Below are 57,671 nucleotides of genomic sequence, written 5' to 3'. Positions count from 1 at the left end.
AGTGATACTTCTACAACTCCTTTTAATTGGTCTACCACATGATTAATTAATACGGCTCTCGCCTTTTCAACCTGTTCTTGGTGACCTTGTTCCAGTAATACTTCTTCCATCGGAGAAATAAAGCCTCTGATATATGTAGTAAAGATCTTCTTACATACTGTAGATTGACACGATTGTGGTCCTCTCCCGAAATTCTTTCTGATCAATTTGCTTAAATAACTGCTAATTGAATTGAGACGTTCCTGATCCGATCCGTATCACCTCATTTGTGTTGATCATGTCTCTCTTATTACCTCAACGTTTAGTATGTACTATTCAAGTGCCAATAATAATTTAAGGTTTTAAAGAAAAGAATAGCTAGGAACTTTATGTACTTCTAAGCATATATAACTCATTTTCTCGAGCAACTTCGTTTTTAATTTTAAATTACTGGTTGTTTCAGGCTGTTCATTCGTACTCTCATTCTCTAGAAAAGAAATAGTTGCAACAGCCCCACCAAGTATTTCTCCAGTATCCTACATCCTCCCTTATGTTCACCAAAAATTTATAATAAACTTCCCCAACTTACAAAAAGCGACAAAATATAAATTTCCTATCTAGTAAAATGGTAATAAAAGATTATAATAAACTTAGATACCCAAGTTTGGAGTCTAATAAAGTCGAAGGTTTGGGGGGAATATAAATGAGTTATGCCGTAGAACAATCAGTTGAAAACAATAATTTTCCACAGAAAAAACCCAATAAATGGTATAAAAACTGGAAGTACATCCTATCCATTATTATCTTTATTGTGGCAGTTCTCTTGACGGTAATGATCTACTATCAAAATACACACTTTAATTCAAACATTACAATTAACAGCATAGAAGTTAGTGGGCTGACTACTGATCAAGCTCTAGAAAAGTTACAATCATCTGTACTTAAAAATCAAATCTATATTGGGGAACAACTCATTTTAGAAGGAACAGAAACTGAGATGGCATTTACAGAAAGAGACTTGCCCGAGATCAGAGAAATTTTAAGAAGTCAGGCGACCTTTTTCCCTTCTTCAGAAGCTAAAACATATTTTTTACTGCCTAGTCAAACAGACGAATATCGCAGTGAAGTTCTGAGAACCGAACTCGAGCAAACACTCATCACTATGAATGACGAATTGACAGCTCCTATAAATGCCCAAGCGATTTTAGAAGAAGGCGAAATTATCATTTCTGAAAGCATCAATGGTGAGCAATATGATATTAATAGCCTACTAGATGAATTCGACAAACAAGATTATACGAGTGAAATTTATCTCGAGCCTATCTACCTAGAACCCATCAAGGAAGACAGTGAGATTGTACAAAAACAAGTAGAAAAACTGCAAGATTTTCTTCAACATACCGTTGAGTATGAAGTAGAAGATCAAGTCCATTCCCTAAAAGCAAGCGATCTTATTACAAGTGCTTCTGTATCAGAGGATATGGATATTGTGATCAACGAACATACAATTCCTAAGCAAATAGCTAAAATTAATGAAACTCAATCAACATTAGGAAAAGATTTTACCTTTAAGACCCATTCAGGTTCGGTCATATCCGTGAAAGGACAAGGTTATGGCTGGGCACTTGATGTTGAAAAAGAGTCTAAATTAATACTAGAAGCTTTCGAAACAGGAAAAACTTCCATTTCTGCTTCTAATATTTACGGAAATGGCTGGAGCGGTGAAGGCTTTGGCTATGGCGTAACGGCAAACAACGGTATCGGTCATACGTATGCTGAAGTGTCTATCGCACAACAACGCATGTGGATTTATAGAGAAGGCGAACTAGTCTTAACGACTCATGTGGTAACTGGAGACCGAAGTAAAAAACAAGACACCTTACCAGGAGTGTGGTACATCCTCTTTAAACGGACACCCTACACACTCACTAGTGATGATTACGCAATTGACGTAGACTACTGGGCACCTTTTACAAACAGTGGACAAGGCTTCCACGACGCAGATTGGCGAAGTAACTGGTCAGGCAATGCCTACCATAATGCTGGATCTAACGGTTGTGTCAACGTACCGCCTAGTGTCATGAAAAAAGTGTATGATAATCTAAGGGTCTATGATCCGGTTGTTATCTATTAAAACAAGAAACCAGGGAATCGCAGATGATTTCCTGGTTTTATTAATGTCGTCACAGTAATGGTCAACTTCTCCCTACAAGTTTAGGGTACCAAGTCTTAACACTTCAAAACGTTTTCCAATTGTTTCTCAATCCACTTATAAATGTCTTCCATAACTTCATCCTTATTTAATTCATTCAACATTTCATGACGTCCTTCTTTGTAAAACGTATAATTAATATTTTTCATTCCTGCCTTTTGATATTGTTGAATTACTTTTAACACACCTTTTTTATGGTTACCTACAGGATCGTGATCACCACTAAAAATAAAAATCGGTAACTCTTTGTTTATTTTTTTTACTTCTTGATGGTAGTGAATGGTTTGAAGCCCAGATAATAAATCATAGTAAAACCCTGCCGTAGCGATAAAACCACAATGCCGATCTTCAATATACTTGTGAATTTCTTGCGGATTTCTTGTTAACCAATCATAATCCGTTTTTGCTTCCTTAAAACTTTTATTAAATTTCCCAAAAAATAATTCGTTAAGTAATGGACTTTCTGTTCGATTACCTATCTTTCGCATTTGAGATTTAGCAACTAATTTTCCTACTTTTCCTGAAATGCCAGGATTTCCGCCTGTACCAGATAAAATAACCCCCTCAACAACATCTTGAAACCGTTGAATAAAACGGCGTACTAGAAAAGATCCCATACTATGACCCATGATGAACACCGGAGTTTCCGGGTACTGACTATGGATATTTTCATTAATCTCTTTTATATCGTCTACAACTCTTTCAAAACCATTATCATCTGCAAAAAAACCGAGAATTCCATTGTTTTCTCCTGTTTTTCCATGACCGCGATGGTCGTTTGCAACCATAAATATCCCCTTTGATAATAAAAAGCTTGCAAACTCATCATAACGCAATGAATGTTCTGCCATACCATGTGCAAGCTGCAAAACAGCTCTCGGCTTTACATTTTCGTCATACCATTGATTTAAAAAAACCTCATGACCATCTGACATTGTTAACCAACTTTGTCTTAGCAAATTATTCATCCCCTCTTTTGTGTTTCTTATGACCAAACTAACCGGTTATCTTTCGGTCCATAGCTTCGTGAAGGCGGTTTTACAAAAGGCATTCAAAAAAACTTTATTACTTCGCGAGCTGCCTGCTCAGTAATAACAAAAAAAGAGACGCAACTCGCACTATAACAAGGGTTATAATGAAGCCGGTCTCTCCTTTTCTCCAACCATAAATATTAACTTATTCTTTATTATAGCAACGTTTCCATTGGGTATAAACCCTCTTATTAAATCTGAAAGAACGGTTTCTTACTTTCCACCGTAATGAAACGCTATCTATAATCCGAATGTAACATCAATTTGTACAATTTCTGCACGAGTACCCATGCGAATCGGTGGCCCCCAAAATCCGAAGCCAGATGACACAATGGAATGCATCTGACCTTTTTGTAGATGGCCCCAATCGTTTTCATAGATCTGTTGTGTAATTAAGCGACCAGGAAAAACTTGACCAAGATGCGTATGACCCGAAAGCATTAGATCAATTCCTTGCTCCTCGGCAATATGTAAATCATAAGGCTGATGATCCATGAGAATAACGGTTTTTGTTAGATCAATCCCTTCAGTTAAATTAGCGATCTCTTCTCGTTCAGCGTCTCTACGATCTCTTCTCCCGACTAAAAGGATATTCTCATGAACTGGAATTACTTCATCGTACAATACCCGTAAATTGCCTCTCTCTAGTGTTTCAATTAACTCATCGATTGGGCCATTGTGCTTGTCATGGTTTCCGAGCGAGACATATACACCTAAAGGAGCAACGATTTCAGCTAAAACTTCATCAATGTTTTGGTTAATAAATTGATTGATTTGATCATCAACAATGTCACCTGGGAACAAGACGATATCTGGTTCGAGCTTATTAATGTTTTTCACCATCTTCTTAGCCTGTTCCCTGCCAAAAAGAAGCCCAAAATGCATATCTGAAGCCATAACAATATTAAGGTGCTCTATCGCAGGGCTCTCTTTTTTTATATGAATATCGTAAGTTTGCACAGTTGGACTGTAGGCATTGTACATTCCATACCCAACGAATGAAAAAACCAGTCCAACGATAATAAGTCCAGGCCATTTGTTGAGATGTTCTTTTGGCACTTGAGTGTTACGTAAGAGCCAGACACTCATATGTACAAGCGGTAAGAGGATCACCAATAAATAAAATACCGCCATCCAGACCGAGCCGATAAAATATAAAATAACATTTTCAAACATTCTACCCGTTACAAATGAAGTCGCAACTACCGTCAATACGACAATATAGATGATTTTTATTTTCCATGATAACTCAGTTTGTACCCTAAACTTCATCCAGTGCCAACCGCTCCAGCCTATATAAAAAACAAGAAGACCATACAGTAATAAGAAAACCAATCCAAAAAGAAGCAAACCCGTAATCTCCAATCATAGATAATGTTAAAATCTAACATTAGGTTGTACAGATCTAATTGAATTTAGTCACTTAACCTAGCAACTGATAGAAGTCACTTTGAGCGGTAGTTTACGTAAAAGAAAGTGAACTTAGTGTTTAGCTAAGTTCATCTAATATGGGTGCCTGACCCCAACTGTTTTAATGCTTAACAGGTGTAGGGCCAGGCACCTAGATCTGTTACTTTTTAATATTTAAAATAAAAGCCGTTTTATCCCGCACTTTTCAAGTATAATGAACCATATTCAGATAATGCATATAATACTTCTTCAAGAGAATTCTATACATATGACGAAAAAACAAAAAAACGAGGTTAAAAAATGAGTAAAAGAAGTTTTGCGGATTATCATGTGAGCGAAGAAATAAAAAGAGCACTAGCTGTGCTAAAATACGAAACTCCAACAGAAGTTCAAAGTGAAGTCATTCCATTAGCAATGAAAAATCAAGATCTTGTCGTTAAAGCTCAGACCGGAAGCGGAAAGACTGCCTCCTTTGGTATTCCTGTGTCGGATATGATTGAATGGGAAGAAAAAAATCCACAGGCCTTAATTCTTACCCCAACTAGGGAGCTTGCGGTTCAAGTCCGCGAAGACATTACGAATATCGGAAGGTTTAAACGCATTAAAGCAGTGGCCGTCTATGGAAAAGAACCTTTCGCAAAACAAAAGGATGAATTGAAACAAAAGACTCATGTAGTCGTTGGTACGCCTGGGCGGGTCATGGACCATATTGAACGAGAAACCCTTATATTGGATCAAATAAAGTATCTTGTTATTGATGAAGCTGACGAGATGCTTAATAGAGGTTTCATTGATGAAGTGGAAACGATCATTAAAGAGCTTCCTTCAAACCGAGTAACAATGGTTTTTTCTGCTACCTTGCCTAAAGATGTTGAAAATCTTTGCCATAAATATATGAAAGATCCTATCCAGATTGAGATTGAATCAACTGGGGTAACAGCCGATACCATTGAACATTCTTTAATTGAAGTACGAGAAGAAGAAAAGATTTCACTCCTTAAAGACGTCACGGTTGTCGAAAATCCAGACAGCTGTCTGATTTTCTGCCGAACCAAAGAACACGTGGATACAGTGTACAGCGAACTCGATAAAGCTGGATATCCTTGTGAGAAGCTCCATGGGGGTCTAGAACAAGAAGACCGGTTTGCTGTTATGGAAGGGTTCAAAATGGGGAACTTCCGCTATTTGGTAGCCACTGATGTAGCTGCCAGAGGCATTGATATTGATAACGTGACCCTTGTCATCAACTATGACGTTCCTATGGAAAAAGAGAGCTATGTCCATCGAACCGGAAGAACCGGCCGTGCCGGTAATAAAGGAAAGGCGATTACGTTTTCAACACCTTTTGAAGGAAAGTTCATTAAAGCCATTGAAAGATACATTGACTTTGAGATACCTACTATAGAAGCTCCAAGCCATCTAGAAGTGGCTGGCGAGCAAGCGGCTTTCAAAGAAAAACTTAGCGGCAGGCGAATTGTAAGAAATAATAAAACAGCTCGAATCAATCAAGACATTATGAAACTCCATTTCAGCGGTGGTAAAAAGAAGAAAATTCGTGCTGTTGATTTTGTTGGAACGATCGCAAAAATCCCTGGAGTCACAGCAGATGATATCGGCATTATCACCATCCATGATCAAATGTCTTACGTTGATATTTTGAATGGAAAGGGCTCACTCGTATTACAAGCCATGGAGAATGCGACTATTAAAGGGAAGAAGTTGAAAGTGAGCAAAGCAATTAAATAAAAAATTTTATAGAAAAACCTGAATTCCCCCTCAACTTAAAAAGATGAGGGGGATACTTGCTTCCATTAGGATTTAAAGTCAACAGATACCAAACACTCTAATGACATTACACTACTATTTATGACAAGCCTTTCACTGGCAGGTTTAATTAAATTCCTATACGGCAACTTTTGATAAACCCCAGTTACATATGTTAAGGTTCACCGTGGTGATTTAAGAGGCAAAAAACAGCATTGAAAAATTTTCAATGCTGTTTTTTATCTTTTGTTGCAGAGTATATTTTGAATTGATCAGGAGTTAAATTGCTCTTTATTTTTGAATCTTTTAACAAATCATTTAAAGAAAGCAAGAGAACTACAAAAGAAAAGAAGAACGATATGCTGAATTAATTAAAAGTATTAAGGGATTCTATGTGGATTCAGATGACCCAAGTTTAAAGGGTAACTTCCTGCAACACTTTTTTCATTTAAACTCCAAGTAATAAATCCAGCAGTTACTGAGAGTAATGTTATCAGTATTGGTAAATACTCAATCATGACTTATATGGCCCCTTTAACTCCTTTAATTAGCGAATTCCAAGATTACTTTCCAATATAATTGCAGATGGATTCAAATCATTTACGAGACTTTCTATTATTTGTTTTTGGGCATAGTTAGCTCTTGGTCCAATTAGTATTTCCATATCATGCATAGCATGTTCATCCAATTCAAGATCAAAATAATCTTTCTTCAGCTTTTCTGTCTCTAAACGGTTAATCAATTTAGCCTGATCTTCGTATGATTCTGCTGATTCTAAGTCACTCAATGTCCAAGGAACTACAAAAAATTTATAACGGTACTCTTTTTGAAACGTCCAATTCTTGTTTTTATATATTCCTATACTTTTAAGACTTATGTTTTTCTCCCAACTTGTTTTTTTAGCGCCATTTTCTATCTTAGTTTCTGGTTTCATCTCCGTTAATACTGTCCGATTTAACTTATCAGGATCATTAATGTACTGTACTTGATAAAGACTTGCAAAATAAGGAGGGTTAAGTAAACAGCCATGAGTCGAAAGTTTTTCATTGGTTAGTGATGGATGGGTTATATACTCCCCGTTAATATGTCTTCCATCAGGAGAAATCTTTATTGTTTTAAATGGATTAATTGGCAACCTAATCCTTACTCCAGACATATTAGGTGTATATAGGTTCCACAATGGAATTGATTCCTCTGTTTCATTTGTCCAACAACTAACAAAACAAAACCTTCCAAGATCCCCATAATCTTTTGTTTTCTGTTCTTCAATATCGTCCACTCTTGACAGACTACTGAAACGTATCGTTTTATTTCTCAAAATTAAAGCGAGGGTTTCAATACTCGTATAATGATAAAGATATGATAATTCATCCAACTGCTTATTCACCTCTTTTGCCTACCCCCTTTTAGTAAAGTGAAAGATTTGGATAACTTTTTCTCCTTCTATGGTAGTAGTTCTAATAACATTCATTTAAAGAACTCATCAACCATTATGGATTATGCCTATAATTCTATTACCAAAGGAGAAATCAAACAGGTCCGGAATTTGTAATTAAAGTCGAAAGCTTTTTATTAACTATTTTCCCTAAACTTCATAATTTAAATGAAAAGGAGTTCAATATGCCTGCAAAAACTCAACTAAAGAAAGTTATATCTGACACTTTGTATAAGAAACAAAAAATTAGAATTTTATTATTGCTAATAGTTCATCGGAAAACCTCTACAATTAGTTCAAAATCATAAAACCTATCAAAATAACAATAATATGAATAGGCTCTCTTTAATAATAACCATCATTTACTTATGGTACGGTTCACCGTAGTGAGTTTAAATGAGGTTTATATTTTTTGACTCTTTAATGTTTGTGAAGCTGATGAAGGAGAATCACTAAATCCTAAACTTGCTGCTTCTTTTCTTGCTTCGTCTAGTTTCTATGGTTTTTCCCTCTTTTGTTCCCTGGCTATAAGAACGTGCATCCGAAAGTCCTAACTTTTGAAATATCCCCATAGTTTCTCCATAAGAAATTGCTTGTCTATTTACGCCATCAATAGATTCTAACTCAGATTCAATACCAGTTTCTTTTAATTTATCTATTGTTGATAGAAAAGCACTACCTCAAATACTTCAAATGTTATAAAATGTAAGATATATGATATTTATTTAAAGGTGGTTTCAATAATGTTTGCACCATTAAAAGAAGCAAAACAATATCAATTTAAACCTTATGAAGAGTGTCCTTGTGAAAGCGGTAAAAAATACAAATTTTGTTGTTATGCTAAAAGTAAAGACCTTAAAATCGATTCTTCTAAATTTAGTGCAGCTCGTCTTACTGCTGAGGGGCAGAAATTATTTAGAGATACTGAGTTTAAAATGTGCTTTGGTTTTGATACTTCTGAGTGCAGCAAAAATGTTATAGGAGCACACTCTATTCAAAATAATGGAGTGATAAATACTATTTCTTTTGAAAATCATGTTTACACATTAAGCCTAGAGATTGGTCAAAACTCAATGCTTCCTCAATTAAAATTTATAACTGTAGGTAAAAATAAGGCTAGTATTTTTTCTGGATTCTGTAAGAAACATGATGAAGAATATTTTAAATGTATTGAAGATGAAAAATATGAAGAAACACCAGAACAAAATTATTGGTTTGCATTTAGAGCTTTGTGTTTTGAATTACATAGAAAACTAAGATTAAAAAAAAGTTATTCCTTACTTTTTAAAAAGCATGCTCAAGCTACTAAAGTGCCAAGTATATACACAAACTTTTATAACACCGAACTTAATATCAGAGATTCTTGGAAAGAATATGAAAGATTCAAAAATGTTTATGTTGAAAAATCATTTGATGATTTAGAATCCTTTGTTAAAGAAGTTCCGTTTAAAGTTGGCTTTACCGCTACTACTTCTGTAGCTGTAGGAATAGATTTGGAGGGCAACATTGCAGCAGATATTTATAATTATGACAAAAATTTGTTCATACCTAGCATGTATATCTCTGTTATTCCCAAAGAAAATTCAACAATGATTATTATATCAAGATTTAAAGAAGATACTTGTTATGAAAATTTATTTTCACAATTAAAAAACAATAAACACGATGAAAAACTCTTTAGATATATCACATTTTGTTTAGCTGAATATAGCGAAAATGTATATTTTTCTCCCTCTGTAATTGACTCCTTAGACGAAAACAAAAAGAGTAAAATTAGAAGCGCCTTTATGGGTGTAGTAAGCCCAACACCTGAATTAAGGCTTCAAAATCTCATGGATACTACTTCTTTAAATCTATTTGATTTAAAACTTTCATAAAAGTATTTTCTAATATAAATTATTAAACTAAAGTTTTTTATTAATAACAGGCATATTCTGGTTTGTTTTGAATATGCCTGTTTACTACTCTTTAAGAAGTAACCTCACTTACTTATGGTATGGTTCTCCCCGATTAATCCTGAACGCCCGATACACCTGCTCCACCAGAATTAACCGCATCAGCTGATGGGGGAACGTCATCTTTGAAAACGATAGCTGCGCATTGGATCGTTTTAATACTTCATCACTCAATCCTAACGATCCGCCGATAATAAACGCAATTTTACTTTTACCGTAGGTCGCCAGCTTGTCTAGTTCCAACGCTAATTGCTCGGACGACATTTGCTTTCCTTGAATGGCAAGCGCAATCACATGCGCATCGGGATGCACTTTGGCAAGGATTCGTTCGCCCTCTTTTTGTTTAATTTGTTCCATTTCTGTGTCACTTAATTGTTCAGGTGCCTTTTCGTCTGGTACTTCAATGACTTCTATCTTTGCATAAGCACCTAATCTTTTTAAATATTCATTTATCCCCAACGTTAAATATTTCTCTTTTAGCTTTCCTACAGTCACAATTGAGATATTCACAGGTTGCTTCTCCCCATTCTAGTAAAGTTATCCACAGAACTTATCCACATATCCACACACTTGTTCCCATTAATCCGTAATACTGTATGTAGGATGCTCTTCACAGAAGGAACAAGTTGTGGATAATTTTTGTTCATCTGATAGAATTTCCATGTTGGGTGCTGCCTCACACTCGTCAATAATATGATCCATTGCTAGTTCTACGTGTTCTTCACAAGTATAGTATTTCATATTGTTACTCCTTTCACATCCGCTCATTAACTTTTTGGCTTTTTATTATAACATACCCCATACTATCTCTCGTTACTTGTGGATAAACTTTTTAACTCTCTTACTATTTTTGTGTACACCAACTAACAATTAAATGGTAAAATTTATTCAAATTAATCTATTTATTTAAACCAGCCTAAAGTTGAAGGAGCGAAATTATGAATTTTATCAATATTACTGTTGCAGGTAGTGGTGTGTTAGGTAGTCAAATCGCTTTCCAAACGGCATTTAAAGGATTTAATGTATCTGTCTTTGACATTAATAATGAAGCGATTGAAAAAGGAAAGGCGAGACTTTTAAAACTAAAGTTACGCTATCAAAAAGAATTAGGGGCTTCTGACGAAGAAGTGAATGCAGCATGTGACCGTATTTCTTTTTATACGGATCTGCCTCAAGCAACGAGAGATACGGATCTTGTAATTGAAGCGGTTCCTGAAGTGGTATCCATCAAGACAGAGTTCTATGAGAAATTAGGACAAGTTGCACCCGAAAAAGCTGTTTTTGTTACTAACTCTTCAACGTTCCTTCCTAGTCAATTTGCAGAAGCTACAGGCAGACCAGAAAAGTTCTTAGCACTTCATTTTGCTAACGAAATCTGGAGAAACAATACAGCAGAGATAATGAAGCATCCAGGGACAGATATGAAAGTATTTGATGAGGTACTTCTATTTGCTTCAGAAATCGGCATGATTGCTCTTCCTTTATATAAAGAGCAACCTGGCTATATCTTAAACTCTCTATTAGTTCCATTCCTAGAAGCCGCTCAAATGCTTCTAGCCAATGAAGTATCTGACGTAGAAACGATTGATAAAACATGGATGATTGGAACCGGTTCACCTATTGGTCCGTTTGCTATTCTAGATGTGGTTGGCGTGACTACCGCTTATAATATTACCAATGCAAAAGCGCAAGCAACGGGTAACGAAGAGCTTAAAAAGCTTGCTAACTTTATTAAAACAGAATATATCGATAAAGGAAAATTGGGAAGAGAAACAGGAGAAGGCTTTTATACATATCCTAGCCCGAGTTTTGCTAAACCGGACTTTTTAAAAGGGAAAGCTGACCACTTAGTAAAAAGCTAAACACAACAATAAAGAGGCATTCTTGACGAATGCCTCTTTATTGTTCATTATTTTTAGCAACTAAAAACTTTGTTGTTCTGCTAATGTTAATTGTATGGTTTCCTTCTTGCCTTCACGATAATAGGTTACTCTAATTTCGTCACCAATTCGTGTTTTTGAATATAGGTATTTTCGTAAATCATGGCTATTCTCAATATCGGTGCCATCAATTTCAACTATGACATCATATTCCTTAAGGCCTGCTCGCTCCGCTGGCGACATTGGTGCAATACTTGTAATAAATACACCTGCTTTCACTTCTGCTGGCAACTTTAATGTTTCTTGCCAGTGGTACCCTGGAATTTCTGATAATGACCGAATGCCGACTCCCATTTGCGGACGTTGCACCTCACCAAAGCGCTCGAGGTCTTCAATGACAGGCACCGCAACAGCTGTTGGAATTGCAAACCCAATTCCCTCTACAGCACTCTGGTTAATTTTCATGGAGTTAATACCAATTACTTGTCCTTTTATATTTATCAGTGCTCCTCCACTGTTTCCTGGGTTAATCGCTGCATCTGTTTGTAGAACTTCGGCATGCCAATCGATTTGCCCGTTTCCAGTCAGGTCAACAGGGATGCTTCTTTCTTTTGCACTAATAATTCCTTGAGTAACTGAGCTTGAAAAACGAAGACCTAATGGGTTTCCGATCGCAATGGCTGGCTCTCCAGCACGTAACGTTTCTGAATTACCGAATTCAGCTACTGTCGTCACCCCTTCATCGGCAATTTCAAGTACGGCTAAGTCGGTAATCACGTCTGCGCCTAGAAGTCTCGCTTCTACACGAGTTCCATCTGCCAGACTAACCTCGATTTGTCTAGCACCGTCAATCACATGATGGTTCGTTACGACAAATGCTTTACCATCTGCTTTTTTATAAATAACGCCAGATCCTGTACCTTCATTTATATCTTCCGACCAAAAGCTCGATTGTTGGAGATTGATCACACCAACAACTGCATCAGATACCTTTTCAACGGCATCTGTAATATCCGTATTGACAGAAACATTGACCGTTTGTTCTAAACCATCTGGTGTAGTTTCAATCACTTCATAGACCGGTCCATTCGCTCGTTCTACTTCAAATGGGAGAAGTCCCATTTGTGAGAGAGCTGGAATTGAAAAAAGAACCATTAAACCTCCAATAACTGCACCAATAAACGCTGACAGACCTAGCCCTTTTCCATTGCGTCGGTTCTGCCTCGTTTCGGTAGAATAGTGTTCATCGTAATATCCCATGTCTGCCACCATCCTTTATCGATAGTAAGTAAAACTCTGCCTTTTAATTTTATTATATTTGCCCTGAGTAAAAAGTCTACATGAGAGCAACACTTTTGAATATTTCACATACTATCTACTAGATTTCCCAAAAATTAAGGCTATCAAACCACTTTGAAATGCCTCTCGCTCAAGCTTTTTTTAACACAGTGATAGTGATGAATGATAGTTTCGTAAAAATTTCACTTTATTAAGCAAAAACAGGAGTGAGACATTAAGTCTACACTCCTGTTTTTGCACTATTTATCTGCTAGTGCAAAATACTTACTTATACGGCTGTCAATTCGGTTGGCTTATCAGGGTCTGTGTCATATAACGAAAATTGATGGCCATGACCACAATCCCGTTCGTCTAAAATTTGACTAACCGTCATTCTTGCTAAGTCTTTCATGTTATTATCTTTACTTAAATGAGCCAAATATACGCGAGATGTTTGTTCACCGACGACATCAGCTAAAGCATGAGCTGCATCTTCATTTGATACGTGCCCTACGTCACTAAGAATCCGTCGCTTTACACTCCAAGGGTAACGCCCCATTCGAAGCATATTGATGTCATGGTTCGATTCAAAAATGTACGCATCGGCATTTTTGATCGTTCCCTTAATTCGCTCACTGACATATCCCATATCTGTCGCAAGTACTAATTTTTTGCCTGAATGGTGAAACACATAAAACATCGGTTCTGCCGCGTCATGAGACACCCCGAACGACTCGACTTCAAGGTCTCCAAATGATTTAACTTCTTCTCGTTCAAAATGAAACTTTTGCTCGGATGAAAGTGTCCCTAAATCTTTCTCCATAGCTTGCCATGTCTTTGCATTTGCATAAACGGGAAGATTGTATTTTCTTGCTAATATTCCTACTCCTTTAATATGATCACTATGTTCATGAGTCACAAGAATGGCATCTAATTCTTTTGGTTGGCAGCCAATGGTTTTAAGGAGCTCGTCCATTTTTTTTCCACTTAAGCCAGCATCAATCAGTATCCGCTGGTTTTCAGTAGCGACATAAATGGCATTTCCGGAACTCCCACTAGCTAAGACGCTGTATTGCAAAGTCATATTTTTTCACTCCAGTAATCTCATCGAATTCATTTAAAATACGTCCTGTACGGAACCGTCTATTGCGTTGACCAAGTAGTCCTCACCCTCTACAGAAATTCTCCACATCGGAGCAAATACTTGGACATCACCTACTTGTTTAAAGAAACTATAATACCCAAAATCAACTTGGGTAATCGTTTGATTGGCCGTAATTAATTGTTCATTTAATAGCCGTTCGATTGCTTTTAATCCTGAAAGAAACTCTTGTTCTCTACCCGTTTCATCCACTTCGTACATCATTTGTTGATAAGCTACGATTTCACTTTGATCATTTAATTGAAGAATAAGAGGGGCCTCATCGAAAGAATACATGATTTTTTCATCGTATTGTTGCATAAACTGCAACTGATTACGTTCTTCATCTTGTTGACTAAAACGATACATGTCTCCATTTAGAACATATTCCTCGAGAAAACTTTTCACTTGTTGACTCATTGAGCCTTGCTCTAACGGATATGGTTCTTTGAGTCTTGAAATCATCGTTGTTTCATTTACGAAAGTTATTTCTTGTTCTTTTAATTCACTAACCTCTTCTTCTGAAATGACAACATTTTTACCAACAATTAAAAATCCAGATTGTATTTCATCATCAAGCGTGTCTTCAATTATGATGTTCATCTCGTTTAGACGTTCTTGCAGGGTCGCCTCAATAATCATTGTAATTTGATTATGATGATTGAGCTCTCGTAACTGATAAAAAAGAAAGCTATTTAATAGGATAAACGTAATGATAAAAATCGTTTTCGCTCTACTCCAATCCATGATCGTCACCCTCACGTTCTATACCATCATCAAACGATAATTTTTGCCACACGTTATCGTAGTAAATATACCAATGCGGTTCTATCGTTACGAATGCATTCCATTTTTTCATTTCATAGCCTATCGTTATTTTCTGCAGTAACGTTCGATCAAAGTACTCTCGCTGTTCCAGCTGATTGATAACGTCGTGTCCTGATGGTAACTCTACTATTGTTCTTGCATATTCCATCGGTTGTTGGTCTAAATCAAATAAAGGTCTTACATATCTTGATGTTTGGTTACCTGTTCGAAACACGTGCAGACTCATCACGTCATAATCACCTAATGAAATTACCGGGTATCCGTTTAGCCATAACCGATATTTGGCTTCTTCCTTACCTTCATTTGAAACCCAATTGTCTAATAGATATTGGTCCGTCCAACCACCATGGCCGTTAATAAAATCAATACTGCTTACAATAACATTTCGACTTCCTCGCTCGGGGTTTTCACTATAAATCGGATTAATATAATCCATGAAATTGCCATTATTAATAATATGAATGAGACGATTTCCATCTGTGTATGATTCATCGCCATTCGCCTGACGAAAATATTTGGCTGACAATGGATCATTAAAAAGCAGCTGCTTAAATACGTCAACTAAAACAGGAGTGACCGTATAAGAAATCGTTTCTACATATACGCTCTCTTCAGGTAAATACAGTGATTTTCGCCATTGGCCCATTTGTGAACCTACTGTGTAATCGAAAACTTTCAACAATTCATCAGTTTGTGCCATGTAATTTTCCTCAAAATCACTAGTTGAAAATGAAGTTTCTATATCTAGAAATCGGTGTTCTTGACTAGAAACGACACGATAATGAACTTTATCTGTTTCACGATTTGGATATACGAGTACTCGCTCCACATTATCAATCGGCATAATGAAATCTTCTTCCACATTTTCAAACAAGTTTAAAAATACATCCCCTGGGATCTTTGTTGGAAAAACAAGTTCAATCGCTTCTTCTAACACTTGGCTGAGTGTGATATTCGACATTAACGATATTTCTTCCACTCGACTCGTCAGCCATTGTTCATAGAACTCCAGAAAGCGTGGTTCTGTATTATACAGTAAAGAATGGTCACCATTGACATGAAAAACCAATTGTTCTGGAACTATAACTTGCGATAACGTCCTTTCTTCATTTAAGTTCGGATTATTGACGTAATCCGCATCTTGAAGTAGCGCATAGTTTGGTTGGAAAGTCCAAATTTGCCATGTCAGCACAAGGCTCAGTAATACGAGAAACGTAAGTGTCCCAGATTTAATGTTCTCATACATAATCGGACTCTCCTCTCTTAAAACTTGAGTACGGTAATGTAAAATAAATCGTTGTTCCTTCACCATACTCACTTTCAACCCAAATTTCACCTCGGTGAGCATGGACGAGCTCTTTTGCAATGGCCAGACCTAAGCCTGTCCCACCAATGTTTCTCGCCCTCGCTTTATCTACACGATAAAAGCGGTCAAAGATTTTCATCTGACTTTCACGAGGTATTCCCACACCTTGGTCAGAAATACTGAGGCGAAGATTATTTCCTTGATGGAGCAAGTGAACAGCAATTGTTCCTCCGTCTGGTGAGTACTTTATTCCGTTGGAAATAATATTATCTATAACTTGAGTAATTTTATCTTTATCAATTTGAACAAACATTTGCTCTTTAGGTATAGTTCGGGCAAAATGGATGTTTTTTTCACTCGCAATCATTTCAAATCGATCGACTATATTGTGAAGAAAATGATTGAAATCAACTTCTTCAAGCGTGAATTGATAATCTTTACTGTCCATTTTAGATAACTGCAATAAGTCATTTACAAGCCTGATCATCCGTTCGGTCTCATTTTGCGTCACATTTAAAAACTTTGACGCCAGTTCAATATCTTCAATCGCACCGTCTTCTAAAGCTTCTAAATAGCTTTTCATTGTTGTTAATGGTGTTCGCAGCTCATGGGATACATTGGCTACAAATTCTCTTCGTTCTTGTTCAATTTTTTCTCGTTCTGTCACATCATGAAGAACGGTAATGATCCCCGTAATCGGTCCATTATCTTTTTGAATGACTGAAAAGCTCGCTTGTAATAAAAACTCTTGATCTTCTGTACTAAAATCAAGCAAAATAGACTCACTATAGTCATCTAATTCGTTTGCTGCAAAGGTCTCAGAAAGCCTTAGCACTTCTGGAAGCGGTTGAGAATAAGCTTCTTCACTCGTCGTTTCTAGCAATTGTTCTGCTCTTTGGTTCATTAAAATTATATTACCGTGCTGGTCCGTTGCAATCACACCATCCGTCATATGCGTTAGGACAGAGCTTAATTTTTTCTTTTCACGATCAGTTGACGCGTTGGCTTCTTTCAACTTTAACGTCAGATCATTAAACGACATCGCGAGTTGTCCGATTTCATCTCGTCCGTAAACTTGAACTTGTCTAGAAAAATCTCCTTCCCCCATCCGTTTCGCTTGCTTCTTCATTTCTATGATTGGTGTTGTAATCGTTCGTGCAATCAAAATAACAAGAATGGCCGTAATGAAAATGGCAATGACGGTCCCCTTGGCAAGAATATTATTAATTTGTTTGATTTGATCATAGATTTCTTCCATTGAGGCTTCGATATAAATGGCACCAATTGTTCCTTCTTTTGACTGAACGGGCATTCCAATGACACGCATTCGATGGCCTGTCTCAGGATCACGTAAGGTGGCTCCATCTTTTGAACCGAGAAGTGCACGTTTCACTCTCACTTCGGTGCTTTGTTGTCCGACAATATGGCGGTTTTGAGCATTAGAAGTCGCTAAAACCACCTTATTGATATCAACGACTTGAGCTTCCGAATTTTCTACAGGAAAAAACTCTCTTAGCAGCACATTAATATCTCTAGTAAGTGATGAGTTATCGTCTCTCGTTTTCGTTAACTCTTGTTCGATGCTATACGCTAGTAAGTTTGCTCTTTCATCTAGCATTTCTTGATAGTTATTAACGAGTTGGTCTTCTAATTGACGAATAAAATAAACACCGGTAATTTGTATTGCAATAAAAAGCAACAATACATAAATAATAATCAGCTTAAATTGAATCGATTTAAAAAAACCGACCTTGTTGTCCATTCTTAATTCTCCTGCCCTGGAAGACGTAAATAATATCCGACTCCTCTACGTGTAATAATCCAAGCAGGAAAACTAGGATTATCTTCTACTTTTTCACGAAGTCGTCTTACCGTAACATCAACGGTTCTTACATCTCCAAAATAATCGTATCCCCAAACGGCTTGCAGTAAATGTTCTCTTGTCATTACCTGACCTAAGTGATTTGCCAAATAATGAATGAGCTCAAATTCACGGTGGGTTAGTTCAATTTCTTCACCACGGCGTTTGACTAAGTAAGCATCAGGCTTAATCACTAAATCACCAACGACAATCTCTTTCATCTGCTTCTGTTCATCTGGTTTTATACTATGACGTCTTAAATTAGCCTTTACTCTCGCGATTAACTCACGCGTACTAAACGGTTTCGTTACATAATCATCAGCCCCTAATTCAAGGCCCAACACTTTATCTATTTCAGAGTCTTTTGCCGTCAACATAATAATCGGCATATCATGACTTTTACGAATTTCTCGGCAAACTTCCATTCCATCTTTATAGGGCAACATAATATCAAGTAAAATCAAATCAGGTACTTCTTTCAGAGCTAATTCAATTGCTTCATTACCATCATGTGCACAAATGACATGGAAGCCTTCTTTTTCTAAACTAAACTTCAATATATCTGCAATTGGTTTTTCATCATCAACTACGAGAATGCGGTTATCCATTTTAATCGCCCCTAACCTAGTTTACGTTTTACTTATCTTCATATTTTAACATATTAACTGTTCACAAAAGTAGATATATAGCTTTTCCCCAGATGTTCCATAATTAAAGAGCGGACGGTGGACGTAGTCCAAGCGACCTGGTTGCTGAAGCCTAACGTTAGGATAACCGAAATACAGAAGGTGGGTGCTTAGCGACATATAGACTAGAGCATCTTCCAACTATTACGATATTTAAAATATTAATGTTTAAATATCGTAATAGGAGCCATCTCCCTTCTTGTGCAGTATAAAAAAAGAAGCTGACCCATGAGTCAGCCTCCGTATATATTAACGATTTAAATAGTCCATTGGGTTTTGAAGCTTACTGTTTTGATAAACTTCAAAATGGAGGTGAATTCCTGTTGAATTTCCTGTGGTCCCCATTACACCTATTTTTTGACCTTTAGCAACTGTTTGACCTACTCGAACGTCAATAGAAGCTAAATGTGCATATAATGTTTCAACTCCATTGTTATGATTGATTCGGATCGTATTCCCGTATCCGCCTTGCCATCCTGCTGAAACGATCGTTCCGTTATCTGCCGCTAAAATATTGTAATTGCTAGGACGTGCAATATCAATTCCTTTATGGAAACGGCCCCAACGGTTTCCTTGGTAACTTGAAATATAACCACCAACAGCCGGCCAACCTAAATTACCCGTTCCACGCGAAGTCGATTGTTTTGTTCCTTTAATAACAATACGATTAACCGCTTCTTCTACAATTTCCTCTTCAAGAATTTTTCTCTTCACCGTTTGACCATTTTGCTCTACGATTTCATAACTTACAATCCGTTTTCCTGGTTTTCCTTCTTGCTCAATTTTCGTGTCGCCTTTCCACATCGACGAATCTTCTCTTGTTTCTGTCTGGAAAGTGATGTCTTCTTCGACTTTTGAAACCTTCTCTACTAGAACTGTAATGATAGGCTTGTAGTCCGTTACATTAACCTTTTGCCCAATTTGCAGAAGTGTATCCTCAGTGAGATCAGGATTAAGCTCCAGTAACTCGTTTGTAGTTAAATTATACTTGCTCGCAATAGACCCAAGAACATCGCCTGCACCGACAGAATACGTTTCCTCAGTTAACGTACCGAGTTTTAACATTTTAATCGCTTCATCTTTTGATAAAACCTCACTTGGATGAGCTAGTCCGTATTCGTATTCTACTTCCGATGAAACAGAAATCTCCTGAATTTCTGTTTCACCTACACCAGGTTCTACCAGGTGCTCTACATCTTCTGTACGCTCTTCATAAGATACTAACTCATCTTCTGAAACATACTGTAATTTAAATTCACGTAAGGCCTGTTCTGCTGTTTCTTGTTCCTCAACGAATAAAACCGCTTCATCCTCAAAACGTATTGCTACAGCTTCAGCTTTTACTGATAAAAGCTCATCTAGCTTTTCAATCGTTTCTTCTGTTTTCGTTCTAACTTGGAATACTCGTTCAGGAATCAACTGAACATCTTGGCCTATCATTAGATTAAGTGATTCATATTGTTTAGTGTAATGGCTAATCTTTTGATCAACTAGACTTTGATAGTCTTCCATATCATCGATAGAACCAATTCTTTCACCATCTACGTACACATGAAAAATCGTTTTTAATGAGCTATCGCTATTTTCATTAGCTAGGACGGCAGGCGCTGCTAACAATAAAGCTGAACATGTTGCTACGCTAGTAGCAAGTTTTACATTATATATTGATGTATGTACAAAACTTTTACATTTTTCTACTATGTTATTGTGCCTAAACCTATTACTTTCCTCGGCACTTGTCGATTTAAACAGATTCATAAGATCCTCCTAAAACTCCCTTAAAACCAAAGTTGCTCTATTAGACAAACTTCTACAACCTTTATCATTTTAACATAAAGCTATTTAAAATGTGTCAGATAATTGAAAATGAAATGTTTATGTAATAATCATAAACGAAATGAACATTGCTAAAGATAGCTGATAAACTTATCACCGATTTTGCCTATTAAGAACAAAAAAAAACACCATCTAAAGGGTGTATTTGTCGTGACTCGCTATATATGATTATGTTAAATTGTTGTTTTTTATTCCGCTCAATAAACCAAATGGTGCCGGCGAGAGGACTTGAACCCCCAACCTACTGATTACAAGTCAGTTGCTCTACCAATTGAGCTACACCGGCAAACATTATAAGGTAAATAACAACTCACTAGAATAAAATGGTGGCTCGGGACGGAATCGAACCGCCGACACATGGATTTTCAGTCCATTGCTCTACCGACTGAGCTACCGAGCCTAAAAATAAAAAGCTTGGCGATGTCCTACTCTCACAGGGGGAAGCCCCCAACTACCATCGGCGCTAAAGAGCTTAACTTCCGTGTTCGGCATGGGAACGGGTGTGGCCTCTTTGCCATCATCACCAAACTTTTTATTATGGCGGTCCCGACGGGAATCGAACCCGCGATCTCCTGCGTGACAGGCAGGCATGTTAACCGCTACACCACGGGACCATAATAATATTTAATTTTCAATGTAAAATTGGTGACCCGTACGGGATTCGAACCCGTGTTACCGCCGTGAAAGGGCGGTGTCTTAACCGCTTGACCAACGGGCCACTTTTTAAATAAAGTGGTGAGCCATGAAGGACTCGAACCTTCGACCCTCTGATTAAAAGTCAGATGCTCTACCAACTGAGCTAATGGCTCCTAGATTAAGGATGATTATTCAAATTGATGTTTCTTCCTCTACCAGCATTGCTTCGAAGTTTGATGCGTCGAAACAACTCGTAGTAGTTCGAAGATGCCTACGCTCGTTGCTCTACCAACTGAGCTAATGGCTCTCATATTCGATGTCGTTTCTTAACGACAAGAATTATATTAACATAAATATTTTTCGTTAGCAAGTACTTTTTTAAAAAACTTTTTCTTTTAAAAAAATATTTGGACGAGCACTTCAGCAACCTTTAATAGAATACTGTAAAACTGGCTCAATTTCAAGTCTTTTTTAGAGCTCATTTTTGATTGCTGCATATCCGATTATTATATAAAAAGTAAAGGCAAGAATAAGCTTTTACCTCCTATTCTTGCCTAAAATTTTAAAGTTTAAACAAACACACCACGAATTAAGTTTGTTTGATTACGATCTGGACCTACTGAGAAGATTGCTAACGGAATACCAGTTAATTGAGATACACGTTCAATATAATGGCGAGCATTCGGTGGTAGTTCATCTAAAGAACGAACACCTGTAATATCTTCTTCCCATCCTGGTAACTCTTCATATACAGGCTCACATTCAGCTAGAACTTTTAAGCTAGCTGGAAATTCGTCAATAATTTCGCCTTTATATTTATAGGCTGTACAAATTTTTAATGTTTTAATTCCTGTTAAAACATCAATTGAATTTAGTGATAAATCTGTAAGGCCACTTACACGACGAGCATGTCGTACAACAACACTGTCAAACCAACCGACACGGCGCGGTCGACCTGTTGTCGTTCCATATTCATTACCTACTTCACGAATTTGATGACCAATTTCATCATGAAGTTCCGTCGGGAATGGACCATCCCCTACACGTGTTGTATACGCTTTTGAAACTCCCACTACATGATGAATTTTTGATGGACCTACACCAGAACCGATCGTAACCCCACCAGCAATTGGGTTAGAAGAAGTAACAAAAGGATATGTACCTTGATCAATATCAAGCATAACTCCTTGTGCACCTTCAAAAAGTACACGACGACCATCATCTAATGCATCGTTTAAAACAACAGATGTATCACAAACATAATGCGCAATTTGTTGACCATATTCATAGTACTCATCCAGGAAGTCTTCTTTTTTAAATCCTTCAACTTCATAGTACTTCTCAAACATACGGTTTTTCTCTTCTAAATTACGTTCCACTTTTTGCTCAAATTCTTCACGATCGAGTAAATCTGCAATTCGGATACCGATACGCGCTGCCTTATCCATATAAGCAGGTCCGATACCTTTCTTTGTTGTTCCAATTTTATTTGCACCTTTACGCTCTTCTTCTACGATATCTAACTTCAGATGATATGGTAAAATGACGTGTGCTCTATTACTAATTCGAAGATTGCTTGTATCAACATTTCGGTCATGTAGATACTTTAGTTCTTCGACTAGTGCTTTAGGGTCGATAACCATACCGTTCCCAATGACACAAATTTTATCTTTATAAAAAATTCCTGATGGAATCAAATGTAGTTTATACTTATCTCCACCAAAAACAATTGTATGTCCTGCGTTGTTTCCACCTTGATAGCGTGCAACTACTTCTGCTTTTTCAGAAAGATAGTCTGTAATTTTACCCTTTCCTTCGTCTCCCCATTGCGTTCCAACAACTACTACTGATGACATATGTGCACCTCCACAATTGCTTTTACACCTTTATGTATATATTGTGTAAATATTAATGATCTTACTCAAACCATAGATAGTTTATCAATTTACATCCCTAAAGTCAATAAAACACGAACATTATTAAATATTTTTTAATAATTTGTTCGTTAAAACTTGCTAGACTCGCTACTTAAGTCGTTTAAAAAATACATCGATGATGAATCAAACATCATCCAATAAAATTAACTTATATTATCAGTTTTCCTCAGCACTACAAAACCCATGCTATCGTTAGCATGGGTTTTGTAGTGCTCTAAGGTACTGTCAATCTTTAATTTTTATGCTCCTGGTGGAATACTGCTTTCATCATGACGTCGATCTAAGGTAACGAATTTATTGTATTCTTTTACGAAAGCAAGTTCGACTGTTCCAACAGGACCGTTACGTTGCTTTGCTATAATAATTTCAATAATATTTTTGTTCTCAGATTCCTTATCATAGTAATCATCACGGTATAAAAAGGCAACGATATCGGCATCCTGCTCGATACTTCCCGATTCACGAATATCACTCATCATCGGTCGTTTATCTTGTCTAGATTCTACACCACGTGATAACTGCGAAAGAGCGATTACTGGAACTTCTAATTCCCTGGCAATCGCCTTTAATGTACGAGAAATTTCAGATACTTCTTGTTGACGATTTTCGCCGCCTCTTCCACTTCCTTGAATAAGCTGCAAATAGTCAATTAAGATCATGCCTAAGCCTTTCTCTTGCTTGAGACGACGACACTTCGCTCGAATATCATTAACTTTAACACCAGGTGTATCGTCAATAAAAATCCCTGCTTTAGACAGACTCCCCATCGCCATCGTTAACTTTTGCCAATCGTCAGGTTCTAGCTGTCCCGTTCTCATCTTTTGTGCATCAATGTTTCCCTCCGCACATAATATACGTTGAACTAGCTGACTAGCTGACATCTCTAAACTAAAGATGGCAACATTCTCATCTGTTTTTGTCGCGACATTTTGCGCAATATTTAAGGCGAAAGCGGTTTTACCTACCGATGGACGGGCAGCAACAATGATTAAATCGTTACGTTGGAAACCGGCTGTCATCCGATCAAGTTCGACGAACCCTGAAGGAATACCTGTAATTTCTCCACTTTGCTTTTCGAGCGCTTCAATTCGATCATACGTTTCAACAAGTACATCTTTTATCGCTATAAATGCCCCTGAATTTTTACGCTGGGCGACATCAAGAATTGTTTTTTCTGCTGTATCTAAAATCGCATCTACTTCATCTTCACTCGTATAACCATCGGCAGCAATATTTGTAGCCACTCGAATTAGTCTTCTTAATAGCGATTTTTCCTCGACAATTCTACTATAATAATCGATATTCGATGCTGTTGGAACGGCATTCGCTAGATCACTTAAATAAGAAACTCCACCTACATCATCTAACCAATTGCGGTCTTGTAAGTCTGAGGTTACAGTAATTAGGTCAACAGGCTCTCCTTTTTCTGCGAGACTAAGCATAACCTCATAGATTCGTTGATGAGCCGATCGATAAAAGTCTTCTGGTATTAACCGTTCTGAGGCAGTAACTAAAGCCTGTTCTTCTATAAAAATGGCACCAAGTACTGCCTGCTCCGCTTCAATATTTTGGGGAGGGGTACGGTCAGCAAATAAATCACTCATTAAAATCCTCCTCTCCTGAACTCAACACTTTTGAAAACATATCTATTTCTGTTTATATGATTTTTAGTTACTATACAACTTTATAACCGTCTCTTTTCTATTCATCTTAGACATATATTCTACCATAAAACACAAAAATGGTTGATTATTAAAATCAACCATTTTTGTATATTGTTTTTTATTGTTTGGCTGTTTTCGTATACCATGTTTTATTGTTCGGTTACATGAACCTTAACAGTAGCAACGACTTCAGGATGAATTTTAATTGGAACATTCGTATAGCCTAACGCACGAATTGGATCATCTAGCATAATTTTACGCTTATCTACTTTTTTCTTCAATTTTGCAAGCTCTTCAGCAATTTGTTTAGTAGAAACAGCTCCAAATAAACGACCACCTTCACCGCTTTTCGCTTTTATTTCTAAAGTGATACTTTCAAGTTCTTCCTTGTATTTTTGCGCATCGGCTAATTCTTCAGACGCTTTTTTTGACTCACTTTTCTTTTGTGCTTCAAGGTTCTTAACATTCCCTTGTGAAGCTTCTACCGCTAAGTTTTGTGGGAAAAGGAAGTTACGTGCATAACCTTCAGCAACATTTTTTACTTCTCCTTTTTTCCCTTTACCTTTTACATCCGCAAGAAATATAACTTTCATTGTTAACTTCCCCCTTTTAAATATTCGTCTATTACAGCTCTTAACAAATCTTCAGCTTCATCTAATGATGTATGATCTAACTGTGTAGCTGCATTCGTTAGATGCCCACCACCTTTTAATTGCTCCATGATGATCTGGACATTTAATTCTCCCAATGAACGAGCACTGATCCCAATTCGTCCATCTTGACGCTTTGAAATAACAAATGCGGCTGTAATACCATCCATCGTTAAAAGAGTATCTGCCGCTTGAGCAATTAAGACTTGGCTATACACCTCATCTTCAGACGCCTTTGCAATCGCTATTTCATCTTGGTAAATAATTGCCGACTCAATTAACTTTGCTCGTCGTACGTATTGATCCATATCTTCTTTAAGTAACCTCTGAACGAGTACGGTATCGGCTCCATTTCTTCTTAAGAAAGAAGCTGCATCGAATGTACGTGAGCCTGTTCTGACAGCAAAGCTCTTTGTATCAACGATAATCCCGGCTAATAAAGCTGTCGCTTCGAGAATATCCATTTTCAGTTTCTTTGGTTGATATTCTAGTAACTCTGTAACTAATTCGGATGTCGAAGAAGCATATGGTTCCATATACACTAAAACCGGGTCCGTGACAAACTCTTCACCCCGCCTGTGATGATCGAGGACAATCACTCGGTCCACACGATTTAGAAGTTTAGGCTCGATAACGAGCGATGGTCGGTGAGTATCAACAATAACTAGAAGTGTTTTGTCATTTGCCATTTCGACAGCTTCTTCTCGTGTAATGAAATGCGACCAAAGGTGATCATGATTTTCAATTTCTTCCATTAACTTTTGTACATCTGAGTGGATTTCATCCCTGTCTAAGACGATGTAACCATCTTTTCCATTGACTTCAGCAATTTTTAAAACGCCAATGGCAGCTCCAATAGCATCCATATCCGGGTTTTTATGTCCCATTATAATAACTTTAGAACTCTCTACAACAAAATCTCGTAAAGCATGAGAGATCACTCGAGCTCTAACACGGGTACGTTTCTCCATTGCATTTGACTTTCCACCATAGAAATGAACTTTACCGTTCTTTTCTTTAATGGCTACTTGATCCCCGCCCCGACCGAGTGCTAAATCTAAACTAGATTGAGCAAGAGCACCAAGTTCTCGGATCGTGCCATTACCACTACCAATTCCTATACTTAAAGTAATTGGAATTTTTTCTTTTCCTGTGACTTCTCTTATTTCATCGAGAATTCCAAACTTGGTCTTTTCAATTAAACTTAGCGATTGTTTGTTAAAAATGGCTAAAAATCGATCAGACCCTGTTCGTCGAAGTAAAATTTCGTATTCACTTGCCCATTTGTTTAATGTAGCCGTTACTTGACTCGACAATTTGCTTCGGACTTGATCATCCATACCTTGAGTAACTTCATCATAATTATCTAAATAGATGAGCCCAGTAACCGTTTGATCTTCTTCGTACATCTCTTTCGTTTGTACGGTTTCAGTTACATCAAAGAAATAAAGCAGCCGTTCATCTTTTTTATATTCAACACGAAAAAAATGTTCTTTAAGTGAAATCAGACCATCTTCCTTTTCCTCTTCAATAATCGATAGAAGGTGTTCAGAAAGGTCTTCTAGTGACTTTCCAATGAAGGTATCCCCGAATACGTGACTTATGTACGGATTGACCCATTGCACGACGCGTTCCTCATTATAAAGTAATATTCCTACTGGCAAGTTTACAACTGCCTCTTCCCCTGCTTTATTAATTCGATACGAAAGCGTTGAGATGTACTCTTCAAGTTGCTTTTCAAAAGAGATTCTCGCTTGAATCGTATAAATAAGTAAAACACCTAACATAAAGAAGCCAATGATCCCAAGTTGCCATTGATAGTATGTTAATATTCCAATAAAAAGCAATGCTACAGTAAACAAGGAAACTACGTGATAACCATGCCACCGTTTCATCAAGAACTTAGGCATATTGTCAACTCCTACTTTATATTCCTAACCCTTACTTTTTTACTCGTTTCCGTAATTCAAATCCTAAATCAATGATACCTAATATTCTTACCATCACTAGAAACATCGGTAAGAGCAGGGTAAACACAGTAATTAAAATAGGGACCACTTTCGGTACACCTTTTACATAACAATAATGAAAAATAAAAGATAACCCTTGAATGGTCATAACAAATGTAAGTAAAGGAAACAGATTTATTAGTACAGTGTAGATAAATGAAGTTTCAGGTACTCCAATTAAAACAAGAATCGATACAATTAAATAATACCATAAAAACGACTTTGGAAATGTCCACTCTTTGAACGGTGGAAGAGATGGAACCTTTGGATAAAATCGTTTCACAATGATTCTTGAAAATAGTTGTGTTAGTAAAGCTGTCGTTACTCCCATTAATATAATTAATAATGGACCTAATTGACCAAGCATATCGATTAAATCTTGGAATGCTTCTAATTGTTCTCCAGGGTCTTGGCCAATACCTGCTAACATGCTTTCGGCAGTTTCGATCGATTGACGCATTAATTCTTGAGTCGTATGTAATGGATGTATTCCTAACAAGGCAATACTCATAATGAAAAGGACGATAATACTAACAATATACGTTAAACTGCCGCCTAGTAACACTGCTAATCCAGACTTATTTCTTCGGTACAATTCACCTACTACTAAACCACCTAAACCAAACAATAACGGAATAGGAAGCCCAGGTAATCCAGCTATAATAAATGTTATAAATAACGTTACTGTCCAAAATAAAATACCCGGTTTTAAACCATGTCGAAGGACATAAATGATAAATGGAACAGGCATAAACCAAATTAACACCATGGAAACAAACGGAATAAAAATGGTTGCTATAACACCAATCCCGAACAGAGCTGCTAGTAATGCTCCTTCTGTTAAGGCTTTTGTTTTCTTCACATTTTCACCTCTCTTTTCATCTCATCTATTTTACCTTAGTTTCGATTAAAGATAAAGAAAGTGAAAGATCGTTTTATTCTAATGAGATATAAAAATGGTTTGTTTGTCCATTTATTATCTCTCCTATATCTGTGAGCGAAGCACTGTAACTATTTCCTGTTTCAAGATATACAGTAATTAAATCAGGTGTTTTGTCCCAATAAGGTAAAATAAATTCCATTCCTATTCACCTCAATCATCAACAATAGGCTTTTATACAACCAAAGAATAAGAAAAGGCACGACAGAGAGTGATCTCTATCATGCCTTTTAAGTTAATTAGTTAACTTCATTAACGTACGGTAATAAAGCGATTTGACGAGCACGCTTGATTGCAGTAGTTAATTGACGTTGGTATTTTGCAGAAGTACCAGTTACACGACGAGGTAAGATTTTACCACGCTCAGAGATGAACTTCTTCAAAAGATCTGTATCTTTGTAATCGATTTTCTCGATTTTATTTACTGTAAAGTAACAAACTTTACGGCGTTTTGGTCCACGTCCTCTACGAGCCATTGTAATTCCTCCTTCTTTTTAAATTTTTATATATACTATCCCATTTTGTCTAGTCATCGGGAGTTTCGTTTACGATTAGAATGGAAGATCATCGTCAGAAATGTCGATGTTGCTGCCATCTGATGCAAACGGATCCTCGTCCAATCGAGATTGGTTACGATTAGGATTCTGTTGACCGTATCCTCCTTGGCCAGTTGGTGCTGGTCCACGGCTATAAAAGTCGTTTCCGCCTTGAGAACCGCCGCCGCCACCACCGCCTGAACCTTTTGGCTCAAGAAATTGTACGCTATCAGCTACAACTTCTGTCACATAAACTCGGCGACCTTCATTATTATCATAGCTACGTGTCTGAATACGGCCTTCTACACCAGCAAGGCTACCTTTTTTCAAGTAGTTGGCTACATTTTCAGCAGGCTTTCTCCAGATGATACAGTTAATAAAGTCAGCTTCTCGATCACCTTGCTGGTTCGAAAACGGTCGATTTACAGCAAGAGTAAAGTTGGCTACTGCTACACCATTTGGAGTATAACGTAACTCTGGGTCTTTTGTTAGACGTCCGACAAGGACGACACGGTTAATCATCAGAACCCCTCCCAATATTTCACTTCTTCTAGTAAAAGTTCAAAGTCTCCTCATGAACTTTTATTTTATTGTTCGTCTATTATTGTTCGTCTTTAACGATTAGTAAACGAATGATGTTCTCGTTGATCTTAACAAGACGGTTGAATTCAGCAATTGCTTCTGGATTAGCCATTACGTTAATTAAAACATAATAACCTTCGCGGAAGTCATTGATTTCGTAAGCTAAACGACGCTTACCTTTTTCTTCAACCTTCTCGATCTCAGCACCATTAGTAGTTAATACACCATTGAAACGCTCAACAAGCTCCTTTGTAGCAGCTTCATCAAGGTTTGGCGCAATAATGTACATGATTTCGTATTTACGCATTCCTCGTCACCTCCTTTTGGTCTAACGGCTCCATCTTTGTGGAGCAAGGAGCAAAAAACTAATGTCATTTACTCACATTGAATCATTATACCAGAGTAGCTTGTACTATACAAGCTTTTAAGCGGATATTCAAAAAGTCCGGGAAAAATAGCTGTCGTTAGATGAACTTCGACTAAGAGCCCTCACGTCCTGTGAGAACGTCGAAGTCACCACATCCTGTGGTAGCTCGTCAGCTTGCTCCTACGCTCCTCACGTATTAACTACATACGCTGTGGTGCTCGGAGGCTACGCTTTCTCGATCTTCTCGGCCCTTTTTGTCCTCCTTTTTGAATACTTACTTTATAAAATTAAACATTAAAACGGAAATGAATGACATCGCCATCTTCGACAATATACTCTTTTCCTTCTAAACGAACTTTCCCTTTTTCCTTAGCTACTGTCATAGAACCCGCTTCAACAAGGTCATTGTAAGCAACTATTTCGGCACGAATAAATCCACGTTCAAAGTCTGAATGAATCACTCCAGCTGCTTGTGGTGCTTTCATTCCTTGTTTAATCGTCCATGCACGAACTTCTTGAACTCCAGCTGTGAAGTAGGTACGAAGGCCAAGAAGGTGATATGATGCACGAATTAACTGATCTAAACCAGATTCCTCAATGCCTAACTCTTCTAGGAACATCGCTTTTTCATCACCGTCTAGCTCAGCTATTTCCGATTCGATTTTTGCACAAACTACAATTACTTGTGAGTTTTCATTAGCAGCAAACTCTTTTACCATTTTGACATACTCGTTATCGCCACCAAGTAAATCTTCTTCACTTACATTAGCAACATATAATACAGGCTTCATCGTTAATAAATGAAGTCCATAAACTACCTTTTCTTCAGCTTCTGTAAGCTCTACAGATCGAGCTGGCTTTTCATTTTCAAATGCTTCTTTCAGCTTTACTAGTGCCTCATGCTCTAACATCGCTTCTTTATCTTTTTGTCTCGCCATTTTACCTACGCGATCAATTCGTTTATCAACTGATTCTAAATCTGCTAAAATCAATTCTAAATTGATGACTTCAATATCATTAATAGGGTTTACTCGTCCTGCTACGTGAGTTATGTTCTCATCTTCAAAGCAACGGACAACGTGACAAATCGCATCAACTTGACGAATATGAGATAAAAATTTATTTCCTAACCCTTCACCTTTACTTGCTCCTTCAACAATCCCTGCAATATCTGTAAATTCAAACGTTGTTGCGACTGTCTTCTTTGGTTGGACAAGCTCTGTTAATCGGTCAAGACGAACATCTGGTACTTCAACCATTCCAACATTGGGATCAATCGTACAGAAAGGGTAATTCGCTGATTCTGCTCCTGCTTGTGTTATTGCATTAAATAGTGTTGATTTACCAACATTCGGTAAACCGACAATACCAGCTGTTAAAGCCATCGGTCATCACTTCCTTTAGATTTTAGAAAAACACGACTTATCGCCAGTGATGGCAAAAGCGATGTCTTTTCTTATACTTTACTCCACTATTAAGGTAGTCTTAATAAAGTGAAAAAATTGCATATTTTCGCCATTATTTTTACATCTTATACCCTTCACAATTATAGAGATAGTTCCATAAAAAAACAAGAAGCTGACAATTGGCAGCCCCTCGTGTGTAGACAATTACGAAATCATTGTCGGTCTCATCAAGCAAGAGTTCTACAATTTACAGATCGTCAACTTCCTGTCCTCTAATCATTGTTGGCCTTTTTCAATGATCTTTTTTAGTTTTCGGGTGAATTCTTTCCGCGGTAACATGACACTATGGTTACAACCTTGGCATTTTATACGGATATCCATTCCCATGCGAATGATTTTCCAACGATTTTCTCCACATGGATGTGCTTTCTTCATCTCTACAACATCATTGATTTCAAACTGTTTTTCGCTCATGAATCGACTCCTCCTAAGAGACGTTCGTCCATTTTTACGTTATTATACACTACTTTAATGGAAAGAAGGAATAATGTTTGTTAATTATTTGCTAAATGTTCCTTTTCTTAAAATAGGATAAAGGAGGATCGATGCTAAAACATATAAATTTAATATTCCATACAAAGGATATAAAATTGAAATAAGGGTTGAGAAGCCAAACGTCGTAAGTGGAACCATTGTCATTAAGAGTAGTAGTGCAAGAAGCCAAATCGGTAAATTTACATACTCTCTAAACCTTGATACTAATCCAAAAACGCCTGCAGCAGCTGTTGTATAAATAGCAATCCATAGTAACCCTGACATCAGTAACACCATGAAATAAGGATAATGCTTTAGAATAGCAAAAAGCGGAATTTCGTAAAGGATGATTTCTCCAGCTACCTGAAGCAACGACTCATTATATAAAAATGAGATACTTCCTAGTATCACCCCACTGCCAATACTAGCAATCCAAATTTCTCCCTCATGTTTAATTTCTCTTCCGATCGCTGACAAAACCGCAATAAGAGGTAATATGTTTAAAGCCGTAAACGTTAATGCTGCTGGCCAATTTCTTTGTTCACTGAGTGACATTTCAATTGGGAAGCCTTTCATATATTGAAAAGCAAATAATACCGTTAATAAACAAATGATTAAGATTGGAATAACAAATGCATTCATTGAAGTCATTCCTTTTGTATCCCAGACGAACAGTAAAATTAACAAACCACAAATAATACCAATTCCAAACCAATACGGTAAATGAATGACTTCTAATGTAGCTCCCCCACCTGCAAGCATAATAACCGTTGTAGAAAACAAATAAAGGACAATCATTACATCATATACTTTAGTAAACTGTTTTCCCATCAGCGTTTGTAATACTGGAATGTAGTGTGAAGATTGAGACTTGTAGCTAATCTTTAAAATAACCGTACAGCTCACAATAAACAAAATGGCAAATAATATAATTGCTAGTCCACTTTCACTCCCAAAAAATTCCCATAGTTCTCTTCCTGAAGCATATCCTGCTCCTATCATTGTTCCAATAATTAAAAATAACCATTTTAATCCATTCGTTACCAATGCAATGTCTCTCCTTCCAATGCTTGTACTTTTAACAAAACAGAAAGGATAGTTTCCAAGCCTCTATATCTTTACTACCTTTTCTTCTCTCTTTATGTATAGAAAGGAAAAAATATCCGTATACTGTTACTACTATTGCAAAGGAGAGAGATATATGATTCTTAATCGAAATATTTTCCCTAAAAAAGCTCCTCCTTCTCGTTTTCATATGGATGAGCCGAATGCAAGAAATTCGATTTCAGAGCAACTAGCTGAACTATTAAGCCCACATTCTCATCGTGAGCTTGTCATTGTTTGCATAGGTACAGATCGTTCGACAGGAGATTCTTTAGGACCTTTAATTGGTACGAAGCTATCAGAAAAACGACTATCAAAGTTTACGGTGTACGGAACTCTCGAATACCCTGTCCATGCTGTTAATTTGGAAGAAAAACTAGCAGAAATCGACCAGAATCATAGAAATCCTTATATCATTGGTATCGATGCTTGTCTTGGACGGTTAACGAGTGTCGGCCATATTACTGTTGCAAAGGGACCTGTCAAACCAGGAGCTGCTGTAAATAAGAAGTTACCGGAAGTTGGAAATATTCATATTACCGGTATTGTTAATGTCGGGGGAATGATGGAATACTTTGTCCTTCAAAACACACGACTGCATACCGTAATGAAAATGGCCAATCTTGTTGCTTCTAGCTTACACTTAACTGATCATACTCTCTCAGAACGGACCGAGCAAAAATCAAGTCTACTACAAACATTAAAACCTAGTATTTTTCTCCGAGAACGAAAAGAAACTCATCTGTAATAGATGAGTTTCTTCTATTTACACAAACTTCTTCTCTCAAAGATTGTTTCTATTTGCCTTTGAACCGTTAGCCAAAAAATGAGAAAAATGCAATAATCGAGTTCCAATAATAGACGCAAGTCACTAATATAGCTGTAACTAATATGGAAGGCAGCAAATTAGCGACACGAATTTGAGTTAAACCGAGTATATTTAAGCCAATAGCTATAATCATAATTCCACCCGTCGCTGTCATTTCCACAATAAAAGTATCCATTAACTCACTAGGAATGAAGCGATCGATTTGTGTTGCAAATAAGGCAATTCCTCCTTGATATAGCATAACAGGGATAGCAGAAAATATAACTCCTATACCTAGAGCGGAAGTAAAAATTATTGCAGAAAAGCCATCGAGCATTGCCTTTGTATATAAAACAGAATGATCCCCGCGTAGCCCACTATCTAATGCGCCGATGATGGCCATAGCTCCTACTACATAGATTAAAGTTGTGGTAACAAACCCTTTGGCTATTCCTCCATTTTCTTTGGCCCCTACTTTATTTTCTAACCACTTACCTAAACGATTGAGCTTATCTTCTAAATCCCAGCGTTCTCCGAGTAGTCCCCCTACAACTAAACTTCCAATAACAATTAAAAACTGATCACTTTTTAGTCCCATACCAACTCCTAAAACAATAACAGCTAATGATATAGCTTGCATGACAGTTGATTTAACCTTCTCTGGAATATTTTTAATTAGTGATCCTAGAAGTGCTCCAAATATAATTGCCAAACCATTGACGATTGTTCCTAATAAAACCATCGTTTCTCCACCCTCTATTTTTGTTCTTTCTTATCTTTTTAGCGCTGTTAACGAGTATTTTTTAACATAGCTATCTTTTTAAAAGAACGATTTTATCTCTTTAACAGCTTCTATAAATCGATCAATTTCTTCTATTGTGTTATAAAGCCCAAAACTAACACGAATTGCCCCTACTTCACCAGTACCCATTAATGAATGAGCAAGTGGTGAACAATGCAACCCAGAACGGACCCCAATTTGATAATGTTGATCAAGGATCATTGCTACTTCATGAACATCAATGCCCTCAATGGTAAATGAAATAACAGCTAACCTTGGAGTACTTACCTCCGGACCTATAATACGGATACCTTCAATTTTAGTTAATTTTTCTAAACAATAGGTCGTTAGTTTTGCTTCATGTTCGTATATATGTTCAAGTCCAACTGAATTAATTTCCTCTACTCCAGCTAAAAGCCCTGCAATTCCAGGAGTGTTTAACGTTCCGCTTTCATAACGCTCAGGTCTTTTTAGTGGTTGACCAATTTCTTCAGAATGGCTTCCTGTTCCACCGTAAATTAGTGGAAGTAAGTTGACATGATCTCTAATAATAAGGACCCCTGTCCCTTGAGGTCCCATTAATCCTTTATGGCCTGGAAATGCTAACAAATCGATATTCATTTCTTTCATATCGATTGGAAGTACACCTGCTGTTTGCGAAGCGTCAACAATAAATAAAAGATTTCGTTCACTTGCTATTTTTCCAAATTCTTTAATTGGCAGTATAGTTCCAGTCACATTTGAGCCATGACTAACCACTATCGCTTTTGTTCTATTGTTGATATTATTTTCCAATAATTCTAACATTGAACTATCACTTCCATCTAACTGTAAATAGGAAGTAACAATTCCTTTCGTTTCTTTAAGCATCTCTAACGGACGTCGAACCGAGTTATGCTCAAAACTAGTCGAGATCACGTGGTCCCCTTCTTCAAATGAAACACCTTGAATGGCCTGATTTAAAGCTTGTGTTGCATTTAAGTAAAAACAGACATTCGCTGGATTTCTCTCTCCAAACATAGCCGCTAATTTCTTTCGGGCCGTAAAAATAACATCATTGGCACGTACGGCTAATGAATGCCCTCCCCTTCCTGGATTCGCACCATAGTCGGTAATAGCCTCTAAAACAGCTTGTCCGACTTTATCCGGTTTTGGAAAAGATGAGGCTGCCTGATCAAAATAAATATAATTCATAATTTTCACCTACTTACTATATACTTTAATAAATATGACGTTCACCTATATGTATTTAGTTATTGTTTTTTCTACCACCTATTACTTACCATATCAGTTTTAAAAAGACAAAGAAAAGCCATCAATAGATGATGACTCTCCCACTATCTATTATTCAGTTTCTCTATCTAATAAAACTAATATCCGTTCTAAATCGTCTTCTGAGAAAAAATCAATTTCGATTTTTCCTTTTCGCTTGCCTTTTTTTATTGTTACCGATGTACCAAAGAAATTTCGAAGTGATTCTTCTTTTGACTTTAAGAATGGTGACTTTGTGTCTTTTTCCTTCTTTGTTTCACGTGAAACATTTTCGTTAATTCTTTGGACGAGCTTTTCTAACTCACGTACACTTAACTTTTCCTGCAATACTTTTTCTAAAAGCCGTGATAGTGTGCTTTTATCTTTTAACCCTAACAAGGCACGACCATGTCCCATTGACAATTTTCCGTCTTGAATGAATTGTTGTACGACATTTGGCAGTTGTAGGAGACGAAGGTGATTAGCTACATGCGGACGACTTTTACCTAATCGAATCGCTAACTGCTCTTGTGTCACTTGCATATGTTGCATTAACTTCTCATAAGCAATCGCTTCTTCAATTGGATTTAAATCCTCCCGCTGTAAATTTTCAATAAGAGCTATCTCCATCATCTTCTCTTCTGATAATTCTCTTATAACGACTGGCACCGTCTCAAGTCCTACTTCCATCGCAGCACGATATCGTCTTTCACCGACAACAATTTCATATCCTTTTATGCTTTTTCTAGCAATTAGCGGTTGAAGGATCCCGTGATTTTGGATCGATTCTTTCAATTCGTCAATTGATTTTTGTGAAAAGGTTTTACGTGGCTGATATGGATTCGGCCGTAAATCTCTTACCTTTATTTCTTGAACCTTTTCTTCTTTTTCATTAGCTGCTTCGGGAAAAAAAGCTTGAAGCCCCTTACCTAACCCTTTGGCCATCAGCTACCACTTCCTTTGCTAATTCTAAATAGACTTCGGCACCTCTCGATTTTGGATCGTATATAATGATAGGTTGTCCATGACTAGGTGCCTCCCCAAGTCGAACATTTCGTGGGATAATCGTTTGAAAAACTTTCTCACGGAAGTATTTTTTTACTTCATCAATGACTTGGATTCCAAGATTTGTTCTAGCGTCTAACATCGTTAATAAGACACCTTCTATTTCTAATTCTGTATTTAAATGTTTTTGAACGAGTCTTACTGTATTTAATAATTGACTTAATCCTTCTAACGCATAATACTCACATTGAACTGGGATTAGTACAGAGTCAGCTGCAGTTAATGCATTTATTGTTAATAAGCCAAGTGATGGTGGACAATCAATGATCATATAATCGTATTCCGCAGCTACTGCGTTTAAAGCTCGCTTTAAACGGACTTCCCTGGAAATCGTTGGAACTAGTTCAATTTCTGCACCAGATAACTGTATGGTTGAAGGAATAATATGTAGGTTTTCTACATTGGTTACTTTAATCACTTCATTAGCAGGAACATCTTCAACTAAAATATCGTAAACACATTGATCGACATCTCCTTTTTCTACCCCGGCACCACTCGTAGCATTACCTTGAGGATCGATGTCTACAAGTAAAACTTTCTTCCCGATATATGCTAAACATGCGCTTAAATTCACGGCCGTTGTGGTTTTTCCAACCCCACCTTTCTGGTTGGCCACCGCAATGATCTTCCCCATCCTGACACCTTCTTTCTTCTCTAAAACACCTTACATATTTTATTTTATCATGAAATGTTTTTATTGTTTTCTTTAATTTAAAATTTTTACTTTTTTCCTTCAATTCTCCTATATGGTAGAAAGGCGGAAGCACCCGTTCAGCGGCGTAAAGACTGGAGCTCGCCCGTATGAGATATAGGAAACACAGTGAGTACTAACGAGCTGATGTTGACTTATCGTAAGGAGGGGACGCGAAGTCTACTAGACGCTGGGTGCTGCAGCTAGACATAGAAAAGCGGAAGGCGTCTGCTTATTGGCGACAAGTGCTGGAGAGCCAGCAATAAGTGACCTGCTTTTTGGTCACATTTGATGGATCGAAGCGATCTCGAGCCAATGACGCCTGCAGCTGGACATGAAAGGCGGAAGCACTCGTTCAGCGGCGTAAAGACTGGAGCTCGCCCGTATGAAATATAGGAAACACAGTGAGTGCTAACGAGCTGATGTTGACTTATCGTAAGGAGGGGACGCGAAGTCTACTAGACGCTGGGTGCTGCAGCTAGACATAGGAAAGCGGAAGGCGTCTGCTTATTGGCGACAAGCGCTGGAGAGCCAGCAATAAGTGACCTGCTTTTTGGTCACTTTTGATGGATCGAAGCGACCTCGAGCCAATGACTCCTGCAGCTGGACATCCTTCTAATCTAAAAAAATAACCTATCATTGAGATAGATTATTTCTTAGGGATCCGTATCGTAAATTGGTAGAATTCATCATTTTCTTCTTCTGCTGTATCGACGTCTAATCCTGTTTTCATAACCATATCCACAGATTGGCGAATTGTATTCATCGCAATTCGCATGTCTTTTGAATACAATTTATGTTTCGGCTTTTTCTTCTTAGGATTTTCGCTAGCTTCTAATTTTGCTTTAACCCGTTCTTCCGTTTGCTTAACATTCAAGCCTTTTTCAATAATCTCTTCTAAAATCTGTTCTTGCCACTCCGCATTTTTTAATGAGATTAATGCTCTTGCGTGACGCTCTGTTATATTTCTCTCTAAAATTGCATCTTGAACAGACTGCGGTAAATGAAGCAGTCGTAATTTATTTGCAATCGTAGATTGTCCTTTTCCTAATCTTTGTGCTAGGCTTTCTTGCGTTAGTCCGTGTAACTCAAGTAGCTTTGCATAGGCAATAGCTTCTTCAATAGCTGTTAAACCTTCACGTTGTAGATTTTCGATTAACGCAACAGACGCTGTTTGTGAATCATTGAATTCTTTAATAATAGCTGGGATCTTCTCCCACCCTAGACTCGTGACCGCTCTCCAACGTCGTTCTCCAGCAATTAATTCATATTGCCCTTCTCGTTTTCTAACGACAATGGGTTGAATGACACCATGTGTTTTAATTGTTTGCGCTAATTCCTCAATTCTCTCATTATCAAAAACAGTACGTGGTTGGAACCGATTTGGAACAATTTCATGAATAGGAATTTGTTTTACTTCTTCTCTTTCCTCATTTGCTTCATTTTCTTTTTTTTCACCTGTTTCCACTTCTTCTTCATTTCTCTCTCCGAAGCCGAATAGGCGTGAAAACGGCTGTTTCATCGCCTTACACCACCTTCTGAATAATACCGTCTATTATAGTATTTATTTCGATAAGATCATACAATATTCCTGCTTATATCTATAAGTCTTTTATATCTTGGTTTTAAGCTTCACGTCAAGTATTTCTTGCTAGATTAATTGTTTCACGTGAAACAATTTATTTCAGTCTATGAAAATACCTTATAAAGCAGTAGTATTATATATTCGTTTGTAAAATATTACCATTTGAATTTCTAGGTCGATCGTCTTACAAAAATATCAATTGTAGCTTGTTAAAAATTCGCACGAATATCGAATCAACTTTTCTACATTCATTATAACATTTCTATTAGATTGAACTAGTCATGTATCTAAAAAGAAAAGAGCTGTGCCATTTTTTCTTTTTCTTCCCACAGCTCTTCGCTTCTCTTTTGACCTTGCTTATACTAACGGTTGTTTATTAGGTGTGCCTGGCTTTCTTGGATACTTATTTGGTGTTGTTTTTATTTTTTCTACTATTATTATATGGCGTTCACTTTCCTCGATGGGCAGAATGAAACGCTCATCTTTCACTAGCTTTCCGCCAAGTAATGAGATTGCTTTTTTTCCCTCTTGCAACTCATCACTTGCTCCTGCACCTTTCATTGCAATAAATGTCCCATTCACCTTGACTAAAGGAAGACAAAGTTCTGAAAGTACAGGCATTCTTGCTACTGCTCTCGCCATTACAATATCGTACTTTTCACGATGCTCTTTATTTTTTCCAAATAATTCAGCGCGGTCGTGGAAAAAAGACACATTATCTAAGTTCAGCGTATCGGCTAAGTGATTTAAAAACCCAATGCGCTTATTTAATGAATCAACAATGCTCACATGAAGATGCGGGAAGCAGATTTTTAATGGAATGCTAGGAAATCCTGCCCCTGCTCCAACATCAATGATTTTAAATGGTTTCGAAAAGTCAAAATAAAAAGCTGCAGAAATCGAATCAAAAAAGTGCTTTAAGTACACTTCATTCTCTTCTGTTATTGCCGTCAAGTTCATTTTTTCATTCCACTCGACTAATGTGTGGAAATACTGATCAAATTGTTCAAGTTGTGCCGGCGAAAGAGAAATTCCCTTCTCCTCTAACATGTGCTGAAATTGTTCTTTACTCATAGGTCCTCCAAAATACAATTAGGATGGTTTTACTTTTGCTAATTTTCCTTGCTCTAAGTAAACAAGCAAGATGGAAATATCAGCTGGATTAACACCTGATACACGTGAAGCTTGACCGACGGATAACGGACGAACTTGACTTAACTTTTGCTTCGCTTCTGTCGCCAACCCTGAAATGGCATGATAATCGAGATTTTCCGGGATTTTTTTATCTTCCATTTTCAATGCTCGCTCTACTTGTTGTAATTGTTTTTGGATATAGCCTTCATATTTCACTTGAATTTCAACTTGTTCTGCTACATCGTCAGATATCTCTTTATCTGCAGGGACCATCTTTTCAATTAGTGAATATTTAATTTCAGGTCTTTTTAATAAGTGCACTGCACGGACGGCCTCATGTAATGGAGATGACTGTGCATCGACTAATAATGCTTGAACATCTTCATTTGGCTTAATCATCACTTCTTCTAATCTCTGTTTTTCTTCTTCGATAAGTTGCCTTTTTTCTTTAAATCGTTCGTATCGCTCTTCTCGAATTAATCCAATGTCATAGCCAATTTCCGTAAGTCTTAAATCAGCATTGTCATGGCGCAGCAGTAAGCGGTGCTCTGCACGTGAAGTCAGTAAACGGTATGGCTCATTTGTACCTTTTGTTACTAAGTCATCAATTAACACACCGATGTAAGCTTGTGAGCGATCGAGAATCAACCCATCTTTTCCCTGGGAATATCTCGCCCCATTAATTCCTGCAATTAGACCTTGACCTGCAGCCTCTTCATATCCGGATGTTCCATTGATTTGACCAGCTGTAAATAACCCCGATATTTTTTTCGTTTCAAGGGTTGGCCATAATTGAGTCGGAACAATTGCATCATACTCGATTGCATATCCAGGGCGCATCATTCTTACGTTTTCAAGTCCAGGGATCGTTTTTAGCATCTTCAACTGAATTTCTTCTGGTAAGCTCGTTGAAAATCCTTGTACATATACTTCCTTTGTGTTTTTTCCTTCAGGTTCTAAGAAGATTTGATGACGTGGTTTATCATTAAATCGCACCACTTTATCCTCAATGGACGGGCAATATCTAGGTCCTGTTCCTTCAATGACACCTGAATACATAGGTGAACGATGTAAGTTATCATTAATAATATGATGTGTTTCTTCGCTCGTATATGTTAACCAACATGGTAGTTGATCGGTAATGTATTTTGTTGTTTCATATGAGAAAGCTCGTGGAACATCATCACCTGGTTGAATTTCTGTTTTGGAATAATCAATCGTACTGCTATTCACACGAGGCGGTGTTCCTGTTTTAAAGCGAACCATTTCAAACCCTAATTCTTGAAGGTGATACGAGAGCTTTACAGATGGCTGCATGTTATTTGGACCACTTTCGTAGGCTAAATCACCAAGAATGATTTTCCCTCTTAAGTAGGTTCCCGTTGTAATAATTACTGCTTTTGAACGGTACTCTGCACCTGTATTTGTAATAACACCTTTACATACTCCATCTTCTACAATTAAGCGGTCGACCATGCCTTGACGAAGTAATAAGTTTTCTTCTTCTTCGATAGTATTTTTTAACTCATGCTGATACATAAACTTATCAGCTTGTGCTCGTAATGCACGAACTGCAGGACCTTTTCCTGTGTTCAGCATGCGCATTTGAATATGGGTCTTATCAATGTTTCGTCCCATTTCACCACCTAAGGCATCAATTTCACGGACGACAATTCCCTTGGCTGGTCCTCCTACTGAAGGGTTACACGGCATATACGCAACTGCATCTAAATTTAAAGTTAACATTAACGTCTGAGCTCCCATTCGAGCGGCTGCAAGTCCGGCTTCACAGCCCGCATGGCCTGCACCAATTACGATAACGTCAAATTCACCACCTTGATACTGCATGTGGTTTTCAGCTCCTTTTACTTATTTACCTAGACAAAATTGAGAAAACAGTTGATCAATTAAGCTTTCGTGAACACTATCACCAATAATTTCACCTAGTAATTCCCACGTTCTAGTAATATCTATTTGTACCATATCTACCGGCATTCCATTTTCAATGGCATGAATGGCTTCTTGAACTGATTTTTTAGCTTGGGTAAGAAGAGCAATATGTCTTGAATTTGAAACATAGGTTACATCTTCTCCTTCAATACCTGCTACAAAAAACAGCTCTTTAATTGCTTCCTCTAGCTCATCGACACCTTCGTCTCGCAGTAAGGATGTCGTTACAATCGATCGGTCTTTTGCGAGTTCTTTCACACGGCCTAGATCAATTTTTTGTTCTAAATCTGTTTTATTAACGATAATAATGGCGTCCATATTATCTATAGCTTCCATTAAAGCTTCGTCTTCTTTTGATAATTCTTCACTATAATTAAGTACTAATAAAATTAGTTGGGCTGCTTTTAATGCTTGTCTAGACCTCTCAACACCAATTTTTTCTACAATATCTTCAGTTTCACGTATTCCTGCCGTATCAATTAACCGTAAAGGAACACCTCTTACATTAACATATTCTTCAATGACATCTCTTGTCGTACCTGGAATATCAGTAACAATCGCTTTGTTTTCATGAACTAAGCTGTTTAATAATGAAGATTTACCTACGTTTGGGCGTCCTATAATCGCGGTAGCTAAACCTTCTCTTAAGATTTTCCCTTGTGCAGCTGTTTCTAATAACTTTTCTATTTCCCGGTACACAAATTGAGCTTTTTCAAGTAGAAGATTGTTTGTCATTTCTTCAGCATCATACTCTGGATAATCAATATTAACTTCAACGTGTGCTACCGTTTCTAATAATGCTTGTCGTAATGTTCTAATCTTCTTTGAAAGCCGACCATCTAACTGGCCTAAAGCAACATTCATAGCACGGTCAGTTTTGGCCCGTATCAAGTCAATAACACCTTCTGCCTGAGACAAGTCAATTCTTCCATTTAAAAAAGCTCGCTTAGTAAATTCACCCGGTTCCGCTAGTCGGGCACCTTCATTTAACACGAGTTGCAGTACACGATTAACTGACACTAATCCACCGTGGCAATTTATTTCTACAATATTTTCACGGGTAAAGGTTCTTGGACCTCTTAAAACAGACACCATGACTTCCTCTACTTTATTTTCCGTTTGAGGATCAATAATATATCCATATTGGATTGTATGACTTTCTACTTCTCCTAGCCGTTGTTTTCCTTTATATACTTTGTCTGCAATTTGTATCGCATCGTCACCAGAAAGTCTCACGATTGCAATCGCTCCCTCTCCCATTGGCGTCGATATTGCAGCAATTGTATCGAACTCCATTGTGTCACCTCAATTCTGACGTTCGTTTTTATAATAAAATAACTTTCATTATATATTCGTTCGAACATACTTCCCTAAAAAAATAGAATACCACATATTCCCGTCCAAAAAAAGATATCAACAACCTTCATTATATTTTAACCTATATTGTCAGAAGAAAAACTATCCACATGTGGATAGTTTATTTCCATCACTCGACGATTGACGAGCCTTTAGCCGAAGGTAGAGCGTAGTTGCACTATACTTCGTTCCTAAAATTGTCCACTATATCAATGAACTTCTTTGCTGGTAATTTATGCTTTCCTTAACGTAAAAAAGAAGCTGCACACCTCAACTTTGAGATGCACAGCCACTTTATAGATAACGAACTCTTATTAATTTATTTCGGGTTGATTACAATATATCGTTTCGGCTCTTGCCCTTCAGAATATGTTGCGATCCCCTTACTATTTTGAAGTACAGTGTGAATGATTTTACGTTCATGAGCTTGCATAGGCTCTAATTTGACCGTTTTTTTCGTTTGGATTGCCTTTTTTGCTAGTCGTTCGGCTAACTGCTCTAACGACTGCTTTCTGCGCTCCCGGTAGTTTTCTGCATCTAAACGAATACGTAAAAAGCCATCAGAATTGCGATTAGCCACTAAATTCACTAAATATTGAAGCGAATCCAACGTTTGTCCTCTTCTTCCAATCAGTGTACCGATATGCTCACCTTGTAAATCAAAAATAGTTTCTCTATTTTCTGCCTTTACAACAATATCAACTTCAACCCCCATTTTTACAAATAAGACGTTGAGAAACTCCATAGCTTCTTGTACGGAATCGGGTTTTAATTCAACTTCAACCACTGCAGGTTTTCCACCGAAAAGTCCAAAAAATCCTTTTTGAGGTTCCTCTACCACTTGAACCTCTACTTCTTCTCTCGTTGTATTTAGTTCTACTAATGCTTTTTCAATCGCTTCTTCAATCGTTTTTCCAGATGCAGTCACTTTTTTCACTTTTTCTTTCCTCCTGCACTTGCTGGTTCATCTTCTTTTTTTCCTACATTAGGACCTGTAATAAAGTAGGTTTGTATAATCATAAATAAGTTACCTACTACCCAGTACAATGTTAACGCTGCTGGGAAAAACATCGCAAAGACGAAAATCATGATTGGCATCATGTAAAGTAAGATTTTCATTTGCGGATTGTCCGTTACCATCATCATTTTTTGCTGGATAAACGTCGTAATACCAGCAATCAACGGAAGTAAAATTGGATCAGGAACATCAAGATAGAACCACAAGAATTGCTGATGGCCAATTTCTTCAGTACGCATTATTGCATGATAAAATGCAAGTAATATTGGCATTTGAATAAATAAAGGTAAACATCCCGCTAAAGGATTAACTCCTTTTTCCTGGAACATTTTCATCGTTTCTTGTTGAAGCTTTTGCTGTGTTTTTTGATCTTTTGCACTATATTTTTCACGTAGTTTTTGCATTTCTGGCTGTATCGCTTGCATCGCCTTTGCACTCTTAGTTTGTTTTATCATTAATGGTAGAAGTACTGTTCGTATTAAGATAGTTACTGTTATAATAGCCAAACCAAAACTATCATTAAAAAAGTCTGCAAAATAGATGATTAACCAAGATAATGGATATACAAGGTAGCGATCCCAAACACCAGTACTTTCAGCGTTGATTGGTTCTTCTAGGTTAAAACACCCTGTAAGAAGCACAAGCATACTGATAAGCAACAAGGTTAAACCAAGCTTTCTTGACACCTATATTTCCTCCTTGTCATTCACCAAATCTACTTTTATTTTTACGGTTAGGCACCGCCTGTTTTTCACTATGTATACGATCTTTTAAAAATACCCCAGCTTTTTTAGAAACATGGACTAAACTTTTTTCCATCTCAAAAAAATCCATATCTGCTGTCGGTTTTCTCGCAATAACCACATAGTCCTTATCTTGCATTAACTGATCTTCATACTGGTTGAACCATTCACGTATGACTCTTTTTATTCGGTTACGCATTACCGCGTTACCAATTCGTTTACTAACCGATAAGCCGATTCGAAAATGAGTTTGTCCTTCTTTATGAAGTGCATACAAGACAAATTGACGGTTAGCAACGGATTTTCCTTTATTAAATACTATAGAGAACTCTTCATTTTTCTTAATTCGAAAAGCTTTCTTCATCCGTTACCCCCAACGATCCTAATTATGATTAATTATTCTACTACTGATAGAACAATATCTTAACGTCTTTTTTAGTGAAAAAGACCACTGAAGATTCCAGTGGCCTATGCAGATAATACTTTTCTTCCTTTACGACGACGACGAGCTAAAACTTTACGACCGCTTGGTGTGCTCATACGTGCACGGAAGCCGTGAACTTTCTTACGTTTTCGGTTATTTGGTTGAAACGTTGGTTTTCCCATCTATAACACCTCCCTGAGGATATACTCAACATAGACATTCTTGTAAATTATAAGGAACGAACCGACCAATTGTCAAGTATACCTTTTGATTTGTCTTGTTGTTAAATCTTTCATAATGACTCTTTTCTTATAAAGATTGCTGCTATTAGCTCTTGAACCGTTAGCCAAGCGAATGCTTTGCTCTTCACGTACAACATGAAGATCTTGAAAATAAAATAGCCTTCATAATAGAAAGCTTAATGATTTTAGAATAACCATCTTCTTCGATCAATAGACAAAACCTCGGAAGTATTCCCACCTTTCGACTGTGGATAACATTTATCGACAGCATCTGACTTTTCCTCAAGATTATCTACAACATATACACACCATCTAGTATTGTGGACAAAAACTAAACACAAGGGATAGTATTCTGTGGATAAATCAATAAAAGCGTTGCAACACCTATCATTTTTTGCTATTATATATTTGTTTTCACCCGTGGATAGTTTCCTTTCATATTCTTTTTATCCACAACCTGTGCATAAACCTGTGGACAGTTATAAAAGACTGTTTGTAAGCTTGTCCACACATTGTTTATAATTTATATTACGACGCTTTTCTACTATATTATACATTTCTCCACATATTGTGTGTATTGCATACTTATACATTTATAAAAAATTGCATTATACAATCATTGTACAGAAAGGTAGAAGAAAGCTACTATCCTATAAAAACTTGGATATAAGCCAAGTTTTTATTTAATTATTTTTTAGTACGGAATATTAGAATCCCTAAGAAAAGGAGGGAGCAATAATTGGAAAACATAAACGACTTATGGGACCGAGCTCTTGCTGCAATGGAAGTAAAAGTAAGTAAACCGAGCTTTGAAACTTGGTTGAAAGCTACAAAAGCAAACAACATTGAAAGTGATACGATCATTATTACAGCACCAAATGAGTTTGCAAGAGATTGGTTAGAAAATCGGTATTCAAGTATTATTTCTGAAACGTTAGAAGATATTACTGGTTCTAACTTAAGTGTGAAATTTATTATTCCCAAAAATCAATTAGAGGATGACTTTTTAATTGAACAAGAAGTAAAAAAGTTACCGAAAGATCCGCTTCCAACTAACGGTGACATCCCTAAAAGTATGTTAAATCCAAAATACACATTCGATACTTTTGTTATTGGATCTGGAAATCGTTTTGCTCATGCTGCATCACTTGCCGTTGCTGAAGCTCCAGCAAAAGCTTATAATCCCTTATTTATTTATGGTGGAGTTGGGCTGGGAAAGACACACTTAATGCATGCGATCGGCCACTATGTTATCGATCATAATCCAAATGCAAAAGTAGTTTATTTATCATCAGAGAAATTCACGAATGAGTTTATTAATTCAATCCGTGATAATAAAGCAGTTCATTTTCGTAATAAGTACCGAAATGTGGACGTGCTATTAATAGATGATATTCAGTTTTTAGCTGGAAAAGAACAAACACAAGAAGAATTTTTCCATACATTTAACGCCTTACATGAAGAAAGTAAACAAATAGTAATTTCAAGCGACCGTCCACCTAAAGAAATTCCAACGTTAGAAGACCGGTTACGTTCTCGATTTGAATGGGGTTTAATAACTGATATCACTCCTCCTGATTTAGAAACGAGAATTGCTATTCTAAGAAAGAAAGCGAAAGCTGAGAATTTAGATATTCCAAATGAAGTTATGTTATATATCGCTAACCAAATTGACACGAACATTCGTGAATTAGAAGGTGCTCTCATCCGCGTTGTTGCTTATTCGTCGCTCATCAATCAAGATATGAATGCAGATCTAGCAGCAGATGCACTAAAAGATATTATTCCGAATTCAAAACCGAAAGTGCTGACAATCATTGATATTCAAAAAGTCGTTGGCGAACACTATAGTGTCAAGTTAGATGATTTTAAAGCAAAAAAGCGAACCAAATCGGTCGCATTTCCACGTCAAATTGCCATGTATTTATCTCGAGAAATGACAGATGCTTCTTTACCTAAAATCGGAAGTGAGTTTGGAGGGCGCGACCACACAACGGTCATTCATGCTCACGAAAAGATATCAAAATTGTTAACGACCGATCACGAGTTGCAACAAAAGGTTCAAGAAATCGTCGAACAACTTAGAAATTAAATTTGTGATTTATGTGAATAACTCAACCTAGCCTATGCACACATTATCCACATGTGTATAGGCTTTATCTTTCGGTTATTTCCCACTTATCCACAAATCCACAAGGCCTATTACTATTACTATTACTTTTTTAAATAAAAAATAATTAATTAAAGGTGATTAAAAATGCAATTTGTAATTAATAGAGATCGTTTCGTACATAGTGTCCAACATGTTTCAAAAGCTGTTTCTTCACGAACGACAATTCCCATTCTTACTGGTATTAAAATTGTTGCAACAAAAGAAGGTGTAACATTAACAGGTAGTGATTCTGATATTTCAATTGAGAGCTTTATACCGACAGAAGAAAATGACAAAGTTCTAGTAGAAGTATTAGAAGAAGGAAGTATTGTACTTCAAGCAAAGTATTTTACGGAAATCGTAAAAAAGTTACCAGAAGGTCAAATTGAGGTCTCTGTACAAGATCAGTTTGCGACAACAATACGTTCAGGTTCGGCGGTCTTTAATTTGAACGGACTTGATCCAGAAGAATACCCGCGCTTACCACAAGTAGAAGAACATCATGTTTTTCGTCTGCCGCAAGACTTATTAAAAAACATTATTCGACAAACTGGGTTCGCGGTGTCCACTCAGGAAACACGTCCAGTGTTGACAGGTGTAAACTTGACAGTAGAAAACGAGCAGTTGACCTGTACTGCAACAGATAGTCATCGACTAGCGATGAGAAAAGCGAAGATTGAAACGAATAATAGTGATCTGCATTTTGAAAATGTTGTTATTCCAGGGAAAAGCTTAAGTGAATTAAGTAAAGTTTTAGAGGAGACGGACCAACTAATCGATGTAGTTGTTACTGAAAGCCAAGTTTTGTTTCGTTTAAATAATTTACTGTTTTTCTCGAGATTATTAGATGGGAAGTATCCAGTAACTAAAAATATGATTCCGACACATTCAAAGACGGAATTTAAAATTAAAACAAAACCGTTTTTACAAACGTTAGAGAGAGCATTACTACTTTCAAGAGAAGGGAAAAATAATGTAATTAATTTAAAGACACTTGAAGAAGGTGAAATTGAAATTACATCCATTACGCCTGAAATTGGAAAAGTCACTGAGAAAATTCAAAGTAGTGACTTAAGTGGTGAAGATTTAAGAATTTCATTTAATGGTAAAAATGTTATTGATGCCCTAAAGGTTGTCGACAGTGATGAAATTCATATTGTATTTACAGGGGCTATGAGCCCGTTTGTTGTTCGACCAACAGAACATGATTTAGCACTTCATTTATTTTCACCGGTGCGAACTTACTAATCAGTTACAGCTGCACGCCAATGGCCTGCAGCTTTTTACAAACAAAAGGAAAGGCTTAAAATAAGGGGATTTTACTAAGTTAATGCACAGCTATTGGCGTTCTACTAATAGTTTAGTACAATAGAGATAAGAACTTAATTACCGATGAAAAAAAGGTAACGGATGAATAACAGCAATTGCCGAATAAATTGCTGTTTTATCTTTGTGCTTATAGGACAATCAAACATTTTCTACTTTTTTATAAATTACTGAAAGTGAGGGTTCTCTATGCCAGAAGAAGTAGTAATTAATTCAGAATATATTACTTTAGGTCAACTGCTTAAAGAAATTGGTGTCATTGATACAGGTGGTATGGCTAAATGGTTCTTATCCGAGCATGAAGTTGTTGTGAATAATGAATTAGAAAACCGTCGTGGAAAAAAATTATATCCAAACGATCAAATTACCATTACAACAGTAGGTACTTTTAAGATAGTGAACGGATCATAAGGGGGATCACCCTTGCACATTAAAGAACTCGTGGTAACTAATTACCGCAATTATGAAAAAGTCAGCCTAACATTTGAAGATCAAGTAAACGTAATCCTTGGTGAAAATGCTCAAGGAAAAACGAATTTGATTGAAGCCATCTATGTACTTGCGATGGCCAAATCACATCGAACGGCTCGTGATAAAGAATTGATTCATTGGAACGAAGAGTTTGCAAAGATAGATGGAAAGCTTCAAAGACGGAATGGTCCGTTATCGTTGGAAGTTATTATTTCCTCAAAAGGTAAAAAAGTAAAAATAAATAGTTTAGAACAACGAAAATTAAGTGAATATATTGGTGCAGCAAATGTCGTGATGTTTGCCCCAGAAGACTTAAATTTAGTAAAAGGTGCTCCTCAAGTGAGGAGACGCTTTATCGATATGGAAATTGGTCAAATTAACCCACTTTATCTTTTTCACTTAGGTAAATACCTAAAAATCCTTCAACAACGAAATCACCTGCTGAAAGAACTACAAAAAAATAAAGGCAATAAAGTGATGCTAGATGTGATCACAGCACAGCTCGTCGCAGAAGCCGTTAAGGTGATTGCCAAACGATTTGAGTTTATTGAGTTACTTCAGAATTGGGCAGAAGCTATCCATAAAGAGATTAGTCGAGGAAAAGAGTTGCTAAAAATCCAATATAAACCATCTATTAACGTATCAGAAAAGATGGAATTGTCGAAAATAGAAGAAGAACTCTACAACGGATTTGAAAAAGTAAAGGAAAGAGAAATTCAAAGGGGAACAACTCTTGTTGGGCCACATCGGGATGATATTGGATTCTTAGTGAATGACATGGATGTTCAAACATTCGGTTCTCAAGGACAACAACGAACGACTGCCTTATCGGTAAAGTTAGCAGAGATCGAACTAATCCATTCCAAAGTGGGTGAGTATCCTATTCTTCTACTGGATGATGTTCTTTCAGAATTAGATGATTACCGGCAATCGCACCTACTAAATACAATCCAAGGAAAAGTCCAAACATTTGTTACAACGACAAGCGTAGACGGAATTGATCATCAAACTTTAAAGCAAGCGACGACGTACTTTGTAAATCAAGGTCAGGTTGAGAAAAAGAACTGAGGTGGTCTTTTGTTTATTCATTTAGGTGGAGATACGGTTATTCGCTCCAAAGATGTTGTAGCTATATTAAATAGTGATATGAAAGAGTCATCAGGAATAACAAAAGAGTTTATAAATGCTCATTTAAAAGCAAATTATGTTGTCCAGATTTCAGAAGAAATTATTAAGTCAATTGTAATTACGAAAGAAAAGGTATATTATTCTCCTATTTCTTCTGTGACATTAAAACGAAGATCCCATGTAGTGTCTGAGCTTGAAAGTTATACTGAATAGCTTTTTTAAAAAGATAAGTCGTGTTAGATTATCCTGTTGATATCCGTTGATTTTGGGCTCATCGTATGAAAATAGCCTAAAATTAAATCAACAATACTCTTTAACAGCGCTTAAAGATAAGAAGTATTGGTGATATCTAGCGGAGCGCTGCTGAACGGCCGCTTACGCTTTTCTAAATTGACGACATAAAATTGAACAGTGGTAACCACTGAAAGAAGTGAAGGTGAAGAGATTGACGATTGAACAACATTCATACGACGAAAGTCAAATACAGGTGTTAGAAGGTTTAGAAGCTGTTAGAAAACGTCCAGGAATGTATATTGGTTCTACCAGTGTACGAGGCTTACACCATTTAGTATGGGAAATCGTTGATAATAGTATTGATGAAGCAATGGCTGGCTATTGTGACACGATTTCAATCTCGATTGAAGACGACAATAGTATAACGGTAGTAGATAACGGGCGTGGTATTCCTGTTGGTATACATGAGAAGATGGGAAGACCTGCAGTTGAAGTTATCATGACAGTACTCCATGCCGGTGGGAAGTTTGGCGGCGGCGGTTATAAAGTCTCTGGTGGATTGCACGGTGTAGGTGCTTCTGTTGTAAATGCTCTTTCGTCATGGTTAGAGGTAACCGTTTCTCGTGAGGGTAAGGTACACCACCTAAGATTTGAACGTGGTGTTCCACAAGGAGATCTCCAAGTAATTGGTGAGACTGAAGTTCATGGAACAAAAGTTCATTTCAAACCAGATTCAGAGATATTTAGAGAAACAACAGTTTATGAGTATGATACGTTAGCGACTAGAGTTCGTGAGCTAGCCTTTTTAAATCGTGGCTTAACGATTGAAATTACGGACAATCGTCCTGAAGGGAAGTCTGCAAAATTCCACTATGAGGGTGGAATTGCTTCGTTTGTAGAACATTTAAATCGAACGAAAGAAACGCTTCATCAAGAGCCGATTTTCATTGAAGGGGAAAAAGATGGATTAAATGTTGAAATTGCTGTTCAGTATAATGATGGTTATACAAGTAACATTTATTCTTTTGCTAATAACATTAGTACACATGAAGGAGGTACCCATGAATCTGGGTTTAAAACCGGACTTACTCGTGTAATTAATGACTATGCCAGAAAACAAAGTTTATTTAAAGAAAATGATCCCAACTTAACGGGTGAAGATGTACGTGAAGGATTAACTGCGATTATTTCAGTCAAAATCCCTGATCCACAATTTGAAGGTCAAACGAAGACAAAGTTAGGAAACAGTGAAGCCAGAACCATTACTGATTCACTATTTTCTGAGCACTTTGCCCGTTTCCTATCAGAAAATCCGACAGTCGCTAAAAAAATTGTTGAAAAAGGCTTAATGGCTTCAAGAGCACGTGAAGCGGCCAAAAAAGCGAGAGAGCTTACAAGAAGAAAAAGTGCATTAGAGGTAAGTTCATTACCTGGAAAACTAGCTGACTGTTCTTCTAAAGATGCTACAATTAGTGAAATTTATATTGTTGAGGGTGACTCTGCGGGAGGATCAGCAAAACAAGGTCGTGATCGTCACTTCCAAGCCATTTTGCCACTGCGCGGAAAAATTATTAATGTTGAAAAAGCTCGACTTGATAAAATACTAGCAAATAATGAAATTCGTGCGATCATTACGGCGCTCGGTACCGGAATTGGTGACGATTTTAATATTGAAAAGGCACGTTATCATAAGATTATTATTATGACAGATGCCGATGTTGATGGTGCCCATATTCGTACTTTAATTTTAACGTTTTTCTATCGTTATATGCGGCCGATTATTGAAAAAGGCTATATTTATATTGCGCAACCACCGCTATACAAAGTACAGCAAGGTCGTGATATACAATATGCATACAATGATAAAGAACTAGATGCGATTTTAAGCGAGATCCCTGATAAATCAAAACCAGGTATTCAGCGTTATAAAGGTTTAGGGGAAATGAATCCTGAACAACTATGGGAGACAACGATGGATCCATCGACAAGAACTGTCTTACAAGTAACATTAGAAGATGCAATGAAAGCCGATGAAGTATTTGAAATCTTGATGGGAGACAAGGTAGAGCCACGACGAGATTTCATCCAAGAAAATGCTCAATATGTTAAGAATTTAGATATATAATATTAAACCTTGCTCGAAACGGAGATATTGGAGGTTTCTAAATGGAAGAACAGGACCGTTCAAGAGTTAAAGAAATAAATATTAGCCAAGAGATGAAATCATCTTTCTTAGATTACGCAATGAGTGTTATTGTTAGCCGTGCGTTACCTGATGTTCGAGATGGATTAAAGCCTGTTCATAGACGAATTTTATTTGCTATGAATGAGCTTGGTATGACATCTGATAAAGCCTATAAGAAATCAGCTCGTATCGTCGGTGAGGTTATTGGTAAGTACCATCCTCACGGCGACTCTGCGGTTTATGAAACAATGGTACGTATGGCGCAGAATTTTAGTTATCGCTACATGCTTATTGATGGGCATGGTAACTTTGGATCGATCGATGGTGATGCAGCAGCTGCTATGCGTTATACAGAAGCTAGAATGTCGAAAATTTCGATGGAGCTTATCCGCGACATTAACAAGGATACAATTGATTACCAAGATAACTACGATGGTTCAGAGAGAGAACCGATTGTGTTACCATCACGTTTTCCAAATCTTTTAGTCAATGGTACTTCAGGTATTGCTGTAGGGATGGCAACGAATATTCCACCTCATCAATTAGGTGAAGTCATTGATGGTGTTTTGGAGTTAAGCCAGAATCCTGAAATTAGTGTTGCTGAATTAATGGAATTTATACCTGGTCCAGATTTCCCGACTGGAGCAGAAATTGTTGGGATTTCAGGAATTCGAAAAGCCTATCAAACAGGTAGAGGCTCTATTACCCTAAGAGCCAAGTCTCATATTGAAGAAATGCAAAATGGTAAGCAGCGAATTATAGTTACAGAGATTCCTTACCAAGTGAATAAAGCAAAGCTTATCGAAAAGATTGCAGAACTTGTACGAGATAAAAAAATTGATGGCATTACAGATCTACGCGATGAGTCCGATCGTACAGGTATGCGAATTGTGATTGAAGTTCGTCGCGATGCGAATGCCAATGTGTTACTAAATAATTTGTTTAAGCAAACGGCACTTCAGACAAGTTATGGAATTAACTTATTAGCACTAGTAGACGGGCAACCTAAAGTGTTGAACCTAAAAGAGTGCTTATTCCATTACTTAGAGCACCAAAAAGTTGTCATTCGTCGCCGTACAGCGTTTGAGTTAAGAAAAGCAGAGGCAAGAGCTCATATCCTTGAAGGATTACGTATTGCGTTAGATCATATTGATGAAATCATTTCATTAATTCGTAGTTCACAAACGACTGAGATTGCAAGAAATGGATTGATGGAGCGATTTGAATTAAGTTATGAACAAGCTCAAGCGATCCTTGATATGCGATTACAACGTTTAACAGGATTAGAGCGCGATAAGATTGAGGCTGAGTATGCTGAACTTGTTCAACGTATCGCAGAATTAAGAGCTATTTTAGCGGATGGAGAAAAAGTATTAGAAATCATCCGTGAAGAACTAGTAGAAGTTAGAGAAAAATTTAATGATGAACGTCGTACGATTATCTCCATTGGCGAAGAATCATTTGAAGATGAAGACTTAATTCCTCGTCAAAATATCGTCATTACATTAACTCATAATGGCTATATTAAACGTTTGCCGATTTCTACTTACCGTAGCCAAAAACGCGGTGGGAAGGGAATTCAAGGAATGGGTACGAATAATGATGACTTTGTTCAACATCTATTTACGACAAATTCACATCATACGATTCTCTTTTTCACAAATAAAGGGAAGGTTTATCGTCTAAAAGGGTATGAAATTCCTGAGCTAGGAAGAACAGCAAAAGGAATTCCGATTATCAATCTATTACAAATTGAGAAAGACGAGTACATTAGTACGGTTATTCCAATAGAAGAATTTGATGATAAACACAATCTTTTCTTTATGACGAAAGAAGGAATATGTAAACGATCACCGTTATCTTACTTTGCGAATATTCGTAGAGGCGGTTTGTTTGCAATTAATTTACGTGAAGAAGATGAATTGTTAGGGGTACGTTTAACAGATGGTAATCAAGAAATCATCATTGGAACGAAGAGCGGTTTAGCCATTCGCTTCCACGAAGATGACGTTCGTTTAATGGGCCGAACAGCTACAGGTGTTAAAGGAATCACTTTATCAGAAGATGACCGTGTAGTCGGAATGGATATTATTGAATCGGACCACGATGTATTAATTGTTACCGAAAATGGTTATGGTAAGCGAACAACTATTGATGATTACCGTATTCAACACCGTGGTGGTAAAGGTATAAAAACATGTAACATCACAGATAAAAATGGACCAGTCGTTTCATTAACGGTTGTTTCTAATGATCATGATCTCATGATTATTACAACAGCTGGAGTCATTATTCGTCTACATGTAAGTGAAATTTCACAAATGGGAAGGAATACACAAGGTGTAACTCTAATCCGTGTAGGTGACGATGGTGAAGTAGCAACGGTAGCTCGCGTAGATATTGATGATGAAGATATTGAAGAGCCAGAAGACGGTGAAGGAGTAGAAGAGAACACCGAATCTGATACGGATAGCAACGAAGAAACTTCAGCAGTAGAACATGAAGTAGAAGCAGAGGACAATAACGAGTAAAGAGGTTATGTGCTTCTCTAAGCAACAATATAATAAAGGTAAAAGGTCTTTCTCAATCCTTATTGAGAAGGGCCTTTTATTTTATTAGCGAGTATTCACAGACTATAGGTTATTAATTATCTAGTATAAAAGATACTCATATTGTATTGCATTATAGTTTTTAAGTCCTACGAAAGTCAGTGAGTTTCTGAAAAAACCCTTTATTTACCTGATGAAAGTAACGTATAATAGAATTACAGTATTGGGAAATAGAGGGGACACTATGAAAGTTAAGAGGAATCAGCTACAAGAAGGATGTATACTTGCCAGTGATCTATTTTTACTAACAAACCAACCGTTTATGAAAAAAAATACGGTGCTGAACGCTGAATTGCTAGAAGTGATAAATCGATTTTTAGTTGATGTTGTTGATGTAGAGAATAAATTAGTAACTGGTGAGAGATTTACTCCTCAAGAAATAATAGAGGAAGATATACAAACGGCACGAGAAAAAAAAGAAGATCCTTTTATAGACATGTATCTTTCAGCTGTACAAACGTATAAAAAATATTTTCAAGGATGGCAATCAGGATTAACTGTAGATATCGCAGAATTACGAAAGATGTATTTACCGTTATTAGAAAAAGCGATGGACCATCAGGGAGATATTTTAAAGCTGCACCATTATACTACAAAGGAAAACTATTTATATCACCATGCTGTATTTGTTGGAATTCTTTCTGCTCTTATAGCAAAAAGTTTACACTTCTCAAAAGCTGAATGGATTCAAGTTGGAATAGCTGGACTAATGTCTGATGCTGGTATGTCCAAACTTCCCAATCAATTAATTACAAAAAATGGCCCTCTATTACAAATAGAGTATGAGGAAATAAAAAAACATCCGATTACTAGTTATAATATGCTAAAGGGATTAAAAGGTGTGACCGATGCTGTCTTGTTAGCAGTTCTTCAACATCATGAACGAGAAGATGGTTCAGGTTATCCAATGGGAGTTCAGGCTAAAAAAATACATGCATTCAGTCAAATGGTAGCAGTAGCTGATGTTTATCATGCGATGGTATCCGAAAGATATTACCGCACAAAACAATCCCCTTTCAAAGTTATTGAAGCTTTAAATCAAGAGCAATTTGGGAAATTTCAACCAAGTGTCATTCAAGCATTAACCAAAGAATTATTAAGATATTTAATTGGAATAACGGCTCGACTTAACAATGGAGAAATAGGTGAGATCATCTTTATTAATCAACAGCAATTAACTCAGCCGATGGTTAAGTTGGAGAACTCAGAGGAAATTATTAATTTAAGTACACAGTCTTCTCTCTATATAGCCGATATACTCTATTAAATTTTTTTAAAATAACTATTGCATTCTAATAAATATATTGATATAATAATTTTTGTCGCTAAGGAAACACAACAAAACAAACACAGTGACAAACAAAAAACACTATTGACTTATAAGGTGATATGGTGTAAAGTTGATTAAGTTGTCGTTAAGACATAAGTTCTTTGAAAACTGAACAAAAAGCCAAGCGAAATAAATGAGATACATGATATCTCGTCAATGTTTTAAAAAACGTCACGTTTGTGACAGTGAGCTATATCAAACACTTTTATGGAGAGTTTGAT

At 36.9% G+C, this 57,671-nt stretch carries 50 protein-coding genes, 5 tRNA genes and 1 rRNA gene (1 of these 56 running past the window's edge); 13 read left to right on the top strand and 43 right to left on the bottom strand.

Annotated elements, in window-relative coordinates; translation table 11 throughout:
• Nucleotides 1-227: the 5' portion of a Na-translocating system protein MpsC family protein gene (locus ACNSTQ_RS00280; protein ID WP_418198230.1), read on the bottom strand. It extends 433 nt beyond the left edge of the window; the window shows 227 of its 660 coding nt (coding positions 1-227); the start codon lies at nucleotides 225-227; its stop codon lies off the left edge, out of view.
• Between the two features lie 455 nt (nucleotides 228-682).
• Here ACNSTQ_RS00280 and ACNSTQ_RS00275 point away from each other — a divergent pair, with 455 nt between their 5' ends.
• The gene (locus ACNSTQ_RS00275) at nucleotides 683-2,113 is read left to right on the top strand and encodes a L,D-transpeptidase family protein (RefSeq protein ID WP_418197860.1); all 1,431 of its coding nucleotides are present in this window, start codon (nucleotides 683-685) and stop codon (nucleotides 2,111-2,113) included.
• 95 nt (nucleotides 2,114-2,208) lie between these two features.
• Here the strand turns inward: ACNSTQ_RS00275 and ACNSTQ_RS00270 are convergent, their stop codons facing one another.
• Both ACNSTQ_RS00270 and ACNSTQ_RS00265 read right to left on the bottom strand, forming a co-directional pair.
• Nucleotides 2,209-3,150 carry a lysophospholipase gene (locus ACNSTQ_RS00270; RefSeq protein WP_418197859.1) on the bottom strand — a complete coding sequence of 314 codons (942 nt, stop codon included), beginning with the start codon at nucleotides 3,148-3,150 and terminating at the stop codon, nucleotides 2,209-2,211.
• Nucleotides 3,151-3,462: 312 nt separating this feature from the next.
• Nucleotides 3,463-4,494 (bottom strand): metallophosphoesterase, encoded by a 1,032-nt coding sequence (locus ACNSTQ_RS00265; RefSeq protein ID WP_418197858.1) that lies wholly within the window; start codon nucleotides 4,492-4,494, stop codon nucleotides 3,463-3,465.
• Nucleotides 4,495-4,932: 438 nt separating this feature from the next.
• On the opposite strand from ACNSTQ_RS00265, the gene ACNSTQ_RS00260 reads away from it, so the two are divergent.
• A complete protein-coding gene (locus tag ACNSTQ_RS00260) occupies nucleotides 4,933-6,378 on the top strand; it encodes a DEAD/DEAH box helicase (RefSeq protein WP_418197857.1) in 1,446 nt (481 codons plus the stop codon).
• A 565-nt stretch (nucleotides 6,379-6,943) separates the two neighbouring features.
• On the opposite strand, the gene ACNSTQ_RS00255 is transcribed toward ACNSTQ_RS00260, so the two are convergent.
• Nucleotides 6,944-7,783 carry a DUF2971 domain-containing protein gene (locus tag ACNSTQ_RS00255; protein WP_418197856.1) on the bottom strand — a complete coding sequence of 280 codons (840 nt, stop codon included), beginning with the start codon at nucleotides 7,781-7,783 and terminating at the stop codon, nucleotides 6,944-6,946.
• A gap of 791 nt (nucleotides 7,784-8,574) precedes the next feature.
• Between ACNSTQ_RS00255 and ACNSTQ_RS00250 the strand changes: the two genes are divergently transcribed.
• On the top strand, nucleotides 8,575-9,708 hold the full coding sequence (locus ACNSTQ_RS00250; RefSeq protein WP_418197855.1) for a YecA family protein: 1,134 nt from the start codon (nucleotides 8,575-8,577) through the stop codon (nucleotides 9,706-9,708).
• 108 nt (nucleotides 9,709-9,816) lie between these two features.
• Here the strand turns inward: ACNSTQ_RS00250 and rlmH are convergent, their stop codons facing one another.
• Together rlmH and ACNSTQ_RS00240 are read right to left on the bottom strand one after the other, a co-directional pair.
• On the bottom strand, nucleotides 9,817-10,296 hold the full coding sequence (gene rlmH, locus ACNSTQ_RS00245) for a 23S rRNA (pseudouridine(1915)-N(3))-methyltransferase RlmH (protein WP_418197854.1): 480 nt from the start codon (nucleotides 10,294-10,296) through the stop codon (nucleotides 9,817-9,819).
• 69 nt (nucleotides 10,297-10,365) lie between these two features.
• Nucleotides 10,366-10,527 (bottom strand): CxxH/CxxC protein, encoded by a 162-nt coding sequence (locus ACNSTQ_RS00240; protein ID WP_418197853.1) that lies wholly within the window; start codon nucleotides 10,525-10,527, stop codon nucleotides 10,366-10,368.
• A gap of 197 nt (nucleotides 10,528-10,724) precedes the next feature.
• On the opposite strand from ACNSTQ_RS00240, the gene ACNSTQ_RS00235 reads away from it, so the two are divergent.
• Entirely contained in the window at nucleotides 10,725-11,648 is a 924-nt protein-coding gene (locus tag ACNSTQ_RS00235; RefSeq protein ID WP_418197852.1) for a 3-hydroxyacyl-CoA dehydrogenase, read from the top strand.
• 60 nt (nucleotides 11,649-11,708) lie between these two features.
• On the opposite strand, the gene ACNSTQ_RS00230 is transcribed toward ACNSTQ_RS00235, so the two are convergent.
• From ACNSTQ_RS00230 to ACNSTQ_RS00110, 25 genes are all read right to left on the bottom strand, one after another.
• Nucleotides 11,709-12,926 carry a S1C family serine protease gene (locus tag ACNSTQ_RS00230; protein WP_418197851.1) on the bottom strand — a complete coding sequence of 406 codons (1,218 nt, stop codon included), beginning with the start codon at nucleotides 12,924-12,926 and terminating at the stop codon, nucleotides 11,709-11,711.
• Nucleotides 12,927-13,233: 307 nt separating this feature from the next.
• The gene (locus ACNSTQ_RS00225) at nucleotides 13,234-14,028 is read right to left on the bottom strand and encodes an MBL fold metallo-hydrolase (protein WP_418197850.1); all 795 of its coding nucleotides are present in this window, start codon (nucleotides 14,026-14,028) and stop codon (nucleotides 13,234-13,236) included.
• A gap of 33 nt (nucleotides 14,029-14,061) precedes the next feature.
• Nucleotides 14,062-14,832 (bottom strand): two-component system regulatory protein YycI, encoded by a 771-nt coding sequence (locus ACNSTQ_RS00220; protein WP_418197849.1) that lies wholly within the window; start codon nucleotides 14,830-14,832, stop codon nucleotides 14,062-14,064.
• Nucleotides 14,819-16,159, bottom strand: coding sequence for a YycH family regulatory protein (locus ACNSTQ_RS00215; protein WP_418197848.1), 1,341 nt, complete (start codon nucleotides 16,157-16,159; stop codon nucleotides 14,819-14,821). The genes ACNSTQ_RS00220 and ACNSTQ_RS00215 overlap by 14 nt, the downstream gene beginning before the upstream one ends.
• On the bottom strand, nucleotides 16,152-17,981 hold the full coding sequence (walK, locus tag ACNSTQ_RS00210) for a cell wall metabolism sensor histidine kinase WalK (RefSeq protein WP_418197847.1): 1,830 nt from the start codon (nucleotides 17,979-17,981) through the stop codon (nucleotides 16,152-16,154). Before walK ends, ACNSTQ_RS00215 begins: the two co-directional genes overlap by 8 nt.
• Nucleotides 17,982-17,983: 2 nt before the next feature.
• Nucleotides 17,984-18,688 carry a response regulator YycF gene (yycF, locus tag ACNSTQ_RS00205; protein ID WP_418197846.1) on the bottom strand — a complete coding sequence of 235 codons (705 nt, stop codon included), beginning with the start codon at nucleotides 18,686-18,688 and terminating at the stop codon, nucleotides 17,984-17,986.
• A 327-nt stretch (nucleotides 18,689-19,015) separates the two neighbouring features.
• Complete coding sequence (locus ACNSTQ_RS00200; RefSeq protein ID WP_418197845.1) at nucleotides 19,016-20,524, bottom strand: peptidoglycan DD-metalloendopeptidase family protein; 1,509 nt, start codon at nucleotides 20,522-20,524, stop codon at nucleotides 19,016-19,018.
• 288 nt (nucleotides 20,525-20,812) lie between these two features.
• Nucleotides 20,813-20,888: transfer RNA gene (locus ACNSTQ_RS00195), tRNA-Thr, on the bottom strand.
• Between the two features lie 38 nt (nucleotides 20,889-20,926).
• Nucleotides 20,927-21,002: transfer RNA gene (locus ACNSTQ_RS00190), tRNA-Phe, on the bottom strand.
• A gap of 12 nt (nucleotides 21,003-21,014) precedes the next feature.
• Nucleotides 21,015-21,130 (bottom strand): 5S ribosomal RNA (gene rrf, locus ACNSTQ_RS00185).
• A gap of 10 nt (nucleotides 21,131-21,140) precedes the next feature.
• Nucleotides 21,141-21,216 (bottom strand) — tRNA-Asp (locus ACNSTQ_RS00180).
• 29 nt (nucleotides 21,217-21,245) lie between these two features.
• Nucleotides 21,246-21,320, bottom strand: a tRNA-Glu gene (locus tag ACNSTQ_RS00175).
• A 15-nt stretch (nucleotides 21,321-21,335) separates the two neighbouring features.
• Nucleotides 21,336-21,411, bottom strand: a tRNA-Lys gene (locus ACNSTQ_RS00170).
• Between the two features lie 396 nt (nucleotides 21,412-21,807).
• Nucleotides 21,808-23,094 (bottom strand): adenylosuccinate synthase, encoded by a 1,287-nt coding sequence (locus tag ACNSTQ_RS00165; protein WP_418197844.1) that lies wholly within the window; start codon nucleotides 23,092-23,094, stop codon nucleotides 21,808-21,810.
• Nucleotides 23,095-23,414: 320 nt separating this feature from the next.
• Nucleotides 23,415-24,779, bottom strand: a complete 1,365-nt coding sequence (gene dnaB, locus ACNSTQ_RS00160) for a replicative DNA helicase (protein WP_418197843.1) — start codon at nucleotides 24,777-24,779, stop codon at nucleotides 23,415-23,417.
• 209 nt (nucleotides 24,780-24,988) lie between these two features.
• Nucleotides 24,989-25,432, bottom strand: a complete 444-nt coding sequence (gene rplI / locus ACNSTQ_RS00155; protein ID WP_418197842.1) for a 50S ribosomal protein L9 — start codon at nucleotides 25,430-25,432, stop codon at nucleotides 24,989-24,991.
• Between the two features lie 2 nt (nucleotides 25,433-25,434).
• Nucleotides 25,435-27,399 carry a DHH family phosphoesterase gene (locus ACNSTQ_RS00150; RefSeq protein WP_418197841.1) on the bottom strand — a complete coding sequence of 655 codons (1,965 nt, stop codon included), beginning with the start codon at nucleotides 27,397-27,399 and terminating at the stop codon, nucleotides 25,435-25,437.
• A gap of 31 nt (nucleotides 27,400-27,430) precedes the next feature.
• A complete protein-coding gene (locus ACNSTQ_RS00145; protein ID WP_418197840.1) occupies nucleotides 27,431-28,360 on the bottom strand; it encodes a YybS family protein in 930 nt (309 codons plus the stop codon).
• Between the two features lie 73 nt (nucleotides 28,361-28,433).
• Nucleotides 28,434-28,580 carry a hypothetical protein gene (locus ACNSTQ_RS00140; protein WP_418197839.1) on the bottom strand — a complete coding sequence of 49 codons (147 nt, stop codon included), beginning with the start codon at nucleotides 28,578-28,580 and terminating at the stop codon, nucleotides 28,434-28,436.
• Between the two features lie 97 nt (nucleotides 28,581-28,677).
• Nucleotides 28,678-28,914: a 30S ribosomal protein S18 gene (rpsR, locus tag ACNSTQ_RS00135; RefSeq protein WP_209125205.1), complete on the bottom strand. Its 237-nt coding sequence runs from the start codon at nucleotides 28,912-28,914 to the stop codon at nucleotides 28,678-28,680.
• A 75-nt stretch (nucleotides 28,915-28,989) separates the two neighbouring features.
• Nucleotides 28,990-29,496 (bottom strand): single-stranded DNA-binding protein, encoded by a 507-nt coding sequence (gene ssb / locus ACNSTQ_RS00130; RefSeq protein ID WP_418197838.1) that lies wholly within the window; start codon nucleotides 29,494-29,496, stop codon nucleotides 28,990-28,992.
• Nucleotides 29,497-29,575: 79 nt separating this feature from the next.
• Complete coding sequence (gene rpsF / locus ACNSTQ_RS00125) at nucleotides 29,576-29,863, bottom strand: 30S ribosomal protein S6 (protein WP_275118759.1); 288 nt, start codon at nucleotides 29,861-29,863, stop codon at nucleotides 29,576-29,578.
• 347 nt (nucleotides 29,864-30,210) lie between these two features.
• Nucleotides 30,211-31,308: a redox-regulated ATPase YchF gene (ychF, locus tag ACNSTQ_RS00120; RefSeq protein WP_418197837.1), complete on the bottom strand. Its 1,098-nt coding sequence runs from the start codon at nucleotides 31,306-31,308 to the stop codon at nucleotides 30,211-30,213.
• Between the two features lie 297 nt (nucleotides 31,309-31,605).
• A complete protein-coding gene (locus ACNSTQ_RS00115; RefSeq protein ID WP_418197836.1) occupies nucleotides 31,606-31,803 on the bottom strand; it encodes a DUF951 domain-containing protein in 198 nt (65 codons plus the stop codon).
• Nucleotides 31,804-31,887: 84 nt separating this feature from the next.
• Nucleotides 31,888-32,910 (bottom strand): hypothetical protein, encoded by a 1,023-nt coding sequence (locus ACNSTQ_RS00110; protein WP_418197835.1) that lies wholly within the window; start codon nucleotides 32,908-32,910, stop codon nucleotides 31,888-31,890.
• Between the two features lie 154 nt (nucleotides 32,911-33,064).
• Here ACNSTQ_RS00110 and yyaC point away from each other — a divergent pair, with 154 nt between their 5' ends.
• Complete coding sequence (yyaC, locus tag ACNSTQ_RS00105; RefSeq protein ID WP_418197834.1) at nucleotides 33,065-33,715, top strand: spore protease YyaC; 651 nt, start codon at nucleotides 33,065-33,067, stop codon at nucleotides 33,713-33,715.
• A 67-nt stretch (nucleotides 33,716-33,782) separates the two neighbouring features.
• Here yyaC and ACNSTQ_RS00100 read toward each other — a convergent pair whose 3' ends face one another.
• The 12 genes from ACNSTQ_RS00100 to rpmH all read right to left on the bottom strand — a co-directional run bounded on the left by ACNSTQ_RS00100 (nucleotide 33,783) and on the right by rpmH (nucleotide 45,955).
• Nucleotides 33,783-34,517: a DUF554 domain-containing protein gene (locus tag ACNSTQ_RS00100; protein ID WP_418197833.1), complete on the bottom strand. Its 735-nt coding sequence runs from the start codon at nucleotides 34,515-34,517 to the stop codon at nucleotides 33,783-33,785.
• Between the two features lie 78 nt (nucleotides 34,518-34,595).
• A complete protein-coding gene (locus ACNSTQ_RS00095; protein ID WP_418197832.1) occupies nucleotides 34,596-35,750 on the bottom strand; it encodes an aminotransferase class V-fold PLP-dependent enzyme in 1,155 nt (384 codons plus the stop codon).
• 150 nt (nucleotides 35,751-35,900) lie between these two features.
• A complete protein-coding gene (locus ACNSTQ_RS00090) occupies nucleotides 35,901-36,752 on the bottom strand; it encodes a ParB/RepB/Spo0J family partition protein (protein ID WP_418197831.1) in 852 nt (283 codons plus the stop codon).
• Entirely contained in the window at nucleotides 36,733-37,506 is a 774-nt protein-coding gene (locus tag ACNSTQ_RS00085) for a ParA family protein (protein WP_418197830.1), read from the bottom strand. The genes ACNSTQ_RS00090 and ACNSTQ_RS00085 overlap by 20 nt, the downstream gene beginning before the upstream one ends.
• A 706-nt stretch (nucleotides 37,507-38,212) precedes the next feature.
• Nucleotides 38,213-39,085, bottom strand: a complete 873-nt coding sequence (noc, locus tag ACNSTQ_RS00080; RefSeq protein WP_418197829.1) for a nucleoid occlusion protein — start codon at nucleotides 39,083-39,085, stop codon at nucleotides 38,213-38,215.
• Between the two features lie 420 nt (nucleotides 39,086-39,505).
• Nucleotides 39,506-40,222, bottom strand: a complete 717-nt coding sequence (gene rsmG, locus ACNSTQ_RS00075; RefSeq protein ID WP_418197828.1) for a 16S rRNA (guanine(527)-N(7))-methyltransferase RsmG — start codon at nucleotides 40,220-40,222, stop codon at nucleotides 39,506-39,508.
• Between the two features lie 18 nt (nucleotides 40,223-40,240).
• On the bottom strand, nucleotides 40,241-42,130 hold the full coding sequence (gene mnmG, locus ACNSTQ_RS00070) for a tRNA uridine-5-carboxymethylaminomethyl(34) synthesis enzyme MnmG (protein ID WP_418197827.1): 1,890 nt from the start codon (nucleotides 42,128-42,130) through the stop codon (nucleotides 40,241-40,243).
• Between the two features lie 21 nt (nucleotides 42,131-42,151).
• Entirely contained in the window at nucleotides 42,152-43,528 is a 1,377-nt protein-coding gene (gene mnmE / locus ACNSTQ_RS00065) for a tRNA uridine-5-carboxymethylaminomethyl(34) synthesis GTPase MnmE (protein WP_418197826.1), read from the bottom strand.
• A gap of 379 nt (nucleotides 43,529-43,907) precedes the next feature.
• Complete coding sequence (gene jag / locus ACNSTQ_RS00060; protein WP_418197825.1) at nucleotides 43,908-44,525, bottom strand: RNA-binding cell elongation regulator Jag/EloR; 618 nt, start codon at nucleotides 44,523-44,525, stop codon at nucleotides 43,908-43,910.
• Entirely contained in the window at nucleotides 44,522-45,292 is a 771-nt protein-coding gene (gene spoIIIJ, locus ACNSTQ_RS00055; RefSeq protein ID WP_418197824.1) for a YidC family membrane integrase SpoIIIJ, read from the bottom strand. Before spoIIIJ ends, jag begins: the two co-directional genes overlap by 4 nt.
• Before the next feature lie 16 nt (nucleotides 45,293-45,308).
• Nucleotides 45,309-45,713, bottom strand: coding sequence for a ribonuclease P protein component (gene rnpA, locus ACNSTQ_RS00050; protein WP_418197823.1), 405 nt, complete (start codon nucleotides 45,711-45,713; stop codon nucleotides 45,309-45,311).
• Between the two features lie 104 nt (nucleotides 45,714-45,817).
• Nucleotides 45,818-45,955: a 50S ribosomal protein L34 gene (gene rpmH, locus ACNSTQ_RS00045; RefSeq protein ID WP_075385134.1), complete on the bottom strand. Its 138-nt coding sequence runs from the start codon at nucleotides 45,953-45,955 to the stop codon at nucleotides 45,818-45,820.
• A 799-nt stretch (nucleotides 45,956-46,754) separates the two neighbouring features.
• Here rpmH and dnaA point away from each other — a divergent pair.
• From dnaA to ACNSTQ_RS00005, 8 genes are all read left to right on the top strand, one after another.
• Nucleotides 46,755-48,107: a chromosomal replication initiator protein DnaA gene (dnaA, locus tag ACNSTQ_RS00040; protein WP_418197822.1), complete on the top strand. Its 1,353-nt coding sequence runs from the start codon at nucleotides 46,755-46,757 to the stop codon at nucleotides 48,105-48,107.
• 165 nt (nucleotides 48,108-48,272) lie between these two features.
• Nucleotides 48,273-49,415, top strand: a complete 1,143-nt coding sequence (dnaN, locus tag ACNSTQ_RS00035) for a DNA polymerase III subunit beta (RefSeq protein ID WP_418197821.1) — start codon at nucleotides 48,273-48,275, stop codon at nucleotides 49,413-49,415.
• A gap of 267 nt (nucleotides 49,416-49,682) precedes the next feature.
• A complete protein-coding gene (gene yaaA / locus ACNSTQ_RS00030; protein WP_418197820.1) occupies nucleotides 49,683-49,904 on the top strand; it encodes a S4 domain-containing protein YaaA in 222 nt (73 codons plus the stop codon).
• A 12-nt stretch (nucleotides 49,905-49,916) separates the two neighbouring features.
• A complete protein-coding gene (recF, locus tag ACNSTQ_RS00025; protein ID WP_418197819.1) occupies nucleotides 49,917-51,032 on the top strand; it encodes a DNA replication/repair protein RecF in 1,116 nt (371 codons plus the stop codon).
• A 9-nt stretch (nucleotides 51,033-51,041) separates the two neighbouring features.
• On the top strand, nucleotides 51,042-51,305 hold the full coding sequence (gene remB, locus ACNSTQ_RS00020) for an extracellular matrix regulator RemB (protein ID WP_418197818.1): 264 nt from the start codon (nucleotides 51,042-51,044) through the stop codon (nucleotides 51,303-51,305).
• A gap of 232 nt (nucleotides 51,306-51,537) precedes the next feature.
• Complete coding sequence (gene gyrB / locus ACNSTQ_RS00015; protein WP_418197817.1) at nucleotides 51,538-53,451, top strand: DNA topoisomerase (ATP-hydrolyzing) subunit B; 1,914 nt, start codon at nucleotides 51,538-51,540, stop codon at nucleotides 53,449-53,451.
• 41 nt (nucleotides 53,452-53,492) lie between these two features.
• On the top strand, nucleotides 53,493-56,042 hold the full coding sequence (gene gyrA / locus ACNSTQ_RS00010) for a DNA gyrase subunit A (RefSeq protein ID WP_418197816.1): 2,550 nt from the start codon (nucleotides 53,493-53,495) through the stop codon (nucleotides 56,040-56,042).
• A 262-nt stretch (nucleotides 56,043-56,304) separates the two neighbouring features.
• Nucleotides 56,305-57,387, top strand: coding sequence for an HD-GYP domain-containing protein (locus ACNSTQ_RS00005; RefSeq protein WP_418197815.1), 1,083 nt, complete (start codon nucleotides 56,305-56,307; stop codon nucleotides 57,385-57,387).
• Nucleotides 57,388-57,671: the final 284 nt, after the last annotated feature.

Origin of the sequence: Alkalihalobacterium sp. APHAB7 (assembly GCF_048323755.1) — a bacterium.
In the GTDB taxonomy this organism is placed as follows: Bacteria; Bacillota; Bacilli; order Bacillales; family Bacillaceae_F; genus Alkalihalobacterium.
Note: the sequence above shows the minus strand (reverse complement) of the source record. Positions and strands in the feature narration are given on the sequence as shown.

Coding starts and splice junctions, on each gene's coding strand:
- ACNSTQ_RS00275 (WP_418197860.1), top strand. CDS start 683: ATGAGTTATGCCGTAGAACAATCAGTTGAAAACAATAATTTTCCACAG.
- ACNSTQ_RS00265 (WP_418197858.1), bottom strand. CDS start 4,494: ATGAAGTTTAGGGTACAAACTGAGTTATCATGGAAAATAAAAATCATC.
- ACNSTQ_RS00260 (WP_418197857.1), top strand. CDS start 4,933: ATGAGTAAAAGAAGTTTTGCGGATTATCATGTGAGCGAAGAAATAAAA.
- ACNSTQ_RS00250 (WP_418197855.1), top strand. CDS start 8,575: ATGTTTGCACCATTAAAAGAAGCAAAACAATATCAATTTAAACCTTAT.
- ACNSTQ_RS00240 (WP_418197853.1), bottom strand. CDS start 10,527: ATGAAATACTATACTTGTGAAGAACACGTAGAACTAGCAATGGATCAT.
- ACNSTQ_RS00235 (WP_418197852.1), top strand. CDS start 10,725: ATGAATTTTATCAATATTACTGTTGCAGGTAGTGGTGTGTTAGGTAGT.
- ACNSTQ_RS00230 (WP_418197851.1), bottom strand. CDS start 12,926: ATGGGATATTACGATGAACACTATTCTACCGAAACGAGGCAGAACCGA.
- ACNSTQ_RS00225 (WP_418197850.1), bottom strand. CDS start 14,028: ATGACTTTGCAATACAGCGTCTTAGCTAGTGGGAGTTCCGGAAATGCC.
- ACNSTQ_RS00220 (WP_418197849.1), bottom strand. CDS start 14,832: ATGGATTGGAGTAGAGCGAAAACGATTTTTATCATTACGTTTATCCTA.
- ACNSTQ_RS00215 (WP_418197848.1), bottom strand. CDS start 16,159: ATGTATGAGAACATTAAATCTGGGACACTTACGTTTCTCGTATTACTG.
- walK (WP_418197847.1), bottom strand. CDS start 17,981: ATGGACAACAAGGTCGGTTTTTTTAAATCGATTCAATTTAAGCTGATT.
- yycF (WP_418197846.1), bottom strand. CDS start 18,688: ATGGATAACCGCATTCTCGTAGTTGATGATGAAAAACCAATTGCAGAT.
- ACNSTQ_RS00200 (WP_418197845.1), bottom strand. CDS start 20,524: ATGAATCTGTTTAAATCGACAAGTGCCGAGGAAAGTAATAGGTTTAGG.
- ACNSTQ_RS00165 (WP_418197844.1), bottom strand. CDS start 23,094: ATGTCATCAGTAGTAGTTGTTGGAACGCAATGGGGAGACGAAGGAAAG.
- dnaB (WP_418197843.1), bottom strand. CDS start 24,779: ATGAGTGATTTATTTGCTGACCGTACCCCTCCCCAAAATATTGAAGCG.
- rplI (WP_418197842.1), bottom strand. CDS start 25,432: ATGAAAGTTATATTTCTTGCGGATGTAAAAGGTAAAGGGAAAAAAGGA.
- ACNSTQ_RS00150 (WP_418197841.1), bottom strand. CDS start 27,399: ATGCCTAAGTTCTTGATGAAACGGTGGCATGGTTATCACGTAGTTTCC.
- ACNSTQ_RS00140 (WP_418197839.1), bottom strand. CDS start 28,580: ATGGAATTTATTTTACCTTATTGGGACAAAACACCTGATTTAATTACT.
- rpsR (WP_209125205.1), bottom strand. CDS start 28,914: ATGGCTCGTAGAGGACGTGGACCAAAACGCCGTAAAGTTTGTTACTTT.
- ssb (WP_418197838.1), bottom strand. CDS start 29,496: ATGATTAACCGTGTCGTCCTTGTCGGACGTCTAACAAAAGACCCAGAG.
- rpsF (WP_275118759.1), bottom strand. CDS start 29,863: ATGCGTAAATACGAAATCATGTACATTATTGCGCCAAACCTTGATGAA.
- ychF (WP_418197837.1), bottom strand. CDS start 31,308: ATGGCTTTAACAGCTGGTATTGTCGGTTTACCGAATGTTGGTAAATCA.
- ACNSTQ_RS00115 (WP_418197836.1), bottom strand. CDS start 31,803: ATGAGCGAAAAACAGTTTGAAATCAATGATGTTGTAGAGATGAAGAAA.
- yyaC (WP_418197834.1), top strand. CDS start 33,065: ATGATTCTTAATCGAAATATTTTCCCTAAAAAAGCTCCTCCTTCTCGT.
- ACNSTQ_RS00100 (WP_418197833.1), bottom strand. CDS start 34,517: ATGGTTTTATTAGGAACAATCGTCAATGGTTTGGCAATTATATTTGGA.
- ACNSTQ_RS00095 (WP_418197832.1), bottom strand. CDS start 35,750: ATGAATTATATTTATTTTGATCAGGCAGCCTCATCTTTTCCAAAACCG.
- ACNSTQ_RS00090 (WP_418197831.1), bottom strand. CDS start 36,752: ATGGCCAAAGGGTTAGGTAAGGGGCTTCAAGCTTTTTTTCCCGAAGCA.
- ACNSTQ_RS00085 (WP_418197830.1), bottom strand. CDS start 37,506: ATGGGGAAGATCATTGCGGTGGCCAACCAGAAAGGTGGGGTTGGAAAA.
- noc (WP_418197829.1), bottom strand. CDS start 39,085: ATGAAACAGCCGTTTTCACGCCTATTCGGCTTCGGAGAGAGAAATGAA.
- rsmG (WP_418197828.1), bottom strand. CDS start 40,222: ATGAGTAAAGAACAATTTCAGCACATGTTAGAGGAGAAGGGAATTTCT.
- mnmG (WP_418197827.1), bottom strand. CDS start 42,130: ATGCAGTATCAAGGTGGTGAATTTGACGTTATCGTAATTGGTGCAGGC.
- mnmE (WP_418197826.1), bottom strand. CDS start 43,528: ATGGAGTTCGATACAATTGCTGCAATATCGACGCCAATGGGAGAGGGA.
- rnpA (WP_418197823.1), bottom strand. CDS start 45,713: ATGAAGAAAGCTTTTCGAATTAAGAAAAATGAAGAGTTCTCTATAGTA.
- rpmH (WP_075385134.1), bottom strand. CDS start 45,955: ATGGGAAAACCAACGTTTCAACCAAATAACCGAAAACGTAAGAAAGTT.
- dnaN (WP_418197821.1), top strand. CDS start 48,273: ATGCAATTTGTAATTAATAGAGATCGTTTCGTACATAGTGTCCAACAT.
- yaaA (WP_418197820.1), top strand. CDS start 49,683: ATGCCAGAAGAAGTAGTAATTAATTCAGAATATATTACTTTAGGTCAA.
- gyrA (WP_418197816.1), top strand. CDS start 53,493: ATGGAAGAACAGGACCGTTCAAGAGTTAAAGAAATAAATATTAGCCAA.
- ACNSTQ_RS00005 (WP_418197815.1), top strand. CDS start 56,305: ATGAAAGTTAAGAGGAATCAGCTACAAGAAGGATGTATACTTGCCAGT.